The 56,001-nt window shown below is 66.0% G+C and carries 57 protein-coding genes and 1 riboswitch (2 of these 58 running past the window's edge); of the genes, 31 read left to right on the top strand and 26 right to left on the bottom strand.

Features of this window, described 5'->3' with window-relative positions:
- Positions 1-913 carry the 5' portion of a serine hydrolase domain-containing protein gene (locus AADZ90_RS04675; protein WP_367308913.1) on the bottom strand. Its footprint begins 242 nt before the window's first position, so 913 of the gene's 1,155 nt are visible here — the first part of the coding sequence; it begins with the start codon at positions 911-913; the stop codon falls past the left edge of the window.
- Between the two features lie 95 nt (positions 914-1,008).
- On the opposite strand from AADZ90_RS04675, the gene AADZ90_RS04670 reads away from it, so the two are divergent.
- The 3 genes from AADZ90_RS04670 to AADZ90_RS04660 all read left to right on the top strand — a co-directional run bounded on the left by AADZ90_RS04670 (position 1,009) and on the right by AADZ90_RS04660 (position 5,574).
- Positions 1,009-2,376: a phosphomannomutase gene (locus AADZ90_RS04670; protein ID WP_367308914.1), complete on the top strand. Its 1,368-nt coding sequence runs from the start codon at positions 1,009-1,011 to the stop codon at positions 2,374-2,376.
- 139 nt (positions 2,377-2,515) lie between these two features.
- Positions 2,516-3,949, top strand: a complete 1,434-nt coding sequence (locus AADZ90_RS04665; RefSeq protein WP_367308915.1) for a mannose-1-phosphate guanylyltransferase/mannose-6-phosphate isomerase — start codon at positions 2,516-2,518, stop codon at positions 3,947-3,949.
- 278 nt (positions 3,950-4,227) lie between these two features.
- Positions 4,228-5,574, top strand: coding sequence for an SNIPE associated domain-containing protein (locus tag AADZ90_RS04660; RefSeq protein WP_411996940.1), 1,347 nt, complete (start codon positions 4,228-4,230; stop codon positions 5,572-5,574).
- 521 nt (positions 5,575-6,095) lie between these two features.
- On the opposite strand, the gene AADZ90_RS04655 is transcribed toward AADZ90_RS04660, so the two are convergent.
- The 3 genes from AADZ90_RS04655 to AADZ90_RS04645 form a co-directional block, all read right to left on the bottom strand.
- Positions 6,096-6,626: a DUF3859 domain-containing protein gene (locus AADZ90_RS04655; protein ID WP_367308917.1), complete on the bottom strand. Its 531-nt coding sequence runs from the start codon at positions 6,624-6,626 to the stop codon at positions 6,096-6,098.
- A gap of 32 nt (positions 6,627-6,658) precedes the next feature.
- Positions 6,659-7,249 (bottom strand): DUF3859 domain-containing protein, encoded by a 591-nt coding sequence (locus AADZ90_RS04650; RefSeq protein WP_411996939.1) that lies wholly within the window; start codon positions 7,247-7,249, stop codon positions 6,659-6,661.
- A 79-nt stretch (positions 7,250-7,328) separates the two neighbouring features.
- Positions 7,329-8,927 (bottom strand): phosphoenolpyruvate carboxykinase, encoded by a 1,599-nt coding sequence (locus AADZ90_RS04645; protein WP_367308919.1) that lies wholly within the window; start codon positions 8,925-8,927, stop codon positions 7,329-7,331.
- Between the two features lie 301 nt (positions 8,928-9,228).
- Here AADZ90_RS04645 and AADZ90_RS04640 point away from each other — a divergent pair, with 301 nt between their 5' ends.
- The 7 genes from AADZ90_RS04640 (at position 9,229) to AADZ90_RS04610 (ending at position 14,696) form a co-directional block, all read left to right on the top strand.
- Entirely contained in the window at positions 9,229-9,930 is a 702-nt protein-coding gene (locus AADZ90_RS04640) for a response regulator transcription factor (RefSeq protein ID WP_367308920.1), read from the top strand.
- A 4-nt stretch (positions 9,931-9,934) separates the two neighbouring features.
- Positions 9,935-11,671: a sensor N-terminal transmembrane domain-containing protein gene (locus AADZ90_RS04635; protein ID WP_367308921.1), complete on the top strand. Its 1,737-nt coding sequence runs from the start codon at positions 9,935-9,937 to the stop codon at positions 11,669-11,671.
- Entirely contained in the window at positions 11,655-12,116 is a 462-nt protein-coding gene (locus AADZ90_RS04630; protein WP_367308922.1) for an HPr kinase/phosphorylase, read from the top strand. Before AADZ90_RS04635 ends, AADZ90_RS04630 begins: the two co-directional genes overlap by 17 nt.
- The gene (gene rapZ, locus AADZ90_RS04625) at positions 12,113-13,057 is read left to right on the top strand and encodes an RNase adapter RapZ (RefSeq protein ID WP_367308923.1); all 945 of its coding nucleotides are present in this window, start codon (positions 12,113-12,115) and stop codon (positions 13,055-13,057) included. The genes AADZ90_RS04630 and rapZ overlap by 4 nt, the downstream gene beginning before the upstream one ends.
- On the top strand, positions 13,054-13,497 hold the full coding sequence (locus AADZ90_RS04620; RefSeq protein ID WP_367308924.1) for a PTS sugar transporter subunit IIA: 444 nt from the start codon (positions 13,054-13,056) through the stop codon (positions 13,495-13,497). Before rapZ ends, AADZ90_RS04620 begins: the two co-directional genes overlap by 4 nt.
- 7 nt (positions 13,498-13,504) lie before the next feature.
- On the top strand, positions 13,505-13,774 hold the full coding sequence (locus AADZ90_RS04615; RefSeq protein ID WP_367308925.1) for an HPr family phosphocarrier protein: 270 nt from the start codon (positions 13,505-13,507) through the stop codon (positions 13,772-13,774).
- A gap of 73 nt (positions 13,775-13,847) precedes the next feature.
- Complete coding sequence (locus tag AADZ90_RS04610; protein ID WP_367309558.1) at positions 13,848-14,696, top strand: lysophospholipid acyltransferase family protein; 849 nt, start codon at positions 13,848-13,850, stop codon at positions 14,694-14,696.
- 72 nt (positions 14,697-14,768) lie between these two features.
- Here AADZ90_RS04610 and AADZ90_RS04605 read toward each other — a convergent pair whose 3' ends face one another.
- Complete coding sequence (locus AADZ90_RS04605) at positions 14,769-15,644, bottom strand: 3-hydroxybutyryl-CoA dehydrogenase (RefSeq protein ID WP_367308926.1); 876 nt, start codon at positions 15,642-15,644, stop codon at positions 14,769-14,771.
- Between the two features lie 154 nt (positions 15,645-15,798).
- On the opposite strand from AADZ90_RS04605, the gene AADZ90_RS04600 reads away from it, so the two are divergent.
- Complete coding sequence (locus AADZ90_RS04600) at positions 15,799-16,689, top strand: DUF6473 family protein (protein WP_367308927.1); 891 nt, start codon at positions 15,799-15,801, stop codon at positions 16,687-16,689.
- A 99-nt stretch (positions 16,690-16,788) separates the two neighbouring features.
- Positions 16,789-17,811, top strand: a complete 1,023-nt coding sequence (locus AADZ90_RS04595) for a hypothetical protein (RefSeq protein ID WP_367308928.1) — start codon at positions 16,789-16,791, stop codon at positions 17,809-17,811.
- Between the two features lie 16 nt (positions 17,812-17,827).
- Here the strand turns inward: AADZ90_RS04595 and AADZ90_RS04590 are convergent, their stop codons facing one another.
- The 4 genes from AADZ90_RS04590 to AADZ90_RS04575 form a co-directional block, all read right to left on the bottom strand.
- Positions 17,828-18,757, bottom strand: coding sequence for an electron transfer flavoprotein subunit alpha/FixB family protein (locus AADZ90_RS04590; RefSeq protein ID WP_367308929.1), 930 nt, complete (start codon positions 18,755-18,757; stop codon positions 17,828-17,830).
- Positions 18,757-19,515: an electron transfer flavoprotein subunit beta/FixA family protein gene (locus AADZ90_RS04585; protein WP_367308930.1), complete on the bottom strand. Its 759-nt coding sequence runs from the start codon at positions 19,513-19,515 to the stop codon at positions 18,757-18,759. Before AADZ90_RS04585 ends, AADZ90_RS04590 begins: the two co-directional genes overlap by 1 nt.
- A gap of 167 nt (positions 19,516-19,682) precedes the next feature.
- Positions 19,683-20,804 (bottom strand): serine hydrolase domain-containing protein, encoded by a 1,122-nt coding sequence (locus tag AADZ90_RS04580; protein ID WP_367308931.1) that lies wholly within the window; start codon positions 20,802-20,804, stop codon positions 19,683-19,685.
- A gap of 99 nt (positions 20,805-20,903) precedes the next feature.
- Entirely contained in the window at positions 20,904-21,572 is a 669-nt protein-coding gene (locus AADZ90_RS04575) for a leucine-rich repeat domain-containing protein (protein WP_367308932.1), read from the bottom strand.
- 418 nt (positions 21,573-21,990) lie between these two features.
- Here AADZ90_RS04575 and ispH point away from each other — a divergent pair, with 418 nt between their 5' ends.
- The 5 genes from ispH (at position 21,991) to rnhA (ending at position 25,161) form a co-directional block, all read left to right on the top strand.
- Positions 21,991-22,941: a 4-hydroxy-3-methylbut-2-enyl diphosphate reductase gene (gene ispH / locus AADZ90_RS04570; RefSeq protein ID WP_367308933.1), complete on the top strand. Its 951-nt coding sequence runs from the start codon at positions 21,991-21,993 to the stop codon at positions 22,939-22,941.
- 4 nt (positions 22,942-22,945) lie between these two features.
- Positions 22,946-23,560 carry a LysE family translocator gene (locus AADZ90_RS04565; protein ID WP_367308934.1) on the top strand — a complete coding sequence of 205 codons (615 nt, stop codon included), beginning with the start codon at positions 22,946-22,948 and terminating at the stop codon, positions 23,558-23,560.
- 83 nt (positions 23,561-23,643) lie between these two features.
- Positions 23,644-24,093 (top strand): DUF3429 domain-containing protein, encoded by a 450-nt coding sequence (locus AADZ90_RS04560; protein ID WP_367308936.1) that lies wholly within the window; start codon positions 23,644-23,646, stop codon positions 24,091-24,093.
- On the top strand, positions 24,090-24,680 hold the full coding sequence (locus AADZ90_RS04555; protein ID WP_367308937.1) for a class I SAM-dependent DNA methyltransferase: 591 nt from the start codon (positions 24,090-24,092) through the stop codon (positions 24,678-24,680). Before AADZ90_RS04560 ends, AADZ90_RS04555 begins: the two co-directional genes overlap by 4 nt.
- A complete protein-coding gene (gene rnhA, locus AADZ90_RS04550) occupies positions 24,673-25,161 on the top strand; it encodes a ribonuclease HI (RefSeq protein ID WP_367308938.1) in 489 nt (162 codons plus the stop codon). The genes AADZ90_RS04555 and rnhA overlap by 8 nt, the downstream gene beginning before the upstream one ends.
- A gap of 423 nt (positions 25,162-25,584) precedes the next feature.
- On the opposite strand, the gene fmt is transcribed toward rnhA, so the two are convergent.
- From fmt to def (AADZ90_RS04530), 4 genes are all read right to left on the bottom strand, one after another.
- Positions 25,585-26,484: a methionyl-tRNA formyltransferase gene (gene fmt, locus AADZ90_RS04545; protein ID WP_367308939.1), complete on the bottom strand. Its 900-nt coding sequence runs from the start codon at positions 26,482-26,484 to the stop codon at positions 25,585-25,587.
- A gap of 77 nt (positions 26,485-26,561) precedes the next feature.
- Positions 26,562-27,059 carry a peptide deformylase gene (gene def, locus AADZ90_RS04540; protein WP_367308940.1) on the bottom strand — a complete coding sequence of 166 codons (498 nt, stop codon included), beginning with the start codon at positions 27,057-27,059 and terminating at the stop codon, positions 26,562-26,564.
- The gene (gene def / locus AADZ90_RS04535) at positions 27,056-27,514 is read right to left on the bottom strand and encodes a peptide deformylase (protein WP_367308941.1); all 459 of its coding nucleotides are present in this window, start codon (positions 27,512-27,514) and stop codon (positions 27,056-27,058) included. The genes def (AADZ90_RS04540) and def (AADZ90_RS04535) overlap by 4 nt, the downstream gene beginning before the upstream one ends.
- Complete coding sequence (def, locus tag AADZ90_RS04530) at positions 27,511-28,032, bottom strand: peptide deformylase (protein ID WP_367308942.1); 522 nt, start codon at positions 28,030-28,032, stop codon at positions 27,511-27,513. The genes def (AADZ90_RS04535) and def (AADZ90_RS04530) overlap by 4 nt, the downstream gene beginning before the upstream one ends.
- A gap of 92 nt (positions 28,033-28,124) precedes the next feature.
- Here def (AADZ90_RS04530) and AADZ90_RS04525 point away from each other — a divergent pair, with 92 nt between their 5' ends.
- The gene (locus AADZ90_RS04525; RefSeq protein ID WP_367308943.1) at positions 28,125-29,294 is read left to right on the top strand and encodes a MalY/PatB family protein; all 1,170 of its coding nucleotides are present in this window, start codon (positions 28,125-28,127) and stop codon (positions 29,292-29,294) included.
- A 4-nt stretch (positions 29,295-29,298) separates the two neighbouring features.
- Here AADZ90_RS04525 and AADZ90_RS04520 read toward each other — a convergent pair whose 3' ends face one another.
- The 10 genes from AADZ90_RS04520 to AADZ90_RS04475 form a co-directional block, all read right to left on the bottom strand.
- Entirely contained in the window at positions 29,299-30,312 is a 1,014-nt protein-coding gene (locus tag AADZ90_RS04520) for an NAD-dependent epimerase/dehydratase family protein (protein ID WP_367308944.1), read from the bottom strand.
- Positions 30,313-30,390: 78 nt separating this feature from the next.
- On the bottom strand, positions 30,391-30,753 hold the full coding sequence (locus tag AADZ90_RS04515) for a GFA family protein (RefSeq protein ID WP_490372062.1): 363 nt from the start codon (positions 30,751-30,753) through the stop codon (positions 30,391-30,393).
- Positions 30,754-30,821: 68 nt separating this feature from the next.
- Positions 30,822-31,190, bottom strand: a complete 369-nt coding sequence (locus AADZ90_RS04510) for a hypothetical protein (protein ID WP_367308946.1) — start codon at positions 31,188-31,190, stop codon at positions 30,822-30,824.
- 58 nt (positions 31,191-31,248) lie between these two features.
- A complete protein-coding gene (gene cobM / locus AADZ90_RS04505) occupies positions 31,249-32,016 on the bottom strand; it encodes a precorrin-4 C(11)-methyltransferase (protein ID WP_367308947.1) in 768 nt (255 codons plus the stop codon).
- A gap of 133 nt (positions 32,017-32,149) precedes the next feature.
- Entirely contained in the window at positions 32,150-33,955 is a 1,806-nt protein-coding gene (gene cobJ / locus AADZ90_RS04500; RefSeq protein WP_367308948.1) for a precorrin-3B C(17)-methyltransferase, read from the bottom strand.
- Positions 33,946-34,647: a precorrin-2 C(20)-methyltransferase gene (cobI, locus tag AADZ90_RS04495; RefSeq protein ID WP_367308949.1), complete on the bottom strand. Its 702-nt coding sequence runs from the start codon at positions 34,645-34,647 to the stop codon at positions 33,946-33,948. The genes cobJ and cobI overlap by 10 nt, the downstream gene beginning before the upstream one ends.
- A 73-nt stretch (positions 34,648-34,720) precedes the next feature.
- Entirely contained in the window at positions 34,721-35,923 is a 1,203-nt protein-coding gene (cbiE, locus tag AADZ90_RS04490) for a precorrin-6y C5,15-methyltransferase (decarboxylating) subunit CbiE (protein ID WP_367308950.1), read from the bottom strand.
- 79 nt (positions 35,924-36,002) lie between these two features.
- A complete protein-coding gene (locus AADZ90_RS04485; protein ID WP_367308951.1) occupies positions 36,003-36,626 on the bottom strand; it encodes a precorrin-8X methylmutase in 624 nt (207 codons plus the stop codon).
- A 68-nt stretch (positions 36,627-36,694) separates the two neighbouring features.
- A complete protein-coding gene (locus tag AADZ90_RS04480; protein ID WP_367308952.1) occupies positions 36,695-37,762 on the bottom strand; it encodes a sirohydrochlorin chelatase in 1,068 nt (355 codons plus the stop codon).
- Positions 37,759-37,938 carry a DUF6732 family protein gene (locus AADZ90_RS04475; RefSeq protein WP_367308953.1) on the bottom strand — a complete coding sequence of 60 codons (180 nt, stop codon included), beginning with the start codon at positions 37,936-37,938 and terminating at the stop codon, positions 37,759-37,761. Before AADZ90_RS04475 ends, AADZ90_RS04480 begins: the two co-directional genes overlap by 4 nt.
- A 306-nt stretch (positions 37,939-38,244) precedes the next feature.
- Between AADZ90_RS04475 and AADZ90_RS04470 the strand changes: the two genes are divergently transcribed.
- A complete protein-coding gene (locus AADZ90_RS04470; protein WP_367308954.1) occupies positions 38,245-39,237 on the top strand; it encodes a glutathione S-transferase family protein in 993 nt (330 codons plus the stop codon).
- Here the strand turns inward: AADZ90_RS04470 and AADZ90_RS04465 are convergent.
- A complete protein-coding gene (locus AADZ90_RS04465) occupies positions 39,222-39,587 on the bottom strand; it encodes a response regulator transcription factor (RefSeq protein WP_367308955.1) in 366 nt (121 codons plus the stop codon). The genes AADZ90_RS04470 and AADZ90_RS04465 overlap by 16 nt on opposite strands.
- 291 nt (positions 39,588-39,878) lie before the next feature.
- On the opposite strand from AADZ90_RS04465, the gene AADZ90_RS04460 reads away from it, so the two are divergent.
- The 7 genes from AADZ90_RS04460 (at position 39,879) to AADZ90_RS04430 (ending at position 46,031) form a co-directional block, all read left to right on the top strand.
- Positions 39,879-40,244 (top strand): DUF1636 family protein, encoded by a 366-nt coding sequence (locus AADZ90_RS04460; protein ID WP_367308956.1) that lies wholly within the window; start codon positions 39,879-39,881, stop codon positions 40,242-40,244.
- Complete coding sequence (locus AADZ90_RS04455; protein WP_367308957.1) at positions 40,244-41,242, top strand: threonine-phosphate decarboxylase; 999 nt, start codon at positions 40,244-40,246, stop codon at positions 41,240-41,242. The genes AADZ90_RS04460 and AADZ90_RS04455 overlap by 1 nt, the downstream gene beginning before the upstream one ends.
- A gap of 64 nt (positions 41,243-41,306) precedes the next feature.
- Positions 41,307-42,212, top strand: a complete 906-nt coding sequence (gene cbiB, locus AADZ90_RS04450; RefSeq protein WP_367308958.1) for an adenosylcobinamide-phosphate synthase CbiB — start codon at positions 41,307-41,309, stop codon at positions 42,210-42,212.
- Positions 42,213-42,326: 114 nt separating this feature from the next.
- The gene (locus AADZ90_RS04445) at positions 42,327-43,487 is read left to right on the top strand and encodes a lytic murein transglycosylase (protein ID WP_367308959.1); all 1,161 of its coding nucleotides are present in this window, start codon (positions 42,327-42,329) and stop codon (positions 43,485-43,487) included.
- A 20-nt stretch (positions 43,488-43,507) separates the two neighbouring features.
- Entirely contained in the window at positions 43,508-44,356 is an 849-nt protein-coding gene (locus tag AADZ90_RS04440) for a glycosyltransferase family 2 protein (protein ID WP_411996938.1), read from the top strand.
- Positions 44,353-45,198, top strand: coding sequence for a glycosyltransferase family 2 protein (locus tag AADZ90_RS04435; protein WP_367308961.1), 846 nt, complete (start codon positions 44,353-44,355; stop codon positions 45,196-45,198). The genes AADZ90_RS04440 and AADZ90_RS04435 overlap by 4 nt, the downstream gene beginning before the upstream one ends.
- Positions 45,195-46,031: a glycosyltransferase family 2 protein gene (locus AADZ90_RS04430; protein WP_367308962.1), complete on the top strand. Its 837-nt coding sequence runs from the start codon at positions 45,195-45,197 to the stop codon at positions 46,029-46,031. Before AADZ90_RS04435 ends, AADZ90_RS04430 begins: the two co-directional genes overlap by 4 nt.
- Positions 46,032-46,091: 60 nt before the next feature.
- Here the strand turns inward: AADZ90_RS04430 and smc are convergent, their stop codons facing one another.
- Complete coding sequence (smc, locus tag AADZ90_RS04425; protein WP_367308963.1) at positions 46,092-49,544, bottom strand: chromosome segregation protein SMC; 3,453 nt, start codon at positions 49,542-49,544, stop codon at positions 46,092-46,094.
- A gap of 229 nt (positions 49,545-49,773) precedes the next feature.
- Positions 49,774-50,002: riboswitch (cobalamin riboswitch) on the top strand.
- A gap of 115 nt (positions 50,003-50,117) precedes the next feature.
- Here smc and AADZ90_RS04420 point away from each other — a divergent pair.
- From AADZ90_RS04420 to AADZ90_RS04410, 3 genes are all read left to right on the top strand, one after another.
- The gene (locus AADZ90_RS04420; RefSeq protein ID WP_367308964.1) at positions 50,118-50,765 is read left to right on the top strand and encodes a HupE/UreJ family protein; all 648 of its coding nucleotides are present in this window, start codon (positions 50,118-50,120) and stop codon (positions 50,763-50,765) included.
- 72 nt (positions 50,766-50,837) lie between these two features.
- Positions 50,838-51,881, top strand: coding sequence for a cobalamin biosynthesis protein CobW (gene cobW / locus AADZ90_RS04415; RefSeq protein ID WP_367308965.1), 1,044 nt, complete (start codon positions 50,838-50,840; stop codon positions 51,879-51,881).
- Between the two features lie 68 nt (positions 51,882-51,949).
- Complete coding sequence (locus AADZ90_RS04410) at positions 51,950-52,396, top strand: GNAT family N-acetyltransferase (RefSeq protein WP_367308966.1); 447 nt, start codon at positions 51,950-51,952, stop codon at positions 52,394-52,396.
- 5 nt (positions 52,397-52,401) lie between these two features.
- Here AADZ90_RS04410 and AADZ90_RS04405 read toward each other — a convergent pair whose 3' ends face one another.
- Complete coding sequence (locus AADZ90_RS04405; RefSeq protein ID WP_367308967.1) at positions 52,402-52,566, bottom strand: hypothetical protein; 165 nt, start codon at positions 52,564-52,566, stop codon at positions 52,402-52,404.
- Between the two features lie 53 nt (positions 52,567-52,619).
- Here AADZ90_RS04405 and AADZ90_RS04400 point away from each other — a divergent pair, with 53 nt between their 5' ends.
- Both AADZ90_RS04400 and cobN read left to right on the top strand, forming a co-directional pair.
- On the top strand, positions 52,620-53,066 hold the full coding sequence (locus AADZ90_RS04400) for a GNAT family N-acetyltransferase (RefSeq protein WP_367308968.1): 447 nt from the start codon (positions 52,620-52,622) through the stop codon (positions 53,064-53,066).
- A 73-nt stretch (positions 53,067-53,139) separates the two neighbouring features.
- A protein-coding gene (cobN, locus tag AADZ90_RS04395) for a cobaltochelatase subunit CobN (protein WP_367308969.1) crosses the window boundary here: on the top strand, positions 53,140-56,001 show its 5' portion. The gene runs 825 nt beyond the window's last position; the window shows 2,862 of its 3,687 coding nt (coding positions 1-2,862); it begins with the start codon at positions 53,140-53,142; the stop codon falls past the right edge of the window.

Genomic DNA, 56,001 nt, shown 5'->3' with positions numbered 1-56,001 from the left:
CGTCTTCCCCGTTCTTGCCGTCATGGGCCCACTGCACCTCGCGCTGCATCCGCCCGGCAGCGTCATCCCGGCCGATCAGCCGGGCGAGCCGGGCGGCTTCGCTGACGCTCATCCTGAGGCCCGCATGGGGCGAAAACCACGAGGTCTGCACGCCGGGCCGCCAGTCCTCCAGCGATTGCCCGGCCCCGTCCCGCCAGATCAGATCGGCGTCCCACTCCGCCTCCGGCCCGTCCACCTGCAGGACCAGCCGCCCGCCGGTCCACTGGTAGAGCGGCAACCGCCGCTTCCGCTCGTCCACGCCTGCCCAATTGAACCCGCCCGCAATCCCCGCGGGTTCCAGCACCAGCCGCCGCAGGATGCTGTCGAACCGCTCGCCCCGGACCACCTCCAGCACCTGCCCGAGCAGCACGTAATTCAGGTTCGCATAGCGAAAGAACATCCCCGGCGCGTCGCCCGACAGCGCCGTCGGCGTCGCCTCAATGAATGCCGTCACCGATCCCGGCGGATCGACGATGTATCCCCCGTGATCCGTCAGCCCCGAGAGATGCGAAAGCAGATGCCGGATCCGCACCTTCCGCACCTGCGCGGGGGCGTCGTCCCACCCGATCACCTCCACCAGTGGTTCATCGAGCGACAGCCACCCCGCCAGCACGGTCTCCACCACCGCCCGCGCCGTCGCTGCCTTCGAGATCGAGGCCACGCGCACCCGCACGCCTGCATCCTCGACCGGCGGCCCGCCGGGTGTGGCCCGCCCGAAGATCGCTGCCCGCTCGTCTCCCTCGGGCGAGATCCGCGCAAGCGCCCCGGCCAGCACGCCCTCAGGGGCAGGCCGGGCCGTCAGAGCCTCGATATGTGCGCAGATCGTATCGAATGGGTCGTCCATGTAGCCACCCAACGGTGCTTCTTTCCGCATGGCAACCCCAACGGCGCATCGTCACGGCAGGGCGGCATTCCCGGTTGACCAGAGCAGTGCAAACCTTTCCCCATAGAGGAAACAGGAGACGGCCCATGCCCCCCAAATTCGGCACCAGCGGCCTGCGCGGCCTCGTCACCGAACTGACGCCGGATCTGGTCGCGGACCACGTCCGCGCCTTCGCCGCCGCCTGCGACACCGGCACGGGCCTCTATGTCGGGCGCGATCTGCGGCCGTCCTCTCCCGACCTGGCCGAGACCGTGCTGACAACGGCGCGCTCCGCGGGCCTCGACGTGACCGATTGCGGCGCCGTCCCCACCCCCGCCCTCGCGTTCGCCGCGATGCAGGCAGGGGCCGCCGCCATCATGATCACCGGCAGCCACATCCCCGCCGACCGCAATGGCATCAAGTTCTACACACCCTCCGGAGAGATCACCAAGGCACAAGAACAGGCCATCCTCGCTGCGCTCGGCCGGACCCCGGCAGGGCAGGGCACCCGCACCACCCGCACGGATGTCGCTGCGCTCTACGCGGACCGGTATCGCACGGGCTTCGACGGCACGCTCAAAGGCCTGCGCATCGGCATCTACCAGCACTCCACCGTCATCCGCGACCTGATGACCGATCTCATCGGCGGGCTCGGGGCCGAGGCCGTCCCCCTCGGCCGGTCCGACACCTTCATCCCCGTCGACACCGAAGCGGTCGACGCCGCGACCCGCGCCCAGATCGCCGACTGGACGCGCAGACACAGCCTCGATGCGCTCATCTCCGCCGACGGGGACGCCGACCGCCCGCTGCTCGCCGATGCGGACGGGGATGTCGTCCCCGGCGATATCCTCGGCCCCCTGACCGCCGCCGCGCTGGGGGCCGAGCGCATCGTCACGCCTGTCTCCTCCAACACCATGGCCCAGCTTTCGGGCCGCTTCGCCGAGGTCAGCCTGACCCGCATCGGCTCGCCCTACGTCATCGCCCGGATGGAGGAGCTTGGCGGCAACGTCGCGGGCTACGAGGCCAATGGCGGCTTCCTCCTCGGCTTCGCGGCCCAGGCCCCCACCGGCCCGCTGCCGCCGCTCATGACCCGCGACTGCCTGCTGCCGATCCTCGCTCCGCTCGCCGAGGCGCGCCGCCGGGGCGGGTCGCTCAAGGACCTGATCGCCGACTGGCCCGCCCGCCGCACCGCCAGCGACCGCCTCCAGAACGTCCCGACCGAGGCGAGCAAGGCACTCATCGCCCACCTCTCGGACGACCCCTCCGCCTTCCTCGCGCCGCTCGGTCAGGCGGCGGCAACCAACCGCACCGATGGCCTGAGGATCACGCTCACCGACGGCCGCATCCTGCACCTGCGCCCCTCCGGCAACGCCCCCGAACTCCGCTGTTACGCCGAAGCAGACACGACGGAAGCGGCCGCTGCCCTGCGGGACGCCGCCCTCAAACTCGCTCAAGAGGCCCTTGATGCGACCTGACATGCTCCGCCCGGTTCAGTCCCCGGGCAAGTGCTGCAACCTTTGGAAGAGACTCGCCACGTCACCGCGCTTCCGGGTAGATTTTTACATGCCGATCTTGAACAAAGAACCGTAGGCTCGGACGAAAAGGATCCGCCCAATGTCCCAGATCACCCCGGTTCTGCTCTGCGGCGGCTCGGGCACCCGCCTTTGGCCACTCTCCCGTAAGTCCTACCCGAAGCAATTCGTGCCGCTCCTCAGCGACGAAACGCTCTATCAGGCCACCGCCAAGCGCCTGACCGGCGCCAACGGCACCCATGCCTTCGCGCCGCCAATCGTCGTCACCAATTCCGACTTCCGCTTCATCGTCACCGAACAGCTGCAGGAGACCGGGATCGACCCCGGCGCGGTCCTGATCGAACCCGCGGCGCGCAACACCGCCCCCGCGATCCTCGCCGCGGTCCTGCACGCCCATGCCAATGACCCCGAGGCGATCCTCCTCGTCTCGCCCACCGACCAGGTCGTCCCCGACCCGGCCGCCTTCCGCAAGGCCGTCGCCGCCGGCCTGCCCGCGACGGACCAGGGCCAGCTCGTCACCTTCGGCATCACGCCGGACCGGGCCGAGACGGGCTACGGCTACCTCGAACTCCACGCGCGGCCCGACGGCGACACCCCCGTCCCGCTCAAGAGCTTCACCGAAAAGCCCGACGCGGCCACCGCGCAGGAGATGCTCGAGGGCGGCTGCCACCTCTGGAACGCGGGCATCTTCCTCTTCCGCGCCGCCGACATGATCGCCGCGTTCGAGGCGCACGCCCCCGGCCTTCTCGGCCCCGTCCGCCGCGCGGTCGACGGCGCCCAGCCCGATCTCGGCTTCCTGCGCCTCGACCCCACAGCCTTCGCCGAGGCCGAAGACATCTCCATCGACTACGCCGTGATGGAGAAATCCGCCAACCTCTCCGTCGTGCCCTATAGCGGCGGCTGGTCCGACCTCGGCTCGTGGGAGGCGGTGTGGCAAGAGATGCCTCGCGACGAGGCCGGCGTCGCCGCCGACGGGCCGGTGACCGCGATCGACTGCCGCGACACGCTGCTCAGGTCCGAGGCGGACAGCCTCGAACTCGTGGGCCTCGGCCTCGACAACGTCATGGCCGTCGCCATGCCCGACGCCGTGCTCATCGCCGACCGCTCCCGCGCGCAGGACGTCAAGGCGGTGGTCGACACGCTCAAGACCAAGAACCGCAGCCAGGCGACCCACCTGCCGCGCGATTACCGCCCCTGGGGCTGGTTCGAAAGCCTCGTGGTGGGCGACCGCTTCCAGGTCAAACGCATCGTCGTCCGCCCGGGCGGCATCCTCAGCCTGCAAAGCCACGTCCACCGGGCCGAACACTGGATCGTCGTCGAAGGCACCGCCCGCGTGACGATCGGCGAGGAGGTCCGCCTCGTCACCGAAAACCAGTCCGTCTTCATCCCCCTGGGAGAGGTCCACCGGATGGAGAACCCAGGCAAGGTCCCCATGGTCCTGATCGAGGTCCAGACCGGCAGCTACCTGGGCGAAGACGACATCACCCGCTACGAGGATCTCTACGCCCGGGGCTAGAGCGTCTATCTTTCCTCACCAAATTGCCGGATCAGACGGACTCCCAGATGATCCAGCCGCCTGTCTTCTGTTGGAAGACTGCGGCGCGCAGGGCGTACGTGATCCTTTCCGCCGGGGACTGAAAAGGTTGAGTTTCGGCACATACCGCGCTGTAGCGAAGGTCGGGAAGAGTCATCTTGGGCATTCGACATTACAAAGCGAAGGTCTGCAAACCTTCTCCTTGATCGCCACCGTTTCGCTAGTCAAACTGACAAAAAAAGATTGAAAGGCTGCAAATATTGGACGCTATTACGATTTTCGCAATCGCTTGGTTGCTCCTACCCATCCTTCTTTTGATCCTCTGGCTTCGCGCTCGTGGCGCAAAGAACCGTGCCGAAAAACGGATCGCGGAAGCAGAAGCGACCGCAGAATCGCTCAAGGAAAAATATGCGCCCATCATTTCTGTTGAGGATGAAGTCTCGACTCTCAAGGACACGGCAACAAAGATACTGAAGCAAATCGAAGAGACGCGTAGCTCTTATTCCGAGAAGCGCGCCACGCTAAAAAAGTTAGAACAACAAGTCGCAATTTATGACGAAAAGCTCTCCTTCGCGGAGTTGGGCGTCTATGAACCACATTTCGAGTTCACCGACTCTGACGAATACAAGCAAGAGATCAAACGCATCCGCGACCGCCAGAAAGCAATGGTCTCGGCCAAGACCTCGACCCTTTGTCCAACTGACTGGCAAGTGGATGGGAGCCGCGCCAAGGGGCAGACGATGATTAACCGCCAGACCCGTCTGACCATGCGCGCCTTTAACAACGAATGCGAAGCCGCAATTGCAAACACGCGCTGGAACAATGTCAACGCGATGGAGAAGCGTATCCTCAACGCGGCCAAGCAAATCGACAAAGCCAATGAGTCAATGAACCTGCGCATCAGCGAGCAATATGTCAGCCTTAAGTTGGACGAATTGCACGCAACCCATGAATACCGAGAACGCCTCAAGATGGAGAAAGAAGAGCGCGCCGAGCTGGCCCGCACGGAACGCGAAGAGAAAAAGCTACTAGCGGAGGCTGAAGCAGCAGAACGTGAAGAGGAAAGGTATCAAAAGCTCTTGGACAAAGCGCGCTCAGAGGCGGGCGTAGATGAAGGCCGCATTGCGGAGCTTGAAGCCGCTTTGGCCGAAGCCCACGCGACGAGCGAACGCGCCCGCGCGATGGCTGAGATGACCAAATCCGGCTATGTCTACATTATCTCGAACATCGGTTCCTTTGGCGAGGATGTAGTCAAGATCGGCCTGACGCGGCGACTTGAGCCAGACGACCGGGTAAAAGAGCTTGGTGACGCAAGCGTCCCGTTCGGCTTCGACACCCACGCCATGATCTACTCGGATGAAGCGCCTGCCCTCGAAAACGCTCTTCACAAAGAGTTTGCAGACCGCCGCGTGAACGCTTCCAACATGCGCAAAGAGTTCTTCCGGGTCGGCTTGGAGGAGGTCGAGGACGCTGTGAAACGCCTTGCCCCGTCCGCCAGCTTTTTCTCAGACCGTGAGGCGCAGGAGTGGCATGAAACCCTCTCCCGCCGCAAAGAGGCGTTGAAGGACATGGCCAGACCATCAGACGAATTGCCGGAAGCCATATAGTCTTGAAAGTTGCCATTGGCGCAACTGCAGCGAAAGCTCACGTCATCCCGCTATCTGGACATGAACCCATTGCCGCGCCCGTGCGTCAAAAACGCTCCATTGCAAGATTGCGCACGCAGCCATTGCTCACGCAGCCGTGCCTGTGAAGGCCGGCTACCTCCGTAGGGCGGGGCTCACCCCGCTGTCCGCATCATTCCCCGGCCCAACCATCCGCAGTAGGGTGGGGTTTCACCCCACCTTTCCCACCCCGAAACAATCCCGCCCTCCGTATCATTGTCCCCGGTGTTGCGCTGCACCGCAGCAGAACGGTCCGTTACCCCGCAAACTCGCTCAAAGATGTCCGACAGAATGCCGACGCGATGCCGACCGGATGCCGACACGCCGAAATCCCCTAAAAAACCTGCGTTAACACATGATTCGCGGCACCCCCGCCGGTGCCGCCCAAACCGTTCCATATCGCCGATTAACGATATGTCAGGATCCGTGGTGCCGCATCCTGCCGTTTCTCGACAAGGCTACCGCTAGGACGTCAACGTCCGGTCCAGACAGGCCGAGATCATGTCGGGCATCATCGACGCCGGAACCACCTCGAACGGGATCTTGTACAGCGTCTCGCCCTGCCAGATCGCCTCGAACTCCCACGTCCCCGGCACCATTTCCTCCGGAAAATCAAAGCTGTAGGCGTTGATCGAATTCCCCGCCCCACCCAGCACCGTCAGATAGCGCTGCTCGGTCACCCCGCTCTCCCGGAAGGGCGGATGCCGCAGGATGATCTCCACATCGTTATAGACGGCCCCGTCCGGCGATTTCGACACGATCCCGAAGGTCATCACCCCATGCGCCGGCACGATCTGCCCGTGCCAGCGGATGCGCGGCACGTCGTCATAGAGGTCGATCTTGCCCGCCGCCGTCTCAGGCGCCGGAGATTCCCCGAACGTCTCAACCGCACAAAACGCCCCATGCGCCACCGAAATCCGCGGATCGATAAACGCCGCCCCCGCCGCACTCAGAGGCGCAGCCAGAACCAGCAGAGGAAGGAGATATCTCAACATAATCAAACCTCTCTAGATCGCCGCGGGTGCTGTCAACCGGCCTGCCGCCGAACCGGCACCGCACTCAGCAGATCCTTGCGACACAAACCCGCAAGCTCCGGCACGCTGTCGGGATGGACCACCTCGAACACGACCTCGTAGATCGTCATGCCCCCGGATTGCCCACTCAGCCGCCACAACCCCGGCAACATCTCGTAGGCGTGGTTCAGCCCGTAGGCATGCACGTTCGCCGCGCCCGAAACCAGCGGGATCTCCGCCACCTGCCGCGTCCGCCCGTCGGATCCCATCGCCGGATGCTCCAACACCATCGTCGCGTCGAAATAGTCGAACCACGGCGCCAGCTCGACGATCACCCCCAGCGTCGCCCCGTATTCCATCGGGATCCGGAAGGTTTCGACGACCAGAGCCTCATGCAGGCCCGGTATCATGTGCCGCTCGCCCTTATAGGTATCCGGGGCTTGGTGGATCTCCTCCGGCGCGCCGGGGCAGAAGAGCCCGGCCTTGAGCGAAACCACCTGCGGCCGCTGCAACGCAACCTCAGCGCCCAGACCGGTGCCGCTCCCCACCAGCAAGGCCGGAAGGACGACGCGCCAGAGAAACGCGGTGCCACGGTCGCGAAGCATACGCATACCGCGAGTAGAATCACACTCAGCGAATCAGTCAACCGTGGTGATTCGGATCGGCAATTTTTCGATCGGCCAGCTAACCGATCGCCGCCGCCTTCACGTCCTCGTCGATGAAGGGCACGTATTGCGCGAAGTTGTCCGAGAACATCGTGACCAGCTTGTCCGCCGCTGCGTCATAGGCCGCCTTGTCCGCCCAGGTCGACCGTGGATCCAGCAGGCCCGCATCGACCCCCGGCACCGTCACCGGCACCTCGAAGCCGAAATTCGGATCCTTCCGGAACGTCGCCTCGCTCAATGACCCGTCCAGGGCCGCCGTCAGCAGCGCCCGCGTCGCCTTGATCGGCATCCGGTTGCCGGTGCCATAGGCGCCGCCCGTCCAGCCGGTATTCACCAGCCAGCAGGTCGCGCCATGCTTGGCGATCTTGTCGCGCAGCAGGTTCCCGTAGGCTTCGGGCCGCCGCGGCATGAAGGGCGCGCCGAAGCAGGTGGAAAACGTCGGCTCCGGCTCGGTCACCCCCCGCTCGGTGCCCGCAACCTTCGACGTGAAACCGGACAGGAAGTGATACATCGCCTGCGCCGGCGTCAGCCGCGCGATCGGCGGCAGCACCCCGAATGCGTCGCAGGTCAGCATGATGACGTTCTTCGGATGCCCGCCCAGACCCGTCTCCGACGCATTCGCGATGTAATCCAGCGGATACGCGCAGCGCATATTCGCCGTCAGACTGTCATCGTCGAAATCCAGCTCGCGGGTCTCCTCGTCGAAGACCATGTTCTCGATCACCGTCCCGAACTTGGAACAGGTGCCGTAGATCTCCGGCTCCGCCTCGGCGCTCAGGTTGATCGTCTTGGCATAGCAGCCGCCTTCGAAGTTGAAGGTCCCCCGATCCGACCAGCCATGCTCATCATCCCCGATCAGCACCCGGCCCGGATCGGCCGACAGGGTCGTCTTCCCCGTCCCCGACAGGCCAAAGAAGACAGCGGTATCCACCGGGTTGCCCTGTGCGTGATTGGCCGAGCAATGCATCGGCATCACGCCCTTCTCGGGCAGCAGGTAGTTCAGCAGGGTGAAGACCGACTTCTTGTTCTCGCCCGCATATTCCGTGCCCGCGATCAGGATGACCTTCGCGTCGAAGTTCAGCGCGATGACCGTCTCGCTCCGGCAATTGTGCCGCGCGGGATCGGCCTTGAAGGACGGGCAGTTGATGATCGTGAAATCGGCGGTGAACCGGTCCAGCTCCGCCCGCTCGGGCCGCCGCAGCATGTGACGGATGAACAGGCCATGCCAGGCCAGCTCCGTCACCACGCGTACATCCAGCCGCAGCGCGGGGTCGGCCCCGGCATACAGGTCCTGCACGTAGTAGGTGCCGCCTTTCATATGCTCCAGCATGTCGGCATGCAGCGCCTCGAACCCGTCGGGGCTCATCGCGGCGTTGTTCTCCCACCAGATGTCGCCTTCGACCGAGGCCGTCTTGACCACGTGTTTGTCCTTCGGCGACCGGCCCGTGAACTTGCCCGTCGTCACCAGAAACGTCCCGCCGCGGCCCAGCTTTCCCTCGTCCGCGGCCAGCGCATATTCGATCAGATCCGGTTCGAGAGCGTTGTAATAGACCTGCCCAAGCCCTTCGATCCCTTGATCTTCCAGCTTGAACTGGGGATTCACCCGTCCATGGTCCATTGCGTGCTCTCCCGGTATGAAGGCGGGTCCGTGCCGCCCGGTGGGATGCGCTTAACATGCTGGAAAGCCGGCTGAATAGCCGCAGATCAGGCCGTTAGCGCAACCAAGTTCATGTTATCGCAACCAGCAGCGGGCACTTGCCCATCGCATGTCGTATTTTGGTCATCTGATGGACGAACAAGGCACCCACATTGCCGTGCCCCGGGGGGCTAGTGGTGTTTTGCAATTGATTCGGCGGTCGAAACCGGCGAGACAGTGGGGTAAACTCAAGAAAATAACGTGTTTCCGTTGAGGAGGAGCCATGGCACGGATCGCATTGGTCGATGACGACAGGAACATCCTGACCTCCGTCTCCATCACGTTGGAGGCAGAAGGCTTCGAGGTCGAAACCTACAATGACGGCCAGTCCGCCTACGAGGCGTTCAGCAAGCGGATGCCCGACATGGCCGTCCTCGACATCAAGATGCCGCGGATGGACGGGATGGATCTGCTCCAGCGGCTGCGCCAGAAAACCTCGATCCCGATCATCTTCCTGACCTCCAAGGAAGACGAGATCGACGAGGTCTTGGGCCTGCGTATGGGCGCTGACGACTACGTCAAGAAACCGTTCTCCCAGCGCCTGCTGGTCGAACGCATCCGCGCGCTTCTGCGCCGTCAGGATGCCATCGCGGGCAACGGCCCGGAAGAAACCGAAGAGACCAAGGTGATGATCCGCGGCAACCTCACAATGGATCCGCTCCGTCACGCCGTCACCTGGAAAGGCCGCGACGTCTCGCTGACCGTCACCGAATTCCTGCTGCTTCAGGCGCTCGCCCAGCGCCCCGGCTTCGTGAAGTCGCGCGACCAGCTGATGGATGTGGCCTATGATGATCAGGTCTATGTCGACGACCGCACGATCGACAGTCATATCAAACGCCTCCGCAAGAAGATGCGCACGGCCGACGACGAATTCGCTGCGATCGAAACGCTCTACGGCATCGGCTACCGTTACAACGAAGAGTGAGTGAATGGCGGTCGCCGAGGACATTGATGTCAGGGATCTGAAGTCGGTCCGCGACGCCGCCGAAAAGATCGAGCGGCAGCGGGCCCGCGATCCCGAGATCGTCATCGGTGACGAATACCTCACCCCCATCTCGCGTGAGGGAAAGGCCCGCGGACGGCGCAAGTTCATCCGCCTCAAGCGCTCTCCGCTCGCCCGCAAGATCATCACCTTCAACCTGATGGCGCTCGTGCTGCTTCTCGCCGGCGTCCTCTACCTGAACCCCGCCCGCGACAGCCTCGCGGCCCAGCGGGCCAACGCGCTTGTCACCGAGGCCAAGCTGGTCGCCGACGTCTACGAAGCAACGCTTGGCCAGCTCGACCTCGCCACCGACGACGCCTCGCGCATCCTGCGCCAGCTCGAGCTGCGGACCGGGACCGACATCATGGTCCTCAACGCCGCAGGCGCCGTCATCGCAACGACCAAGGACAGCCCGTCGGGCCAGGTCGGCCCCGTCGTCGGCCTGGAAGAGACGGGATCGGGCACCGTCGTGACCGATCTTCTGTCGCTGATCTGGGATGGGCTCGCGCGGCTCAGCAATCTCAACGCGCCCGAGCCGACGCAAGTCAACGTCATCGCTATCGCCCGCGAGCTTCATCCCCTCGCGATGACCGGCGTCACCCAGGTCAAGACCGCCCGCGACCGCGAAGGCGGCACTATCTTCACCGTTGTCTCGCCGGTTTTCGATAACGGCACTCCGGTTGCGACGGTCGCTGTCGTCTCGGCCGCCGGTGAGATCGACGGCCTCGTCCGGCAGGAGCGTGAGGATGTGCTGCAGATGTTCGTCTTGGGCATCGTCGTCTCGATCTTCCTCAGCCTCGCGCTGGCCTCCACCATCGCCAATCCGATCTCCGACCTCGCCGCCGCGGCCGAAATCGGCCACGAAAAGAACGCCCGCAAGATGAGCCCCCACCGCGTGCGCATCCCTGACCTCACCGCCCGCCCGGATGAGATCGGGCGGCTTTCGGGCGCCCTGCGTGGCATGGTCTCGGCTCTTTACGAACGGATCGAGGGCAACGAACAATTCGCCGCCGACGTCGCACACGAAATCAAGAACCCGCTCGCCTCGCTGCGCTCCGCCGTCGGCACCCTGCGGCTCGCCAATCGGGACGATCAGCGGGAAAGGCTCCTCGATGTCATCGAACATGACGTGCGCCGCCTCGATCGCCTGGTCAGCGACATCTCCAATGCCTCCCGCCTCGACAGCGAACTCGTCAAGGAAGAGGAAGAGGCGTTCGATATCCTCAACATGCTCACCAACCTCACCAGCTTCCTGTCGGAAGAGGCGCATAAGAAGGAAATCGACTTCATCACCGATATGCCGAACCGGCCGATCCATGTGAGCGGGCTCGAGGCACGGCTGGCCCAGGTCTTCGTCAACCTCATCACCAATGCCATCTCGTTCTGCGAAGCGGGCGACGCGATCCGCATCTGGGTCCGCAAACGTGACAACCGCGTGCTGGTCGTGGTCGAGGATACGGGCCCCGGCATCCCCGAATCGGCGCTCACCAAGATCTTCCAGCGCTTCTATTCCGAGCGTCCGGAAAAGCAGTTCGGCAACAATTCCGGCCTCGGCCTCGCCATCTCCAAACAAATCGTGGAGGCCCATGGCGGCGTGATCTGGGCCGAAAACATCCGCCCCACCGACGCCGACCCGGATTCCGCACCGCTCGGCGCACGCTTCGTCGTTGGCCTCCCTGTCTGAGACCTCCGCGCCGCGCGCGGATGCCACCGAAACCGTCATCCACGCCAGCGCCGTCGCCGTCGCAAACCGCGCCCTTGTGATCCTCGGGCCGGCCGGCAGCGGAAAGTCCGCCCTCGCGCTCGACCTCATGGCCTACGGTGCCACCCTGCTCGCAGACGATCGCACGCGGCTGGTCCGCACGGACGGCCAGATCCTCGCCAGCGCGCCGCCGACCCTGCCCCCCCTGATCGAGGCGCGCGGGATCGGCCTCCTCAATGCCACGCTCGCGCCTCCCACCCCGGTCGCCGCCGCGATCGACCTTGGCCAAACCGAAACCGGCCGTCTGCCGCCGATGCGGCAAATCACCTTCTTGGATCGGCCCGTTCCTCTCCTTCACAAGCCAGAGAGAGGATCTTTCGCCCCCGCGCTTCTGCAATATCTGAAGGCAGGCCAGAGCCATCCATGACAGAGACGACCCGCATCACGCTTCCAGATCCCGACAGCCGCGACCCCGCGGATCTGTCGGTTGTCCTCGTTACCGGCCCGTCCGGCGCCGGGCGCTCCACCGCGATCGCAGCGCTGGAAGACACCGGGTTCGAGGTGATCGACAACCTGCCCCTCTCGCTCCTCAACCGCCTGCTCGAAGGGCCGCCGCTGGGTCGTCCGCTGGCCCTCGGCCTCGACGTGCGCAACCGCGACTTCTCGACGCAGCGCCTGACCGGCCTGATCGACGGCCTCCGCGCCGATCCCGGCATCTCGGCCGAGGTTCTCTATATCGACTGCTCGGATGAGGTGCTGCTGCGCCGCTATTCCGAAACCCGCCGCCGCCACCCGATGGCGCCTGATGCCAGCCCGCTTGACGGGATCCGGCGCGAAGGCGAACTGCTCGGCCCCATCCGCGACCGCGCCGATATCCTGATCGACACCTCCACGCTTTCGCCGCACGACCTCCGGGCAGAGATGAACCGCTGGTTCGCCCCCGAAAGCGGCCAGCGCATGGCGATCTCCGTGCAATCCTTCTCCTACAAGCGCGGCCTGCCCCGCAGCGTCGACCTGGTCTTCGACTGCCGCTTTCTGCGCAATCCCCATTGGGAGGCCGATCTGCGCCCCCTTGACGGCCGCGCACCCGAAGTCGCCGCCTTCGTCACCGCCGATCCCCGCTTCGCGGCATTCGATCAGCACCTGAAGGCGCTGCTCGAAACCCTCCTCCCCGCCTACCGGGACGAGGGCAAGGCGCACCTCACCATCGCCTTCGGATGTACCGGAGGGCAACACCGCTCCGTTGCCGTGACGGAACGGATTACGGCAACCCTTGCAGAGCAGGGCTGGCAGGTGTCTAGTCGCCACCGGGAACTGGAGCGGCGTCGGGAGTCGCCGACCTCCGGGGGAAACGGAGCAGGCCAGTGAACGTCCAGGCAAACGCCAAGACGGAGACGGGTGTAATCGGTATCGTGATCGTCGCGCATGGCGGCCTCGCGAAGGAATACCTTTCGGCCGTCGAACATGTCGTTGGGCGTCAATCCGGCATCCGGGCCATCTCGATCCAGCCCGAAGATGATCGCGGCCAGAAGCAAACCGAAATCTGTAATGCCGCCGATGATGTTGACACCGGCGCCGGTGTCGTCATCGTAACGGATATGTTCGGTGGCTCCCCGTCCAATCTCAGCCTGCGCGCCTGCTGCCCGGAAAACCGGCGCATCGTCTATGGCGCCAACCTTCCCATGCTGATCAAGCTGGCGAAATCCCGCCGCAAAACCGTCCCCGACGCCGTCGCGGGCGCACTTGCCGCCGGGCGCAAGTATATAGACAGCCAGATTGTCAGCGCCGACGCGCTAGGGGCCGGCTAAGCGCCCCATGGCGGCACGGCACCTGAAGATCGTCAACGAAAAGGGTCTGCATGCCCGCGCCTCCGCGAAATTTGTCGAGGTTGTGGAAGGGTTTGACGCCTCCGCCACCGTGCGACGCGACGGCATGGAGGCCTCGGGCGACAGCATCATGGGGCTTTTGATGTTGGCAGCGTCGAAAGGAACTTTTATAGACGTTGAAACCAACGGCGCCCAGGCAGAGGCGCTGGCAGATGCGCTCGAAGCGCTTGTCGCCGATAAGTTCGGCGAAGGTTACTGAAGAGTGCCCCGGCCGCGGGAGGCAGGATAGCGTGGTGGACGGATCTCATCACAGATCGCTCGTCGGCCCTCCGTTGGCCCAGCACCGGCAACAGCCGCAGCAGACCTATGACCGCAGGTCGCTGACCTATTCGAACACGTTCGACAACCCGCTGACCGCCGCGACCATCCGCGCGATGGAGTGGATGACGGGCAAGATCACGATCCTCCGCCTGATCCGCGAATTCGAACGCAAGGGCGCCCCGCAGGGCCAGGCGTTCTGGAAAGCCGCGCTCGACACGATGGGCATCGCGCTGACCACTCCGCGCGAACAGCTTGACCGCATCCCCAAGGACGGCCCGGTCGTCATCGTCGCGAACCACCCCCACGGGCTGGTCGACGGCATGGTGCTTGCCGAACTGATCGGCCGCGTCCGCACCGACTACAAGGTGCTCACCCGCGCGCTGCTGACCGGCATCGACGAGGTCGCGGCCTCCTACCTCATCCCCGTTCCCTTCCCGCACGAGGAAGACGCCCAGCGCAAGATGATGGAGATGCGGGCCACCGCCATGGCCGAACTGAAAGAAGGCGGCGTGATCGCCCTCTTCCCCTCCGGCGTCGTAGCGTCGTCTGAGACGATGATGGGGCCGGCGATCGAGGCCGAATGGAACGTCTTCACCGCCAAGATGATCCGCCGCTCGGGCGCCGCCGTGGTACCGATCTACTTCCCGGGCTCCAATTCCCGCTGGTACCAGATCGCCAACCGCCTCTCGGCCACGCTCCGCCAGGGCCTACTGCTGCACGAGATCGTGCACGCGCTCAACAAGAACCAGGCCCCCGTCGTCGGAGACCCGATCCCCCGCGAGGAAATCGCCCGCCGCGAAGGCGACCCGCGCGCCTTCATGTCCTGGCTGCGCGACCACACCCTGTCGCTCAAAGGCTGAAGCGGACCGCTATCAGATTGAGCGGCTTCGCCGCACAATATCCTGATTGGCGCCCAGCCCGACCGTGCCGCGCTACCGTGTCGGTACCGGCGGGTCCTGGCGGTAATCGTAGAACCCGCGCTGGCTCTTCCGCCCCAGCCACCCGGCCTCGACATATTTCGTCAGAAGCGGGCAAGGCCGGTACTTCGTGTCCGCCAGCCCGTCATGCAGCACGTTCATGATCGCAAGGCACGTATCCAGCCCGATGAAATCCGCCAGCTCCAGCGGGCCCATCGGGTGGTTCGCACCCAGCTTCATCGCCATGTCGATCGACTTCACCGACCCCACGCCCTCATAGAGCGTATAGATCGCCTCGTTGATCATCGGCATCAGGATCCGGTTCACGATGAAGGCCGGGAAATCCTCGGCCGTCGCCGCCGTCTTGCCCAGCCGGTCCACCACGCCCAGGCACGCCTCGAAGGTCGGCTGATCGGTCGCGATCCCCCGGATCAGCTCCACCAGCTGCATCACCGGCACCGGGTTCATGAAGTGGAAGCCCATGAACTTCTCCGGCCGGTCCGTCCGCGACGCCAGCCGCGTGATCGAAATCGACGAGGTGTTCGAGGTCAGGATCGTCTCGGGCTTCAGATGCGGCAGCAGATCCTCGAAGATCGCCTGCTTGACCGTCTCCCGCTCGGTCGCGGCCTCGATCACCAGATCGGTCTGTCCCAGATCGGTCAGCGTCAGCGTCGTCCCGATCCGCTCCAGCGCCGCCGCCTTGTCGCCCTCCGAGATCTTCTCGCGCGACACCTGCCGGTCGAGGTTCTTTTCGATCACCTTCGTCGCCGCCTTCAGCGCATCGTCGCTGATATCGTTCAGCAGCACCTCATAGCCCGCCAAGGCAAGGACATGGGCAATTCCGTTGCCCATCTGCCCGGCGCCGACGACGCCCACCCGGTCAATGCCCATGCCCAAACCCCGCTGGTGAAATCGGGCGGAGCATAGGCGCGCGCCCCGCCCCCCTCAAGGGCGGCAGGTGGATAAAAAACGCGGCAAATTCGGCGTTTAGACAAATGGCAAGACTTGGGCGCGATCAAGACGCACCAGAATTCGGACCCACGCCATGCTGCATGACCCCATCACTGCCCAGGGCCTCGACTACGCACCCTGCCACTATGGCACCTCACGCCTGCGGTTTCGCGGGCCACAGGCCGCACCGTCGCCTGATGCGCTGGCTTTCGTCGGCGGGATTGAGACGTTTGGCCGGTTCACGCCAGACCCCTTCACGACCCAGATAGCCCGGATGCTCGGCCGGCCCTGCCTCAACCTCGGTGTCCCCAATGCCGGGCCGGACCTGCTGCTGGGCGACCCGTCGCTGATCGACATCTGCAACAACGTTGCGGCGACGATCCTGCAGATCCCAGGCGCGCTCAACCTCTCCAACCGCTTCTACAGCGTCCATCCCCGCCGCAACGACCGCTTTACCGGCGCGTCCGAAGCCGCCCGCGCGGCCTTCCCGAAAATCGACTTCACCGAATTCACCTTCACCCGCCACCTCATCGGCACCCTCTGGCGCCGTGATCCCAGGGCCTTCACCGACCTGCGACAAGAGCTGCAGCAGGCATGGGTCGACCGGATGACCCAGCTCATCGCGCAGATCGAAACGCCGCTCATCCTGCTCTGGCTCTCCGATACCCCGCCCCGCCCCTCTGCCAGCGACAAGGGGGCAGACCCGCTTACCCGCGATCCAGCCCTCGTCAGTCAAGAGATGATGGCCCGCATCGCCCCTCCCGCGGCGGCCCTTGTCACCGTCTTGCCCACGGAGGCCGAGATCGCAAAGGGCCAGACCGGCCTTGTCGTTCCCACCGCGGAACGGACCGCCGCCAACAGGATGCTCGGGACGGAAGCGCATCGGATGACGGCCGATGCCCTGACAGGCGTGCTCGAGCAGATCGGGCTTGGCGCGCTAGGGGCCACTTCCAACCCGGGAGAGACGACAATGGAAAGCGATTGACACGATCCACCGATCGCGCAGGCTGAGCCTCAACGCAGCGAACACCTTTCCCATTTTCCGCCAAGCCCCTTTCGTGTCCCGTCCGAATTCGGAGTGCCAATGATTTTGAGATCCATCTGCGCCGCGATCCTTACCGTCTTCGCCATACCCGCCACGGCCGCCGAGATCGGCGGGGTCTGTTTCGCCAACGCGTGGGAGAGCTGCTACATCACCATCGACGGGCCGATCACCCCCGACACCGCTGCCGAGTTTGAAGCCGCCGCCAAGACGGCTGATGGCGGTACCGTCCTTCTGACCAGCTCCGGCGGCGATCCGGCAGGAGCGATTGCGCTTGGACGGACGATCCGTCAGCTGGGCCTCAGCACCCAGATCGGCAGGACCGAAGGCGGCGAGCCCGGACCGGGAGAATGCCGCGATGCCTGCCTTTATGCCTTCCTTGGCGGAGGGGAGGCGCGCCTCGCGGCGGAAGGCAGCGAGATCACCTTCCAATGGCAACCGCTCGTCCCCGACGATCCCGGCCCGTCCAGCGCCGTCATGGCAACCGCCTACGTGATCGAAATGGGCGCCGACCCCGCCTTTCTGCTTCGGGACGATCCGTCCCGCCCGATGAGCTCTGAAGAGCTGGGGCGCCACGGCATCACGCATGTCGTCGAACGCGCTTTTGGCCCCTTCACGATCGAGCCCTATCGTGACGGGATCGTCGCCGCCAGCAAACGACTGGACGACCCTCATCCCTACGACCGTGCCATCCAGCTCACCGCCTATTGCCGGGACGAGAAGGCCCATTTCCTCCTCACCGGCGTCGGCGCATTCGTGGCGGACTCGGGGGATGCCAGCGTGAGCTATTGGACAGACAAAGCAGACGGACAGTCACCGGCCGAGACGAAGATCGAAATCGCCGACTACCGCACGTGGATCGGGGATAAGAACAGCTTCATCGAACTCAGCTTTGACCCCGACCATATGCGCGACGTCGAAGACATCGCGACGCTGGACGTCACTTTCAGGATGGCCCGCGTCTCGGGCGGCACGCAATGGGTCAGGCGAGACCTGACAGCGATGGACCGCCGGATGCTCCGCGCGGCCTTCACCCACTGCATCCGAAGCCCCGCCACCCCGTAGCGGCGGGGCCCACGGCTCAGGCCAGCTTCTCGGTCAGCTCCGGCACCGCCTCGAACAGGTCGGCGACCAGTCCGTAATCGGCAACCTGGAAGATCGGCGCTTCCTCGTCCTTGTTGATCGCGACGATGATCTTCGAATCCTTCATCCCCGCCAGGTGCTGGATCGCGCCCGAGATGCCCACGGCGATATACAGATCCGGCGCCACGACCTTGCCGGTCTGCCCGACCTGCCAGTCATTCGGCGCATAGCCGGAATCGACCGCCGCCCGCGACGCGCCAACAGCGGCGCCCAGTGTATCGGCCAGCTTCTCGATCATCTCGAAGCTCTCTTCGGACCCCACGCCGCGGCCACCCGAGACGACCACGCCGGCCGAGGTCAGCTCAGGCCGATCGCTCTCGGCCACCTTGTCCTCGACCCATTCCGACAGGCCGGGATTGGCGCCAACCGACACCGTCTCGACCGAGGCCGAGCCACCTTCACCGGCTGCATCAAACGTCGACGTCCGGATCGTGACAACCTTCTTCGCATCGCCCGACTTCACCGTCTGCACCGCGTTGCCCGCATAGATCGGCCGCTCGAACGTCTCACCGTCGACGACGCCCGACACGTCCGAAATAATCATCGCGTCGAGCAACGCTGCAACCCGCGGCATCACGTTCTTCGCATCCGTCGTGGCCGGGGCCACGATATGCTCGTAATCGCCCGCCAGCGACACGATCAGCGCCGCCGTCGCCTCGGCCAGCCGGTGCCCCAAAGACGGATCCTCCGCGCACAGCACCTTGGCCACGCCGTCCAGCTTCGCCGCCGCCTCGGCCGCCGCGCTGGCCGACGCGCCCGCGCACAGCACCGTCACCTCGCCCAGCATCTTCGCCGCGGTCAAAGCCTTCGCCGTCGCATCCGCGTTCAGCTCGCCATTCGTGACTTCCGCAACCAGAAGAACCGCCATCACACAGCCCCCGCTTCCTTGAGTTTCGTGACCAGCTCGTCGACCGAGCCCACCATCTCGCCCGCCTTGCGCTCCGGCGGCTCCTCCGTCTTGACGATTGTCAGCCGCGGCGCGACGTCCACGCCGTAATCGGCCGGCGTCTTCTCATCCAGCGGCTTCTTCTTCGCCTTCATGATGTTCGGCAGCGATGCATAGCGTGGCTCGTTCAGCCGCAGGTCGACAGTCACGACCGCCGGCATATCCACCTTGATCGTCTGCAGGCCGCCATCGACCTCGCGCGTCACCGTCGCATGCTCGCCGTCGACATCCACCTCGGACGCGAACGTCGCCTGCGACCAGCCCAGCAGCGCCGCCAGCATCTGCCCCGTCGCGTTCATGTCGTTGTCGATCGCCTGCTTGCCGCACAGAACCAACCCCGGCTGCTCCTCGTCGACCACGCCCTTCAGGATCTTCGCGACCGCCAAAGGCTCGATATCCTGATGCACGTCATCGGTGGCCACGACCAGGATCGCCCGGTCCGCCCCCATTGCCAACGCCGTCCGCAGCGTTTCCTGCGCCTGCTTCACGCCGATCGACACGGCCACGATCTCCTCGGCCTTGCCCTTTTCCTTCAACCGGATCGCCTCTTCCACGGCGATCTCGTCGAACGGGTTCATCGACATCTTGACGTTGGCGAGATCCACACCGGAGCCATCCGCCTTCACACGGACCTTCACGTTGTAATCGATCACGCGCTTGACGGGCACGAGCACTTTCATCGGCCAAAGCCTCCCTTAACTGTCGCGTCGCCGCATGACCTACCGCGCCGGAACGCGCCACAACAGGGGTAAATCGACGCAAAACCGTCCATCGACGCCACGTCTTGACGTGCGCGTCAGCCGTGAAGGTCTACCGGACGGGCCTCAATGCCAGAAATCCAGCGCGGTCAATTCGGGGGCGCCAATTCGTACAGAGTTGAATGCAAAAGCTGCAGGCCATCGCCAAAGCGGACCACCACCATGTCACTGTCAGGCAGCAGGTACAGCATCTGACCGCCATGCCCCATGAAATAGGCAAACGGCCCGGCCAATGCTTCGCCGTCCCGATCCAAAACATCATGCCTCAAATGCCACCCATAGGCACTTTCGCGTCGCAACGACACGTCAAGCTCCGGTCGAACGAAATCGCGCCACAGATCTTCAGGCAGGAACGGATCATCGGGCGTTCCATTGTCCAGCAGGTAGCGCCCGACATGTAGCCAGTCTCTGGGCCGGGCGTAAAGACAGCAATAGGCAGAAACCCCCTCAGCCCTTGAATAGGCTCGCCAGTCAGCGCTTGCGGCACCTGCAGGCTTCCAGATCAGATCCGAAAGGATTTGCGGCAAAGGCTGGTCGTAGGCCGCCTCCAACACGGCACCCAAAAGCGCCGTATTTACGCTCTGGTAGGCAAACTCGCCTTTCGCAGCGGGATCGACGGTGAGGTCTGGAAGAAGGGCATCCATGCCGAAGACGTGCAGTCGGGCCAATGGTCCGAAGGGCGAAAAGCCTGCATCATCAACCGACTTTGGCGGCTCGCCATCATACAGCAGCCCCGACCTCATGATCAGAGCGTCACTTACCGTCACATCCGGGGCGTCTGATCCCAAATAAAGCGACAGCGGATCATCAAGCGATGCAATGCGCTTATCCGCGTAGGCGCGTATGACAAGGGCACCTATAAGACTTTTGACCATTGAAAACGAGTTCAGGCGATCCTCCCGCGCGACCCCCTGGCCATAGCTTTCGAAAATCAGCGTCCCGTTCTGCTCGACAAGCATCGCACGGCCACCAGCGGCGTCAAAACGCTTTCGGGCGTCGGCCGGGATTTCGGGAACACCTATCGCCTCTTCACCCATCACGCCTTCAACGCGAAGATAACGTCCGGACTCTGTCCAAACATCCGGTGGGAAACCCTCTCGCAGCAGGATCGGGAATTGAGGGGCAAAGACAAAAATACCGCCGATCGCGACTCCGGCGGCAAGGACGCAGAAACCCAAGATACGCCTCAGTTTTCTCATATCGGCAAACATGTTCCCGGACGGTCCTGCAAACTCATCAATTCTGCAATCGTCCTCAAAATCGGGTCCTGCTTCAAACCCGATCCCTATGAAGCCAATGCAGGAATTTGTCTACCGATTCAGTCCTTCCAGCGCGGCTCTGATCTCTGCCTTGCCGTGCAGGGTCGGGCCGGATGGCGGGCCAAGAACCTCCAGATGCTCAAGCGCGGCCAGTGCCGAAAGATCCTCGATCGGGGTTCCATTCAGATAGAGATGCGTCAGGCCACTGATCCGCGAGAGATCCTCGGCAGACGTGATCGCGGTCGTTTGAAGCTGAAGAACGGTCAGGCTCGGAAGCCCGGCAAGAGGCGAGACATCTTCGATGTCCGTTCCGAACGCGACGAAAGTCTCCAGGCTCCGCATTTCGGAAAGCGCCGATATATCCTCAAGCGGCGTCAGCACGACAGACAACTCTTTCAGCTTCACCAAGGTCGAAAGCGGCGTCAGATCGAGCGGATCGTCGACCCTCATCTCATCCAGATTGAGGTATTCCAGCTTCGTCAGCGACGACAGTGGAGACAGATCCGCAACCGGATTGAAGCCGACTCTCAGATATCGCAACTCGGTCAGTTCGCTCAGAGCCGAAAGATCGGTCAGCTTCGAATAGCTCGCATCAAGGTGTTGGACGTCTTTTTCGATGCACTGCCCTGCAAGGACGATGCCGTCACACACGTCCATATCGTCGGCAGAAAGAGGATGCGTGAAGATCGACACCAAGAGCAGCCCGACAGCAGACCTCATCCTTGCGGGTCGGTTCTGGAAGATCTTAGCTGACATGTTTCCAGACTAACCCAAATCCGTCGCTGAAGCCTACCACGCGGCATCGCGGTCAGCCGTCCGGATGCTAGACTGGCATCATGATCCGACCCATCAGCCACCACTTATGGATCACCCAAACTGTTGCGCCGTTCCCGGCCGTTCGGTGCGTTAACCCCGCCCGTCGTCGCTCAAATGCCTGACAAAATGCCGACGTAAAGCCGACAGGATGCCGACAGCCGGTTTTGCCTTCCCAGCCAGCGTTAACAGCTGATTCGCCGCCTCCGCCGGTTGCGCCGCCGAAATCCCACCGCACGCACCCCTCACGATCCATCAGCACCTGCGGCAGCCTGACCCGCGCCGACTGCTTTACGCCAGCGCCCCAACCGCCTACCTCTGGGGCATGACCAAGCCGCCCCTCACGCTCTACCTCGCCGCCCCCCGCGGCTTCTGCGCCGGCGTCGACCGCGCCATCAAGATCGTCGAGATGGCGCTGCAGAAATGGGGCGCCCCGGTCTACGTCCGGCACGAGATCGTGCACAACAAATACGTGGTCGATGACCTGCGCGCCCAAGGCGCTGTTTTCGTTGAAGAACTGGACGAGGCGCCCACCGACCGCCCCGTCATCTTCTCCGCCCACGGCGTCCCGAAATCCGTCCCGGCCGAGGCCGAAGAGCGGCAGATGATCTATGTCGACGCGACCTGCCCGCTTGTCTCCAAGGTCCATATCGAGGCAGAGCGTCATGCCGCAAACGGCCTCCAGATGGTGATGATCGGGCACGAGGGGCACCCCGAAACCATCGGCACGATGGGTCAGCTCCCACCCGGCGAAGTCCTGCTCATCGAAACCGTCGAAGACGTGGCCACGGTTCAGGTCCGCGATCCGGAAAAGCTCGCCTTCGTCACCCAGACGACCCTCTCCGTCGACGACACGGCCGAGATCGTGGAGGCGCTAAAGGCCCGGTTTCCCAGCATAATCGGGCCCCACAAGGAAGATATCTGCTACGCGACCACCAACCGTCAGGAGGCGGTCAAGGCGATGGCCCCCCGCTGCGACGCCCTCCTCGTCGTCGGCGCCCCCAACAGCTCCAATTCCCGCCGCCTGGTCGAGGTCGCCAGCAAGGCCGGCTGCCCCTACGCCCAACTGATCGGCCGCGCCGACCAGATCGACTGGCGCGCCCTCGACGGCATCCGCTCGGTCGGCATCACCGCAGGCGCCTCCGCGCCCGAGATCCTCACCCAGGAAGTCATAACCGCCTTCCAAGACCGCTATGCCGTAACGATCGAAACTGTTACAACAGCCGAAGAGAACGTGGAATTCAAAGTCCCCCGCATCCTTCGGGAACCCGCCTAAGTTCATGATATCGCTCGCCTTCATCCTGACCTGTCTCGCCGTCTGCATCGTCCCGGGCGTCGGTGTGGTCTACACGGCGGCGACGGCACTCGGCCGCGGGCGCCAGGCCGGGCTCGCCGCCGCGGCAGGCTGCACCCTCGGGCCGCTGCCCCATCTGGCCGCGGCGATCCTCGGCCTCGCCGCGATCCTGCACACGTCCGCCGTGCTCTACTCGGTGCTGAAATGGGCCGGCGTCGCCTACCTCCTCTGGCTCGCCTATGGCGCGCTCAAAGGCGGCGGCACGCTGCACATCACCCCTGACCGCAGCGCCGGATCGATGCGCAAAATCGCGGTCCGCGGCACTCTCCTCAACGTCCTGAACCCGAAATTGTCGATCTTTTTCCTGGCCTTGCTCCCACCCTTCCTCTCCGGCAACCCGGCGACGGCTACGCAAGAGATGATCGCGCTCGGGGCCGTCTTCATGGCCGTCACCTTCCTCACCTTCGCGGCCTATGCGCTCTTCGCCGCCGCCGCCCGCGACGCGGTCCTCACCTCCGAAAAGGCGATGGCGTGGCTCAACCGCACGATCGCGGGCGCCATGGGCCTTCTGGCCGCCAAACTGGCGACGGAACGCGTCTGACATGCGCCCCCATCCGGCACTGACCGCCCGGGCCACCGGATGAGCCGCGACGTCACCTTCAACACCCCCGGCGACGCATTGTCATGAAGATCGTCCCCCGTTCCGCAATGCTGCTCGGCGCCGCCGGTCTTCTGCCGTTTCTCTGGGGCGTGCTGACCACCCTGTCACCCGAGATGGCAGAGTTCACGCGCACCACCGTCGGCCCGCGCTTCCTCGGCACCTATCTCATCATCTCCTACGGCACCGTCATCCTCGCCTTCATGTCGGGTGTCCTCTGGGGGTTCGCGACCAAGACCGAAGGGAAAGCGGCCGCTGCGGCCTACGCGCTGTCCACCCTCCCCGCCCTATGGGCCTTTTTCGTCTTCGGACCCGGCGCGCAGGTGGCGGCGCAAAACCTCATCATCGGCTATATCGGCCTTCTGATCCTCGACTGGGGCTTCCAGCGTCAGGGCCTCGCGCCGGACTGGTGGCTGTCGCTCCGCATTCCGCTAACGGCCGGCGTCATTGCCTGCCTGCTGGTGGCCGCGCTATGAGCCGCGACCGCGAAACCCTTGCCGTCTACGACGCGAAGGCCACCGAATACGCGGCGACCTTCGATGCCAAACCCTCAACAGCGCTTGCGAATTTCATCGCGGCGATGCCCAGGGACGCCCACGTCCTCGACCTCGGCTGCGGCCCCGGAACCTCCGCCCGCACAATGGCCGAGGCAGGTCTGACGGTCACCGCCACTGACGCCTCGCCCGAGATGGTCGCGCTGGCCTCCCGGGTCCCCGGCATCACGGTACGGGAGGAGGATTTCGATGCCCTGACCGGCACCGACCTCTACGACAGCGTCTGGGCCAGCTTCAGCCTTCTCCACGCCCCTCGCGCCGCCTTCCCGCGCCATCTCGCCGCCATCGCAACAGCGCTGAAACCGGGGGGCCGCCTGCATCTCGGCCTGAAGACCGGCACCGGCGAAGGCCGCGACGCGCTTGGCCGCTTCTACACCTACTATACCCCATCGGAGCTGCGGGATCTGCTGCAAGCCGCGGGCTTCACTCTTCTGGAAACCACCGAAGGCCGGGAACGCGGCCTCGCCGGATCAGTCGATCCCTACATCCTGATCGCCGCCCATGCCTGAGCTGTTCGCCTATACCGACGGGGCCTGCTCCGGCAATCCCGGCCCCGGCGGCTGGGGCGCGCTGCTCGTCGCGCGCAACGGTAACGATGTCTTAAGGGAACGTGAGCTAAACGGCGGCGAGCCTCAGACGACGAACAACCGGATGGAGCTTCTCGCCGCAATCCACGCGCTCGAGGCGCTCGGGAAACCCTCGACGATCACGGTCGTCACCGACAGCGCCTATGTGAAGGGCGGCATCACCGAGTGGATCGAGGGCTGGAAGCGCCGCGGCTGGAAGACATCGACGAAAAAGCCGGTCAAGAACGAAGATCTCTGGCGCCGCCTCGACGACGCGCAGGCGCGTCACGACGTAACTTGGGAATGGGTCAAGGGCCATGCCGGCCACCCGGAAAACGAACGCGCCGACGCGCTGGCCCGCGCCGGCATGGCGCCGTTCAAGCCGAAGCCCAAGAAGGTCAAAGGCGCTCCGTCCAAAACGTGAGATCCCCCACCCAGACCGGCTCCACTCTCTCTATCGGGGTTCGAAGACACACTGCACCAACTCTCTGCCTTCCATTAAGGTTAACGCCCGTTAACCTTAATGCCTCCGACCGCCAGCAAAGCCTCGGACAGCTATGATATCTGCCTCAGGGAACAATCCTTCTCGCCCCCCCGGCATGGCCTCAACCCCATAGAAGCAAATTCCGAAACGCACCCCGCAAGACCTGCCCAGCCTCTCCTCGGGCACCGGCATTGGAGCCAAACACTCTGCCTCTTAGAGAGCGCCTTCTCCTCTTTGCCTTCCAAATATCCCCGCCGGAGGCACCCCCGATCTCAGCCAAAGCCTCCGCAGAAACAGAGGACCGTCCGTAAAAACCAAGGCCTACAGCACCCACACACCCGCAACATGCGATCCAACCCGCGGTCACCCCAGCGTCGCGGGCATCTCGACCCCCCGCAGGATCTCCCCCGCGCTCATCGCCGCTTTCCCGGCCCGCTGCGCTCGTGTGATTTCCACCGCGCCGTCCCCGCAAGCCACCGTAAACCCGTGCAAAACCTCTCCCTGTGCCCCAGCGCCGTCGACAACACGTGCCCCCAACAGCTTCACCCGCTCCTCCCCCGCCAGGCACCAGGCCCCAGGAAACGGCGCAAGCCCCCGGATCAGCCGCGACACCTCCTCCGCAGGCCGTGTCCAATCCACCCGCGCCTCCGTCTTGTCGATCTTCGCGGCATAGGTCACGCCCTCCTCGGGCTGCGCCACCGGCTCCAGTTCCCCCAACGCCGCCAAGGCCTCCACGATCGCCTCCGCCCCCAGCACCGACAGCCGGTCATGAAGCTCCCCGGCCGTCTCCTCGGCCCCGATCGCGATGCGCTTCTCCAGAAGCACCGGCCCGGTATCCAGCCCCGCCTCCATCTGCATGATCCCCACGCCCGTCTCGGCATCGCCCGCCATGATCGCCCGCTGGATCGGCGCCGCCCCCCGCCACCGCGGCAAGAGCGACGCATGGATGTTCAGACACCCGAACCGCGGCGCCTCCAGCACCGCCACCGGCAGGATCAGCCCATAGGCCACGACCACGCCCACATCCGCCCCCAAAGCTGCAAACGCCGCCTGCGCCTCCGCGTTCTTCAAGGATACCGGATGCCGCACCTCCAGCCCCAGCGCCTCCGCTCGCGCCTTTACCGGTGACGGTCGCGCCTTCTTCCCCCGCCCCGCCGGGCGCGGCGGCTGGGTATAGACGCAGACCACATCATGCCCGGCGCCCACGATCGCCTCGAGCGCCGCCACCGAAAACTCCGGCGTCCCCATGAACACGACCTTCATCCGCTCTCCTTTCCGATGTCTTCGGCAGAAGACATCGCCCCGCCCGCAGGGCGCCCCCGCCTTCGTCAGATTTTTAGCTAAAAATCTGCCCCCTTCGCCGCCTTCTTCAACAGCCGCTCCCGCTTCAGCCGGCTCAGGCGGTGAAAGTACATCCGCCCCTCCAGATGGTCGATCTGATGCTGCACCGAACGCGCCCACATCCCGTCGAACGACCGTTCGACCGGGACCCCCGTCTCATCCAGATACCGCACCACGCAAGAGGCCGGCCGCGTCACTTCCGCCCCGACACCCGGCAGATTGGGCGACCCCTCGTAGATCGCCACGCTCTCCTCGCTCACCGACACCAACTCCGGATTGGCCATCCGGACCGCCTGCGCCCGCGCCTCCGACGCGTCCACCACCGCCAGCCGCAACATCACACCCAACTGAGGTGCCGCCAAGCCGATCCCCGGCATCGCCTCCATCGCCGCGATCATCTCGTCCCAGACCGCCCGCACCTCGTCATCGACCAAAGCCACCGGCGCGGCCGCCATCCGCAACCGCTTGTCAGGCCAACGCAAAAAGGGCCGCGTCACACTTCCGCGCCGTGATCCGAGATCAGCCGCCCGTTCAGATGGTCCAATTCATGGCAGGCGATCACCGCCTCCTGCCCGACCAGACGCTCTGTGGTCACGACGCCCTTGCGGGAGGTCCAGCGCATATCGACCCAGACCGGCCGGTGCACCCGGTAAACCTTACCGGGGATCGACAGGCACGCCTCCTCGCCGATATTCCGCATCGGTGCGGCCTCTACGATCTCGGGGTTGACCAGCACCATCGGCGCGGCCTCTCCATCCTTCCAGCGCGCATCCATCACGAAAACCCGCCGGTCGTCGCCCACCTGCGGCGCAGCCAGCCCGCGTCCTTGGGCCTCATACATCGTCTCGAAGAGATCCTCGACGAAGGCCTGGAACTCCTCACCGAACTGATCCACCGCCTTGCAGGTCACACGCAGCGCGTCGTCCGGTTCAACAACGATCTTCCGGATCATGCCCGCGCCTGTTCCCGCTTCAGCTTCTGCATCTTCCGGGTGATCATCTGGCGCCGCAAAGGCTTGAGGTAATCGATGAAAAGCTTCCCGTCCAAATGGTCGATCTCGTGCTGCACGCAGGTCGCCCAAAGTCCGTCGAACCGCTCGGACGCCTCGGTCCCGTCCAGCGTCATCCAGGTCACCTCGACCTCCGCCGGACGCTCCACTTCGGCATATTGCTCGGGGATCGAGAGGCAGCCTTCCTCGTAGACATTCGTCTCGTCCGACGTCCAGCGCACCACCGGATTGATCAGCACCATCGGCCGGGGCGGCTGATCCTCTTCCTTGATGCAATCCATCACCAGAAGCCGCGACAGCACGCCAACCTGCGGCGCCGCCAGCCCGATCCCCGGCGCGTCATACATCGTCTCGAGCATGTCTTCGGCCAGCCGCTTCACCTCGTCCGAGATGACGCCAACGGGTTTGGCCTCGGTCTTCAGCCGCGGGTCGGGGTGGATCAGGATCGGTCGCTTCGCCATGGCCCTCATTTAGGACAGCCCGCGCACCATCGCAATCGGCCCTTGCCCCCGCGCGCCGCCCAATTAGGGTCGCCCAGAAAGGAGAGCCCCACATGTCCTTCGACAAGATCATCGACCGCCGCGGCACCCATTGCGTGAAATGGGACATGATGGAGCAGATCTACGGCGTCCCCAAGGACGAGGGTATTGCCATGTGGGTCGCCGACATGGATTTCCGCCCCCCGGCCTGCGTGCAGGAGGCTGTGCAGGCCATGGTCGATCACGGCATCTACGGCTATTTCGGCGACGACTCCAAGTATCGCGAGGCGATCCGCTGGTGGATGGAAACCCGCCATAGCTGGCAGATCGACCCGGCGCACATCTTCACCACCCACGGCCTCGTCAACGGCACCGCCATGTGCCTCGACGCGTTCACCGAAGAAGGCGACGGCATCGTCCTCTTCACCCCCGTCTACCACGCCTTCGCCAAAGTCATCCGCGCCGCGAACCGTCAGGTCGTCGAATGCGAACTTGCCCGCGACGGCGACCGCTACGTCATGGATTTCGACGCCTACGATGCCCAGATGACCGGGCGCGAGACGATGCTCATCCTCTGCTCCCCCCACAATCCCGGCGGCCGCGTCTGGACCCGGGACGAGCTTGAGGGCGTCGCCGCCTTCGCCAAGCGCCACGACCTGATCATCGTCTCGGACGAGATCCACCACGACCTCGTCTTCGCGGGCCACAGCCACATTCCGATGGCGCATGTCGACGGCATCGCCGACCGGCTGGTGATGATGACCGCCGTCACCAAGACCTTCAACATCGCAGGCAGCCACGTCGGCAACGTCATCATCGCCGATCCCGCCATGCGCGAGCGCTTCGCCACCCGCATGGCCGCGCTCGGCATGTCGCCCAACAGCTTCGGCCTCTTCATGGCGACCGCCGCCTACTCGGCAAGCGGTGCAGCCTGGGTCGACGACCTCATCCCCTATCTCGAGGCCAACCGCCGCCTCTTCGACGACGCCGTCAACGCCATCCCTGGCCTGCACTCCATGCCGCTCGAATCCACCTACCTCGCCTGGGTGGATTTCTCCGGCACGGGCATGGAGATGGCCGAGTTCACCCGCCGCGTCGAACAGGACGCCAAGATCGCCGTCAACCACGGCCCCACCTTCGGCAAGGGCGGCGAAAGCTTCCTTCGCTTCAACATCGCCACCCCCCGCGCGGTGGTAGAGGATGCCGTCGGGCGGCTGAATACGGCGTTCTCGGACCTGCAATAGGGCGCTAAGCGCCAATCGGCTCCGCTCCGGGTAAGGCCAAAGCCTCGTCATCCAGCGCATAGTCGAAATGATCCCGCGGATATTTCGCCAATTGCGGCAAGGCCTCCTCCCAGTCCTGAGGGTTCACCTCGCCCGCGAGCCACGCGATCGCAGCGGGAACACTCTCGGCATAGCTCTTCAAATCCGGCACCGATGACGCGCACACCAAAGGCCGCTCCGTCGACCAGGGTGTCGCGCCATATCTCGGCGGAAACGGCGCATCCGGCAGCCCGACCAGTTCTGCTTCCTGCCCCATCACACGCATGATCGTCCGTCCGATCTCGGCAGCATCAGGCGCATCCGCATCCGTCACGTTCCAGATACGGTGCTCCTCGACGCCCAGAGCGTGGACCAGCGCCTCCGCAATCGCCCGGGTCGAGGTCGTCTGAAACCGGCTCCGCCCCCCATAAGCCAAGGGGATCCGCGCCCGCCCGTCCAGCAGCCGCTTCACGAACCACCATTCCCGCGCATGCTTGCTATAAGGCCCGTGGATCGCACAAGGCCGCAGGATCGTCACCGGCACCTCCGCCCGCTCCAACAACCGCCGCTCCAACGCCACCTTCCGCGTCGAGTACGTCTCCGGCCCGGGCGCCACGGTCGGGTGATCCTCTGGGATCGGTACCGGAAACTCCGGAAATCCAAACTCCGGCGCCTCGTCCAGTGTCCGGCCTTCTGCATCCGCATAGACGCTCGCGCTTGAAACAACGGCAATCCGGCCGACCGAGCCACCCAGCTGCAAAAGCTGATCCGCATGACCCTCGTCAAAGGCCACGCAGTCCAAGATCAGCTCCACCCCGTCCGAAACCAAGTCATTCAGCGCATCGGGATCTTCCCGATCAACCAAAACATGAGTCCAGACGTCCGCTCCTGCAGGCGGTGTCCTACTTGCCAGCACGACATCCCACCCCTCACCAGAGAAACGATCCGCCGCCGCCAGCCCGATCTGACCCGTCCCGCCAAGGATGATGATGCGTGGCATATCTCACCCCCCTGGGACAGACTGGATCACATCCATCCGCCCGCAAAAAGCGGCAAATCCCGGGCCAGGGTCAGAACCCTAATCAAGAAACCGCCAGCTGTCCGCGCCGTCAAAGTGGCGAACCGGAAGGCCCGAAACCGCCTCCGGCTCTGCCAGCCGCGTATTGATGGCCACCCGCCGCGACGGCTCCGTCCCCAGGCTCAGCCAATGGGTCGTGCAACCACAGGTCCTGCAAGTATGCAGCTCCAACGTGGCATCGCCCTGAACATACCGCAACGTGGCATCCTGCGCTGCGTCAATCGTGAGATGCTGCGCTTCCGAATGCACCCATTGCGCGCCGATCCGGCGGCAGAGCGAGCAATTACACTCCGTCATCCATTCCGGATCGTCGTGGAGCGTAAACCGCACAGCGCCGCAGTGGCATGTCCCTTCGATCGTCAAAGCAGACCAACCTCTCAAGCCAGGCTGGTAGCGCCTCTACCGAAGCCGGGGCAGAAAGCCCCAGGCGCTCAGGTCAGCAGTGCCACCGGCGCGTGATCCGGCATCTCGAAATCCCGCGGCGCTGTCGCATCGGCACGGACATGCAGCTTGAACTCGAATTGCCGCTCCCCCGCCTCATCCTGGGAGGCGACGATCAGGCATTGCGCGATATGTCGTGACCCGTCGAACAGATCCACGAAGCCGCGCAAGATAGGGGCATCGTCCGCGTCCAGGGCAAAGCCCGTCTCCCAAATCCGCAACACCGGATAGGTCTTGCCACCCGCCGTCAGCCGCAGCCGCGATTTACGCCGGGCAGCCGCCGCCCGCGCCGCTTCCAAACCTTCCCGAACTTCTCTCGACAGATAGGTAGACATCGCCTTTACCCCCACGTCACTCATGCACGCTCAACCTAACCCACGTCAACCGGTCAGGATCCGTGATCAAGGTCACAGAAAGTCAAACTTTTCGTTTAGGCCGCAGCACATGGGGCCGGTCGGGATCATAAAGCGCGGAGTCGCGAAAATCCCCCGCCTCCCCCATCGCTGGCCCCACGAGGATCAGCGCCGTCCGGGTGATTTTCGCCGCGCGCACCTTCTCGCGAATGTCCGACAGCGTTCCCCGCAGATAGATCGCATCCGGCCAGCTCGCCCGGTAGGCCACCACCACCGGACATTCCGCACCATAATGCGGAATCAGCACCCGCTCGATTTCACGCAAGGCCCGGATCCCCAGGTGAATCGCCAAAGTCGCCCCCGTCCGGGCGAAGTTTTCCAGGCTTTCCCCCTCCGGCATCGCGGTCGATTTCATCGCCATCCGCGTCAGCACGATGGATTGCGCGACCTCGGGGATCGTCAATTCCTGCCCCAGCGCCGCCGCCGCCGCCGCATAGGCCGGCACCCCCGGCACGATCTCGTAAGGGATCCCGTCCCGCCGCAAAAGCCGGATCTGCTCGGCAATCGCGCCGTAAAGCGACGGATCCCCCGAATGCACCCGCGCGACGTCCTCCCCCCGGTCCCGCGCGGCAAGGATCTCGACATGGGTCTCCTCCAGCGTCATCGGCGCCGTGTCCCGCACAAGCGCGCCCTCCGGCGCCCCGGCCACAACTTCGGACGGCACCAAAGACCCGGCATAAAGGCAGACCGGACAGGCCGCGATGATCCGCGCCGCCTTCAGCGTCAGCAATTCCGGATCCCCCGGTCCCGCCCCGATGAAATAGACCTTCACCTCACCTCCTCATCTTGCCCCAAATACTCAAATCCAAATTCTCTCAACCCGCACGACGCCGCCCGTCTCGCCGTCAAGGCACCACCGGGCGCCAATCCAGAAAGAGGCGCGGGCGCAAGCCCGCTCAATTTGGTCACACCTCGCCAAACGCCTTCCTTGCATAGCCCCGCGGCGTCACCATCCGCGGCCCTTCCCCAAGCTCAACCAACCGCGACTGCGACGAGCCGACGATCACCACCGTCAGCATATCCACCTCATCCACCTCAAGCTCATCAAGCCGCCGGAACCGCACCTCCTCCTCCGGCCTCCCCAGAGAGCTTGCGAGCAAAACGGGTGTCTCCGCCGGCCGATGTCTCAACAACACCTCCCGCGCCTCCGCCAGAAGCGTCCGCCGCCGCTTGGAGACCGGGTTATAGAAGGCGATCACGAAGTCCCCCTCCGCCGCGGCCTTGATCCGCCGTTCGATATCCTCCCGCGGCGTCAGCAGATCGCTCAGCGAGATCGCGCAGAAGTCATGCCCCAACGGCGCCCCCGCCCGTGCTGCCGCGGCCTGCAGCGCCGAAACCCCCGGGGCGCACATGACCTCGACCCGACGCGCCGCGTCGCTCACGCCCTTCTCGTCACGATCGAGCAACTCGAAAACCAACGCCCCCATCGCGTAAATCCCCGCATCGCCCGAACAGATCAGCGCCACATCGCGCCCCTCGCCCGCCCGTTCCAATGCATAACGGCACCGCTCCTCCTCCCCGCCCAGGGGAAAATCCGCCCGCGCCTTCCCCGCCGCCAAAGGGCCGAGAAGATCGATATAGAGCCCATAGCCCACCAACTCCTCCGCCTCCGCGATCAGCCGCGACGCCTCCGGCGTCCGCCACTCCGCCTGCCCGGGTCCGATCCCCACGACCGACAGCCGCCCCCGGGGCCGCCCCCGCAACTCCGTCAACGGCTCAGGCGCCAGAGCCACCGCGCAAGTCGCATTCGTCGTCTTCCGCTTCACCACATGCAATCCGGCCTCCGGTCCGCCCTGCGCCAGCGCCGCCCCTTCCGCGACGCCGTGACAGCCCACCTCGGCAAAAACCACATCGGATGGCATCGCCAGCCGGTCCGCCTCCGCCTCAAGCTCGTCCGCTGTGAACAGCTGCAGCTGCACGCCCAGCTCTGCCGCCAAGTCAATCACCGCCGGCTCATCCGCCTTTAGATCGATGGTCGAAACCGACGCTACCGCCGCAGGCGCCAAACCGGCCGAGGCCAGCGTTTCGGCCACCAGCCCCGACAGCTCCTCCGGCGGACAGTTCCGCGCGCATCCAACTCCGAGCGCCAGCCGCTGCGGCACGAACACCAGATGATCCCGCCCGGTCTCCTCGGGCACCATCGTGCAGCTGATTCGAACCGCCTCGCCCTCCGGCAAACCCGAGAGCCACTCGGCTGCCTCGGCCGCCTCTCCGTCTATCCGCGCTCCCCCGCCTGCCAAAAGCGTGGCCATCACGCTTTTCGCCGCCTCCGGATTGACCAATCGCCACCCGACCGGCGGCTCATCCAGTGACACTCCCAGCGCCACATCCCCCGCCGTCGTCACCGCCGCCGTGCCGCCCAGAGCCTCGGCAATCCGCCGCGCCAGCCGGTTCGCCCCCCGATGCCCGCCGAGCAAAGGCACGACCACCGACCCGTCATCCGAGACCGATATGACCGGCGGCTCTCGCCGCTTGTCCGCCAGCATAGGTGCGACCGCCCGGATCAGGATCCCGCTCGCGCAAACGCCAATCACAGGCACGCCAGCAGCAAAAAGGCTTCGCACATGAACCAACGCATCCGGAAAAAACGCATCCGCTTGCGCCACGCGGCTCTTTCGCCCATGCACCGCAGCGCCAAGAGCCGCCGCCACACGATGCGCGACCTGCTCTCCCGACGCCGACAGCGCCACGACAACCGGCGTCACAGCCATGGATCCCGCGCTCCCGGAACGATGATCATCGAGAAATAGGGGGCCTCTTCCGGTGCCTCGGCAAGCGGCAAAACTCTCTCTTCTGCAAGGGTCGCCCGCTCCACGTAAACGGCTCCAGCCTCCCGGCCCGCCTCGGACACCGCTGCGCGGATCTTCTCCAAATGCCGGCCCACCTTCATCAGAACGACCGTCTCGCCACCCGCCAACCGGGCCGCCAAACTCTCGCGCGCCAATGTCCCCGGCACGATGCTCACACCACCCGTCCGGGCAGCCAAAGGCAGCCCAGCCACAGCCGCACAAGCCGTCATCGACGTCACTCCCGGAACAACCTCCACCGCGAACCGCTCGGACAGCCGCGCAAAGAGATACATGAACGAACCGTAGAAGAACGGATCCCCCTCACACAAACAGACGACATCGACGCCGCCTTCAAGCACCGTCGAGATCTCCTCCGCCCCGCGATCATAAGCCGTCTGCGCAGGCTCCCGCGCCGTCGTCATTGGGATATCCATAACGATCTCCCGCGCGCCTCCCGGGATCAGCGCCGCCGCGATCGACCGGGCAAAGCTCTCGGCCCCCGCAAGCGAGGGATAGGCCACCACCCGCGCCGCAGAGATCAACCGCGACGCCCGCACCGTCATCAGCTCCGGATCCCCAGGCCCCAGACCGACCCCGTAAAGCGTCCCGCTCACCGCTTCGCCTCCTGAAGCCAACCCGATCCGTCATCTGGCCCCAAATACTCAAATACCCCACGTGCCACTGACCTCATCGCTTCACCAGGCTCCACTGCACGACAGGCATCGCGGGCCGCCAGCCGCGATAGCGCCCGACCGGCTCGACCCGGTCCACACCGATCCGCACCAGATCGCCACCATGCTCCGCCTGCAGCGCGATCAGCGCCGCCTCGCTTTCCAGCGTCACCGCATTCGCCACGAGCCGCCCGAGCGGCCGCAAGGCCTTCCAGGCAGCTGCGAAGACCTCCGCGCTCAGCCCGCCGCCAATGAAGATCGCATCCGGCGGCTCCAGCCCCTCCAGCGCCGCAGGCGCCTCCCCTTCAACGATCGCCAATTTCGGCGCACCCAAGGCCAGAGCATTCGCCGCCGCCATCGCCCGCCGGTCCGCCCGCGGCTCGATCGCCGTGGCGCGGGCAAAGCGGGCCGCCCGCATCCACTCGATCGCGACCGACCCCGATCCCGTCCCGATGTCCCACAGATGCGCCCCCCGCATCGGCATCAGCTTGGCGAGCGTGGCCGCACGCACCTCGCGCTTGGTCATCGTCCCGTCATGGTGAAAGAGGTCATCCGCCAGCCCCGGCACCCGCGGCACCAGTGCCGCATCCGGCGCCGCCACGCAGTCCACAGCGAGCGTGTTGAACTCCGGCACCGCATGGTCCCAGGCCCTCGCAATCCCATCGAACCGTGCCTCATCCTTACCGCCCATAGCGGCGAGGACAGACATCCGGCTTTCGCCAAACCCACGTTGAGTGAGAAAGGCGGCGATCTTGCCGGGCGTCTCGGCCCCCGTCGTGAGGACTAGAAGCCGCGCATCGGGCTGGATGAAAGCGATCATCTGCTCGACGGGCCGCCCGTGAACCGTCAGCGTCTCCACATCGGCGAGGCTCCAGCCCATCCGCGCGGCAGCGAGCTGAAACGCCGACAGCTGTGGATGGTAGACGATTTCTGAAGGCGAGATGGCCCGCCCGATCCGCGCGCCGACGGAGTACCAGAGCGGATCCCCTGTCGCCAGAACCACGACCCGCCGCCCCTTGAACGATAGAAGCGTGTCGATCATCGCGTCGAAGGGCGACGGCCAGGCCACCCGCTCGGCGGATACCGCCTCGCTGAGCACGTGATGCCGGTCACCGCCGACAATGACCTCCGCCCCCTCGACGACTGCGCGCGTCGCCGGGGCGAGCCCGGCCATCCCGTCCTCCCCGATCCCAACGATATGCAACCAAGGCCCCGTCACCAGCCCCTCGGCGCTCCCTCACGGGCGCGTCTCACGCAACCAAGCGATGACCGCCCGCAAGGGAGGGAAGAGCGCACCGTCATAACCCCGCCGCCAATGCATTGACAGCAGCGGACGCCATCGCCGACCCGCCGCGACGGCCCCGAAGCGCCACGAAGTCACACCCCCGCGGATTGCCCGCAAGTTCCGCCTTGCTCTCGGCAGCCCCGACAAATCCGACCGGAAAGCCCAGGATCACAGCAGGCTTCGCCCAGCCCGCATCCAATCCTTCCAGCAACCGGAAAAGTGCCGTCGGCGCGTTTCCGATCGCGACGACGGCGCCGCCGATCCGCTCTTCCCACAGCTCGACCGCCGCCGCCGACCGGGTCGTCCCGATCGCGTTCGCCCGCGGTATGACACCCTCCTCGTTCAGCGTGACAATCACTTCGTTCTCCGCTGGCAGAAACCGGCGGATCACCCCCGCCGCCACCATCTCGCAATCACAAAGCACCGGCGCTCCTGAAGCCAAAGCCGCCCGCCCCGCCTCCGCAGCGCCGGGCGAGAAGGCCAGCCGGTCCGCAACCTCGACCATCCCGCAGGCATGGATCACACGCACCGCCACCTCCTGCATCGCCTCCGGAAACCGGTCGAGCCGGGCTTCCCGCCGGACGGTGGCAAAGCTTTCCGCATAGATCGCGGCGGGATCCTTGAGATACGGACGCATCGCTCAGGCCACATCGGAGGACATGATACCTTCGGTCCGCGCCAAGAATACTTTTGGCCAGATGAAGATCACCCCTTCCGCCTCCGCACGCTTTCCGGCCCATGAGGATGGTCGGCCTGCGGATAGGGGGCGTGATGATGGTGGTGATGATCGTGCCCGTCACCATGATGGTGGTGATGATCCCCGGCCTCAAGCCGGCAGAGCCCGGTGCAGAACGTGTCGCAAAGATCGCAATCGGCCACGTTCGACCCCGGCGCACTCGCGCCCTGCCCTTCCACGTGGTGGTGGTGGCTTTCCTGCACCGCCCCAACCTCGGCCTCGAACCCCAGAACCTGGGTGCGGTACTTGCACATCGCGCAATTGGGCGGCGGGATCTCACCCACCTGTTCGGTCGCGCGCTCCGCGAAGGTCTCCAGCACCTTCGGATGATCGCCCAGATAGCCCGCCTTGACGAACCGGATCTCCGGATGACGCGCCGCGACCTCGTCGGTGAAGCCATAGATCCGGTCGATCAGGATCCCTGAAAACAGGAAGTAGGGGAAAACGACGATCCGCCGGTAGCCCAGCTTTGCCGCATGCTCGAGACACGGCTCGACCAGCGGGAAGGTGACACCCGAATAGCCCGTCTCGACCCAGCCGAAGCCCATCCCCTCGGCCAGCATCCGGGCGATTTTCGCGACGTTGCCATTGGCGTCCGGATCGCTCGCCCCGCGCCCGATCACCACGAGGCAGGTCTCGTGCAGCGGCACCGCCTCTTCGGCATCCGCCGCCACCACGGCCTCCCGGATCCGGTCGCCCGCCGCGGCGATCATCTTCGGATCGACGCCCAGCTCCCGTCCGTAATGCACATCGATCCCATGTGTCGCCGCATAGGTCGACAGAACCGTCGGGATGTCGTTCTTCGCATGCATCGCCGCGAACAGCATCCCCGGCACCGCCAGGATCCGCGCGCATCCCGCCTCCCGCAACCGGTCGAGCCCGTCGCGCAGCACCGGGTTGGCAAATTCCAGATAGCCGTACTCGGTCAGCCAATCCTCCGGCAGCATCGGCGGCAGCTTCTCGGCCAATGTGGCGAATTCATCCACCGCGGACTGGCTGCGCGAGCCATGGCCGCACAGAAGAACGCCGGTCTTCATGCGGGCGCCTCCTCGGCCTCTTCGGTTTCCGCCTCCTCGGGCTCAGGCTCCTTCCGCCCCTTCAGCGCGCCCCAGATCACGGCCGCGATCGCGGCCCCGATGGCCGCTCCGGCGACCCAATGATCGTGTCCGGCAACCTCTCCGATATGGCCAAGATGGGCGGGTAGAACGGTCATGGGCAGCACTCCGGTTGTCAGGCGCAGCGGAACCGGAGCGCGGGCTCACCCCGCGCTTCAACGATGCGCGCGCCTCGCCCCCTGTTTGGGTCGGCCCGGCCCGCGCCCCCTTTCCGGCCCTTCTGCAGGGCGTCGTCGGTCCCTTCCTTAGACCGCGGCGCACGGCGCTTCAATGCAAAGCGCGAGCCCATCGGCCCCATAACCGGCACCCGCCATCCCGCGCAGACCCCGTGCGCTCCTGCGGAATAGGAACATCCGCATGCCCCGTTAGATTTAGCTCACAACCCGCAAAGCATGGAGGAACCGATGGGACAGCTCGTCGACGGCGAATGGCACGACACCTGGTACGACACCAAATCGACCGGCGGCGCGTTCAAACGCTCGACCGCAAAGTTCCGCAACTGGATCACGCCTGACGGCGCCCCCGGCCCGTCGGGTGAGGGCGGGTTCGAAGCCGAATCGGGCCGCTACCATCTCTATGTCAGCTACGCCTGCCCCTGGGCCCACCGCACGCTGGCCTTCCGCGCCCTGAAGGATCTCACCGACCATATCGGCGTCTCGGCCGTCCACCCCGATATGCTCAGCGACGGCTGGACCTTCGCGACCGACTTCCCCGGTGCGACGGGTGACAAGCTCTACGATCTGCCTTTCGCCCGGGACATCTACCTCAAGGCCGATCCGAAGATCTCTGGCCGCGTCACCGTCCCCATCCTGTGGGACAAGGTGTGCCGTACCATCGTCTCGAACGAAAGCTCCGAGATCATCCGCATGTTCAACTCGGCCTTCGACGGGATCACCGGCAACACCGACGATTACTGGCCCGAAGAGCTCCGCGAGGCCATCGAACCGGTGAACGACCGCATCTACGACACCGTCAACAACGGCGTCTACAAGTCCGGCTTCGCCACCACTCAGGAGGCATATGAAAAGGCCGTCCACCCCCTCTTCGACAGCCTCGATTGGCTCGAAGACCGCCTGTCCACCAACCGCTACCTGATGGGCAACCGCATTACCGAGGCCGACTGGCGTCTCTGGACGACGCTCGTCCGCTTCGACCTCGTCTATCACCAGCATTTCAAGTGCAATCGCCGCCGGATCGTCGATTATCCGAATCTCTGGGCCTTCACGCGCGAGCTCTACCAATGGCCCGGCATCTCAGGCACGGTAAACCTTGACCACATCGTGCGGCACTACCACTACAGCCACGAAAGCATCAATCCGAACCGGATCATCCCGATCAACCCGGTGCTCGACTGGGACGCGCCGCACCAGCGCGACCGGGTTCAGTTGGCGGCGTAATGCTCCACGATCGCCGCCAGATCATCCGGCGGCGTTTCTGACTGCACGAAGGCGCAGGCGTTCGGGATGTGCTGAAAGATCGACCCGTCCGAAAAGAAGGTGGTATTCGTCACGAACACCACCCGCGCCTCAGGCAGCCGGTAGCTCGCGTAATCGGCAACCGCAAAGGCGCCCCCGCCTTCCAGCACGAGATCGAGCACGATGACATCGAACGCGCCCTCGCGGACTTGCCGCACGGCGTCATCCTGATTATTGGCACAGGTCACGTCGAGGCCCAACCGCTCCAGATGGCGGCACCAGATGCTGCAAAGCTCCGGAGAGCTCTCGACGACCAGAACTTTTGTCTTCACCGCGCGACCCTCCTTCACGGGCAGAGCAGGACAGGATGTTCTCTCGTCGATCATGATTCAGAAAGGTTAATACTTCGCTAACCCTGGTAAAGATCTTCCTTAGCGGAACGGGAATATCTCGTGGGTCAAAGACCTTTCACCACAGCATCTTCCCGGCAAAGGTAAACGCTCCGGTAACGGTTCGGAAAGCCTCAAGGGCACGCGGCCGGTCACAGCCAGACCACCCCGCCTTGCCCTGGCACCGCTTTTCGGGTTTCACCCGTTCCGACAAAGCAAGGGGCCGGCCATCCGATGACAACCTGGATCACGATCTGCGACACCTGCAAGCTCGAAGGCTGGGAGGCGACAGGCGCCACCGAAACCGACGGCGAGCGCCTCGCCACCTTGGTCGAAGCCGCGGCACAGGTGCCTCTCCGCACCCGCCGCGTCTCCTGCCTGATGGGCTGCTCCCATGGCTGCAACGTCGCAATCCAGGCGGACGGCAAGCTCGCCTACACGCTCGGCCGCTTCACCCCCGACGCCGACGCGGCAGAGGCTATCACCGCCTATGCCGCCCTCCATTCGGCAAGCGAAACCGGCGTTGTCCCCTACCGCCAATGGCCCGAAGGCGTGAAAGGCCACTTCGTCACCCGCCATCCGCCGCTCCCCGACGAGTGATGACGGCCCCCCTCCCAGAGGAAACTCCAGACGCCCGGGAAAGCCCCGACCACGGCGGAAACCTCGACGCGGCCATCGCGCGATACGGCGGCACGCGCGCCGACTGGCTCGACCTCTCGACCGGCATCAACCCCGTGCCCTACCCTGTCGGCGACATCAGCCAAGACAGCTGGACCCGGCTCCCGGACCAAGCCGCGACCGACCGCCTCCTCGTGGCCGCCAGGCAGTTCTGGAAAATCCCCGACGCCGCCCGGATCGTCGCCGCCCCCGGCGCTTCCGCGCTCATCGCCCGGATGCCCGACCTCACTGCCACGACAGCCGCCCACATCCCCGGCCCCACCTATAACGAACACGCCCGAGCTTTCTCCAAGGCGGGATTTCCCGTCAACGACCCGGACCGGGCCGATAGCAATACCCATGTCTACGTCCATCCCAACAATCCGGACGGCCGCCTATGGGGGGCCGAAATCATGGGAGGCCGCTCCCTAACCATTGTCGACGAAAGCTTCTGCGACACGATCCCCGACCAAAGCCACGTCCCGTTCACTGGGAATACCGGGATCGTCGTCCTCAAAAGCTTCGGAAAGTTCTGGGGCCTCGCCGGCCTCCGCCTCGGTTTCGCGATCGGAACGCCGAAGACGCTTGCACCTCCGGGTCTCGTCTCCCTCACCGACCTCCTCGGCCCCTGGCCCGTCTCCGGCCCCGCGCTCGACATCGGCGCCCGCGCCCTCGAAGATCACGCCTGGGCCAAGGCCACCCGCGCCCGTCTCGCCCAGGACGCCACTTGCCTCGACACCCTCCTCACCGCCGGCGGAGCCCACCTCGTCGGCGGCACTCCCCTCTTCCGCCTCTACCAGGTCGACGACGCCGCCCGATGGCAAAACCGCCTTGCCGAACACCGCGTCTGGTCCCGCATCTTCCCCTATTCGAAAACCTGGCTCCGCCTCGGCCTCCCCGCGCCCGACCGCTGGGACCAGCTGCGGGACGCGCTCCCATGACGCGGGACGGCGGGCGGGGCGACGCTGCGGCAGAGCCGCCAGCGAGCGCCGGACGGCCGTCCCGATGACCACGGCCCTCCTCCTCGCCGCGCTTCTCGACGCCGCCTTCGGCGAACCCCGCTGGCTCTGGGGCCGGCTGCCGCACCCGGCGGTCCTCATGGGCCGCGCCATCGGCTATCTCGACGAACGCCTCAACCACGGCCCCGCCCGCCGCGCCAAGGGTGTCGCGGCGGCCGCCACCCTGACGACCGGCGCGCTCCTGACAGGCTTCGCTCTCATGGCCCTCCCCGGCCAGATCGCCGAGATCCTTCTGGCCGCCATCCTCCTCGCCCAGCGCAGCCTCGCCGATCATGTACGCGACGTCGCAAACGCCCTCCGCCTCTCCACGGCCGAAGGCCGCCGCGCCGTCGCCCGCATCGTCGGTCGCGACACCGCCGCGATGGACGACCCCGCCATCGCCCGCGCCGCCATCGAAAGCGCGGCCGAAAACCTCTCTGACGGCGTCATCGCCCCCGCCTTCTGGTTCCTCATCGCAGGCGCCCCCGGCCTGCTCGCCTACAAGGCGATCAACACCGCCGACAGCATGATCGGCTACCGCACCCCGCGCCACGAGGCCTTCGGCTGGGCCTCAGCCCGCCTCGACGACGTCCTCAACTGGATCCCCGCCCGCCTGACCGCAGCCCTGATCCTCGCCGCCGCAGGCCATCGCCCCGACTGGTCCGCCTTCACAGCGGACGCCAAACGCCACCGCTCCCCCAATGCCGGCTGGCCCGAGGCCGCCATGGCCCGCGCCCTCGACATCGCCCTCGCCGGCCCCCGCAGCTACAACGGCGAGCTCCGCGATTTCCCCTTCGTCCACCCCCAAGGCCGCAAAGATCCCGGCCCAGCCGACATAGACGCCGCCATCACCCTCCTCTGGCGCAGCTGGGCCCTGGGCTTAGCCATCGTAGCCATCCTCACCGTCCTATAAGGGATGGCGGGTGGGGCAACGTCCGAAGGACGAGCGTCACCCACCATCCCCAAACCTTGCGACCCGCCCAAACCCCGCTAAGGTCCGCCGCGACCCAATCCAAGGAGCGCCCACATGCGCCTCGCCGCCCTCCTTCTCGCCCTCGCAGGCCCCGCCGCGGCCCAGACCTGCGGCGGCCCCTTCCCCGCCTTCCTCGACGGACTGGTGCAGGAGGCGACGACAAAGGGTCACGACTCAGCAACGACCCGCGCCTTCCTCGCCACGGCCAATCAGGACCAATCCGTCCTCGCCGCAGACCGCCGCCAAGGCATCTTCCAGCGCCCGTTCCTCGACTTCTCCCGCGCAGTGATCTCGGCGGGCCGCCTCCAGAACGGCGCCCGCCAATACGAACGCCACCGGGCCACCTTCGACCGCATCGAACAGGACTTCGGCGTCTCCCCCGGCGTCCTCCTCGCCTTTTGGGCGCTCGAAACCGATTACGGCGCCGTCCAGGGCGACTTCAACACGCTCGACGCGCTCGTCACCCTCGCCCACGATTGCCGCCGGCCCGAACTCTTCCGCCCCCAGATCTTCGCCGCCCTCGAGCTTTACGAACGCGGCGATTTCGACCCGGCCACCACGACCGGCGCCTGGGCGGGTGAGATCGGGATGGTCCAGATGCTCCCCGAGGACATCCTCGAAAACGGCCGCGACGGTGATGGCGATGGCAAGGTCTCCCTCAAGACCTCCCCGCAAGACGCGCTGCTGTCCGGCGCCGCCATGCTCCGCTCCCTCGGCTGGCGCGCGGGCGAACCCTGGCTGCAAGAGGTCACCGTCCCCGACACGCTCGACTGGTCGCTCACCGGCACCGATACACGCCTGCCCATCGCGGACTGGCAGGCCATGGGCGTGGCCGCCCGCACCGGCCCGCTGACCGACGGCCTCGACGCGTCGCTCCTCTTGCCCCAGGGGCGCAACGGCCCCGCTTTCCTCGCCTATCCGAACTTTGACGTCTTCTTCGAATGGAACCAGTCCTTCACCTACGTCACCACCGCCGCCTACATGGCGACCCGCCTGATGGGCGCCCCGGTCTACGACGCAGGCAACCCCGACCCCGGCCTGTCGCCCGACCAGATGGAAGAGCTTCAGCGCCGCCTCCAGGCCCGCGGGCGTGACGTGGGCGATGTTGACGGCATCCTCGGCGCCAAGACCCGCAACGCGGTGCAGGAGGTCCAGCAGGAACTCGGCCTGCCCGCCGATGCCTGGCCCACGCCCGACCTGCTAAACCGCCTCTAGTGAACACAACGCCGAAAGACGTGGCCAAACGCCTCCGCCGCGGCGAAACATGGGTGCAGCGCCGCGTCACGGGCCTCCTCTGGCGCACCCGCAACACGCTGCCCCCCCCTTCCGGCCACGGCACTGTCATCTTCGCCCTCCCGCTCGTCGCCAAGGCCCGCTCCGACGACTGGGGCCAGGTCGAGGCCAATCTCGCCGGTACCCTCAAAAGCTTCCAAAACCAGACCCGGCCCGACTGGCACGCCTATATCTGCGGCCAGGACCGCCCCGTGCTGCCCGAGGACGACCGCATCACCTTCCTGCCCTTCGACCGCAAGGACGCCTTCTTCGACAAGGGCGCGAAGATGTCCAAACTCGCCCGTCACATCCTCGCCGAGGGCCCGGAAGAGGGCTATTATTTCCCCTTCGACGCCGACGACATCCTCCACCCGAAGGTGGTGGACCATATCCTCACCGACGACAACGGCGCGGGCTACTACATCGACAAAGGCTACATGCTCCACGCGGAAACCGGCGATCTCGCCGCCCTCCAGCCCCCCGATGCCCGCTTCCCGAACGCGACCGAGTTCCTCCGCTCCTGCGGATCGTCCACCGCCATCCGCCTCGACCGGCGCGCCGGTGCCGACATGGCCACGCTGATCAAGAAGCGCGGCGCCCACCGCAAGGTCCCCCGCAACATGACCCATTTCGGCCTGCACATGACGCCGATCCCTTTCTACGCCGCCCTCTACGTGGTCGGCCACGGCGAAAACATGCGCCAGCGCCGCGGCAAGATGGCTGGCAAGCTGCAACATCTGGACATCTCACCCCTGACCGCGGAGGAAGCCGCCAAAGTCCGCCAAGACTTCCGCCTGGACGATCTGCCATGAAACTCCTCACCGATCTCCGCCAGCGCCTCGATGACGCAAGCCATGCCCGCACCTGGCGCGCCGCCAACCCGCTCGACCCGCCGTCGGATGACCCAAAGGTGATCTACGCGATCCCTCTCGTCTCCCGCCGCCGCTCAGACGACTGGGACGTGGTCGAAACCAACCTCGCCCGCACGATGGAGGCGCTCCACCGCCAGACCGACCCGAACTGGACAGCGCTCATCTGCGGACAGGATCAGCCCGAACGGGTCACCTTCGGAGACAACGTCCGCTTCCTGCCCTCTGACGCGTCGGACAAGTTCAACGACCGGCCCGAGAAGGCGCGCCAACTCGCGGGCCATGTCCTCGACACGGAAACCGGCGACGGTTACCTCTTCCCGCTTGACGCCGACGACCTGCCACATCCCAGGCTGACCGCCCACATGCGGACGGACAATAACGGTCACGGCTACCTGATCGACAAGGGCTACATGTATGACGCCGCCACAGGCCGCCTCGCCGTCCTGCAGCCCTCGAACCGGCAATTCCCGAAAGCCAAGCGCTTCTACAACCATTGCGGTTCGTCCGCCGCCTATCGCTACGACCTGCGCAGCGGCGCCGATTTCACCGGCCTCCTGATCGAACGGGAGATCCACAAACAGGTGGCCCGCCACGCCCGCCGCTACGGCTTCCGGCTGGCCCTCGTCCCGTTCCACGCCATGGCCTATATCGTGAACCATGGCGAAAACCTCAGGGAGAAACGCGGCAGCCTGCACCGCAAGATGACCCATTTCGACAAAAACGCCCTGCCGCCCGAGATGGCCGAGGAGGTGCGCAAAGTCTTCCACCTGCCCTCCCCATGACCCGCAATCTCCGCCTCTCCGGGCTCTTCAAGCCGAACTCCCCGCTCCAACGAAAGATCAAGGGCGCGATCTTCCGTGCCACGACCCGTCTGCCGCCCCCGTCCGCCGATCCGAAGGTCATCTTCACGATCCCCCTGGTCGGACGCGCCAAGACCGATGACTGGCCGACGATCCAGCGCCTGCTTACGCAGACCCTCTCAAGCCTCCTCCGCCAGACCGATCCGAACTGGTCCGCCCTCATCTGTTGCCAGGACCAGCCCGACCTGCCCGACGACCCCCGCATCAGGCACCTGCCCTATACCGGCCCCTCCCGCGGCTCCGACAGGACCAAGAAGATCGCGATGCTCTTCGAAGAGGTCGGCCGCACAAAAGGCGTCGACGGCTACGTCTTCCACCTCGACGCAGACGACATTCTCCACCCAGGGCTCGTCGACCACATCCGCACCGACAATAACGGCCAGGGATACGTCATCGAAACCGGCTACATGTTCGAAGAGACAGAGCCCGCCATCGCCCATCTCGGCCCGGAGCCACCTTTCTGGGGAATCTGCGGCTCATCCAATGCGCTCCGCTTCGATCATCGCGGCCGACGGGACTTCACCGAGGTCATAAGCCGCCGCGGGTCGCACACCGAAACGCCCACCCGCATGGCCGATTACGGCTTCTCCCTTGCCCCGGTCCCGTTTCCCGCCGCGCTCTACCTCGTCAACCACGGCGCCAGCATCAGCGAGCAGCGCGGCCGCACCGAAATCAGGCAAGGCTATCTGGGGAAACACGCGCTTTCACCCGACGAACGCGACGCCATCCTGACGGAGTTCGGAGTGAAACCCTGACGCCAACCTCAACGGAGCGTCAAAACCCCACCCTCAGATCCCCGAAACCCGCCCGAAAAATCAAGCCACCATCGTCTCTGCCCGCTTCAGATCGACCGAGACAAGCTGCGACACGCCCTGCTCGCCCATCGTGACGCCGAACAGCCGGTCCATCCGCGCCATCGTCACCGCATGGTGCGTGATGATCAGGAACCGGGTATTGGTCCGCCGCGTCATCTCGTCCAGCAGATCGCAGAACCGCGTCACGTTCGCGTCGTCCAAAGGCGCGTCGACCTCGTCGAGCACGCAGATCGGTGCCGGGTTCGCCAGGAACACCGCAAAGATCAGCGCAAGCGCCGTCAGCGTCTGCTCGCCGCCCGACAGAAGCGAAAGGGTCGACAGCTTCTTGCCCGGCGGCTGGCACAGGATCTCCAGCCCCGCATCCAGCGGGTCCTCGCTTTCAACCAGCTCCAGCCGTGCCTCGCCGCCGCCAAACAGGTGCTTGAACAGCATCCCGAACGACCGGTTCACCTCCTCGAACGCCGTCAGAAGACGCTCCCGCCCTTCGCGGTTCAGGCTCGAGATCCCGGTGCGAAGCGCCGCGATTGCCGCCTCCAGATCCTGCTTCTCCTTGGCGAGGGTCTCATGCTCCTCGCGGACTTCCTTCGCATCCTCTTCGGCCCGCAGGTTCACAGCCCCCAGCGCATCGCGCTGCCGCTTCAGCGTCGCAACCCGCACCTCGATCTCCTCGGCACCGGGCATCTTGTCGGGATCCGCCCCCAGAGCCTCCAGCAGCCGCTCCGGCGTCACCTCGAGCGCCTCCTCGATCCGCAAGGCCGCGGCCTCGACAGCCTCCTCCGCGCTCGTGGCATGGGCCTCGGCCCGCGCCCGCTCTTCCCGCGCCTCGGACGCCGCCCGCTCCGCCGCCCGCAGGGCCACATCCGCCTCGCGCGCCGCCGTCTCGGCCTTCACCAGCGCCTCATCGGCCGTCCGCTTGCGCGTTCCGGCCTCTTCGCTGCCGGACGCCAAGGCCGCGATCCGCTCCGCCACCTGCGACGGCAGCGCGGACACTTCGACCAGCTCCTCTTCCGAGGTCGCCTTGCGCGACACCAGTTCGGCCATCCGTCCCGCAGCGTTCTCAAGCCGCTGACGCCAGCCGCCCAGATCCTTCTCGATCGCCCGCCGCCGCCCGGCCCGCGCCTCGGCCTCCCGGCGCAGTTCATCAAAGGCCGACCGGCGGGCCATCATCGTCATCCGCGCTGCCTCGACCGTGACCCGCACGTCTTCCAGCTCCGCCTTCGCCGCCGACGGGTCGCCGACCTCGGCCAGCCCGGCCTCGGCTTCCTTCAGCCGCGCCTCGGCCGCCAGCGCCTCGTCCTCGTGCCGCACCACCGCCAGCTTCGCCGATTCCAGCCGGCCCTGCGCCAGATCCCGGTCTGCGGCAGCCCGGGATTGCCGCCGCTGCGCCTCCGCGACCGCTGCATCCGCCGCTTTCCGAGCTGTCCGCGCCGCCCCATCGGCGGCCACCGCCTCGGACAGTTCCGCGCCCAAGGCCTCATGCGCGACCCGCGCCACCTCGGCGCGCTGCCGCGCCGCTGCCAGCTCTTCGCGCAAGGCAGCCAGCCGGTTCATCTGCTCCAACCGCAAGGCGGCCTCCGACGGGGCATCCTCCGCATTCGCCCGGAACCCGTCCCAGCGCCATAGATCCCCCTCGCGCGACACCAGCCGCTGCCCCGGCGCCAGAGCCGCCTGCAAAGCCGCCCCCTCGGCCCGACCGACAACCCCGATCAAGGCCAACCGACGATCCAGAACCCCCGGCGCCTCGACGAAATCAGCCAGCGGAGCCGCCCCACCCGGCAGATCCGACACGCTTTTATAAGCCGCCAACGCCGCCCAGCCCGAGCCTTCCTCGGCCACCAAAGGCGCCCGCAGATCGTCGGCCAAGGCCGCGCCCAGCGCCTTCTCGTAGCCATCCGAGACGCTCACCCGGTCGATCAGCTGATCCCCATCGCCCGCCTCGCGTGCCACGAGGCGTTCCAGCGCCGCCGTCTCGGCCTCCAGCGCCTTCGCCTCGCCGTCCGACGACGATCGCGCCGCCCGCGCCTCGGCCTCGCGCCCCTGCACGGCGGCCCGCGCGTCCTCGGCGGCGACCAACGCCGCCTCCGCCGCCTCCGCTGTCTGCACCGCCTCCGCCTCGGCCGCTTCCGCTGCCTCGGCCTCTCCCGCGGACTGGCCCAAAGCGGCCTCCGCCGCTTCAACCGTCTCGGCCGCCCGTGCCGCTTCCGACCGGGCCCGCGCCAGCACCTTGCCGGTCTCCTCGACCAGCCGCTCCGCCGATTGATGCCTCGCCGCAAGCCGCGCCGCATCCTCCGTCGCCTCGGCCAGGGCCGCCTCGCGCGAGGCCAGCACCTCCGCCGCCTCCCGCGCCGCCGCTTCCGCCTCGGCCTGCCGGGCCGCGTCGCCCGCGCTCTCGGCCTCTAGCGCCTTCGCTTCCTCTTCCAGCCGCGCGATCGTCTCTTCCGCGTCGCGGTTCAGCCCGCCTTCGCGCTCGATGTCGCGCCCCAGCTGCGCCACCCGGCCTTCCAACGCCACCCGCGCCGCCTCGGCCCGCTCGGCCTCGGCCTCCAGCGTCCCGCGTTCGACCTCCAGCCGCTGCACCAACGCCGCCGCGATCGCCGCCTCCTCGCGCACCGGCGGCAACCCCGCCTCCGCCGCCTCCCGTGCCGTGCCGGCCGAAATGGCCTCCCGCTCGGCCGCAGCCGCCGCAACCGACCGGTCTTTCAACACATCGCGTGCCCCGGCTAAAGCCAGATCCGCCTCGCGCCAGCGCCGGTACAGCAGCAGCCCCTCCGCCTCGCGCAGCGCCTCGGCGATCTCCCGATACCGCGCCGCCTGCTTGGCCTGCCGCGCGAGCGAGGCCAGCTGAGACGCCAGCTGCTCCAGCACGTCATCGACCCGCGACAGGTTCTGCTCGGCCCCTTTCAGCTTCAGTTCCGCCTCGTGGCGCCGCTGGTACAGGCCCGAGATTCCCGCCGCCTCTTCCAGAATCCGCCGCCGCGCCTTCGGCTTGGCATTGATCAACTCGCTGATCTGCCCTTGCCGCACCAGCGCCGGAGAATGCGCCCCGGTCGAGGCGTCGGCGAACAGCATCTGAACGTCCCGCGCCCGCACGTCCTTGGCGCCAACCTTGTAGGCCGATCCCGCATCCCGCGTGATCCGCCGCACGATCTCCAGCATGTCGTTGTCGTTGAACCCGGCGGGCGCCAGCCGCTCCGTGTTGTCGATGACCAGCGACACCTCGGCGAAGTTCCGGGCCGGCCGCGTCGCGGCCCCGGCAAAGATGACATCCTCCATCCCGCCGCCCCGCATCGCGGTCGGGCGGTTCTCGCCCATCACCCAGCGCAACGCTTCCAGAAGGTTCGACTTGCCGCAGCCGTTCGGTCCGACCACGCCGGTCAGACCGTCGGCGATGATCAGATCCGTCGGATCGACGAATGACTTGAATCCGTTCAGCCTCAGCCGGGAAAACCTCATGACGGGTCTCCTTCTCTGCTCAAGACCGGACCGTGACTCGCCCTCCGCCCATGAGTCAACGCCCCAAACACCAGACCTGCGGCTGAAACCCGCTTTATCCACAAGATATTGCGCCCTACTAACCGAGATCCCTCCTCATCTGGCCCAAAATACTCCCCGCGGAGCGTCCCACCCCCTCCAAAAGCACCACCCGATGAGAATCATCCTTGACGCCGCCACTGTCCGGGCCCCACAACATTCCATGCATGGTTCCCCGCGACAGGCGCACACCGCCTCCGGGGACGAAATGGGAATGCGGTAAGGGCCGATCCATGCAGGAGGCCCCGATCCGCAGCCGCCCCCGCGACTGTGAGCGGAGAGCGCCCGGCCGATGAACGCCACTGGGGCACCCCCCGGGAAGGCAGGCCAGGTTGCTACGACCCGCGAGCCAGGAGACCAGCCATGCGACCGGGTCCGCCCGGTGACTGCAACGACGGACGGGGTGTTCCGTGGGGGTCAGCCGAGAACGCCCGTAAGGGCGGCCGAGGCCCAACCCAGGAAAGCCCCCTTCAAAGGATCCGAAGGGGACCAGACATGAAGAAGTATCTCGCCGCCGCGCTCGCGCTCACCGCGACGCCCGCTTTCGCCCACCACCCGCTGAACGGCCTACCGATGGAGACGTTCTCCCACGGCCTCCTCTCCGGGGTCGGCCACCCAATCCTCGGCTTCGACCATCTCTTCTTCATCGTCGCCGTCGGCATCCTGGCCAGCTTCACCGCCAGCCGCCTGACAGCACCGCTGGCCTACATCCTGACCATGCTCGCCGGCTGCGTCTTTGTTTCGCTCGGCTTCCAGATGCCGCTCACCGAAGGCCTCATCGTCCTCTCGCTCCTCACCTTGGGCGGCATCCTCGCCTCCGGCCGGATGACCGGCCAGACCGCCACCCTCGCCCTCTTCGCCGCCTTCGGCTTCGTCCACGGCGCAGCCTTCGGCGGAACGATCGCCGGCCAGGAAGGAGGAGCGGCAGCGACCGTGTTCACCGGCTACCTGATCGGCCTCGCCGCGATCCAGTACGCCATCGCCATCGGCGCCGGCTGGCTCGCCCGGACGCTTTTCGGCGCAACCGACGCCACAGCGACCAATGCCCGCCTGATCGGCGCAGGCATCGCCGGTGTCGGCGCCTTCCTCGCGCTTGAGATCGTCGAAGGCCCGATCGTCGCCGCGCTCACCGGCGCCGTCTGACGATCACGCCCAAAGCCCCGGCCACCGCGCCGGGGCCTCACCCCCAGCAACCGCGCGACCGGATCCTCACACATGCCCGCCAAAATCCCCGCCACCATCGTCACCGGCTTCCTCGGCGCCGGAAAGACCACGCTCATCCGCAATCTCCTCGCCCAGGCAAATGGCCGCCGCATCGCCCTCATCATCAACGAATTTGGTGATCTCGGCGTCGACGGCGACATCCTCAAGGGCTGCGGCGACGCTACCTGCCGCGACGAGGATATCATGGAGCTCTCAAACGGCTGCATCTGCTGCACCGTGGCCGAGGATTTCATCCCGACGATGGAAAAGCTCCTCGCCCGCGACGACGCCCCGGATCACATCGTCATCGAAACCTCCGGCCTCGCGCTGCCCCAGCCGCTCGTCCGCGCCTTCAACTGGCCGGCGATCTCCACGAAAGTCACCGTCGACGGCGTCATCGCCCTGGTCGACGGCAAGGCGACCGCCGAAGGCCGCTTCGCCCACGACCCGGCAGCGGTCGACGCCCAGCGCAAATCCGACGACAGTCTCGACCACGAGACGCCCCTCTCCGAACTCTTCGACGACCAGATCGCCTGCGCTGACATGATCGTCGTCAACAAGACCGACCTCCTGACCGAGGCCGAGGCGGAAACGCTCACCACCGACCTCACCACCAAATCCCGCGACGCCGTCCGCGTCGTCAAGGCCGCCCACGGCCAGCTCCCGCTCGACCTCCTCCTCGGCCAGAACGCCGCGGCAGAAGCCGACACCAAGGCGCGCCACGAGATCCACCACCATCACCACGACGACGAAGACGGCCACGATCACCACGACCACGACGATTTCGAAAGCTTCACAATCACCCGCCCCGAGATCACCGATCCCACGGCCTTCGCCGAGCAGGTCGCGGGCATCATCCGCGCCCACGACATCCTGCGCCTCAAAGGCTTCGCCGCCGTCGAAGGCAAACCCATGCGCCTCGCTCTCCAGGCCGTCGGCCCGCGGATCGAGACCTATTACGACACGCCCCTCACCGGCCCCCGCGAGACCCGCCTGGTCGTCATTGGCCAGACCGGCCTTGACCGCGCGGCGATCACACGGGCGCTGTCAGCATGACCCACACCGCCCCGGCCTTGCGCCGGGGCCTCCTCCTCAACTCTCGGTACTGCCGACAGATGTCTCGAATGGAAGTCACCCGCATTGACCCGCTCCACCCCGACGCGCTCCGGCTGATCGCCGGCAGCGAAGCCGAGCAATCGGCGCTCTATCCCCCGCATCTCCGCCACGCTTTCTCGCCGCAGCAGCTGATCGATGACGACATCCGCTTTTACGCCGCCTGTCGGGACGGGGCGGCGCTCGCCTGCGGCGGCTACGGCTCCTATGACGGCTATGCCGAGCTCAAGCGCATCTATGTCGACCCCGCCCATCGCGGCGCCGGCCTCGCCGACGCGATCATCGATATCTGCGAGGCAGACGCGGCCGCAGAAGGCCTCCCCCTCATGCGCCTGGAAACCGGCGAAGCCTCCCCCGCCGCCCTGCGCATCTATACCCGCCTCGGCTACACCCGCTGCGGCCCCTTTGGTCCTTACGAGGAAAACGGCTCCTCCGTCTTCATGGAAAAGCCGCTATGACCCCCTCACTCCGGCGGGTCCGCCGGATCCGGCCGATCCTCGAACCCGCGGATCTTCTTGCCCTTGTGCTCATCGATCGCGAAATCCTCGGACGCCTTCGACGGCTTGTCGAACTGCCCTTTCTCCTTCTCGGGCTCGCGCTCGGCTTCACTACGTTCAGTATCGTCCATGCCGTATCTCCCTCTTTCTCCCCGAAAACACGCCATGCCGCCGCACCGTTCCCATGACCCTCGTTGAAACCGATCCCCGCAGCCCAAGGGCCCGGGCCCTGCTCGAGCAAAGCCACGCCCTGATGAACAGCCTCTTCCCCAAAGGGGCCTGCCACTACCTCGACCTCGACGCCCTCGCCCAACCCCACATCACCCTCTGGCTCACCGAAGACGCCCACGCCTGCGGCGCGCTGGCCCGCATGAATGGCTACGGTGAAATCAAGTCCCTCTTCACCGCCCCCGCCGCCCGCGGCAAAGGCCATGCCGACCGCCTCCTGACGAACATCATCGACACGGCCACGACAGAGGGCCTCCCTCTCCTCCGCCTGGAAACCGGCACCGGCCTAGACGCCGCCCATCGCCTCTACACCCGCCACGGCTTCACCCCCTGCGACCCCTTCGGCCCCTACACCGACAGCCCCTACTCCATCTTCATGGAAAAGCCGCTGATAACTCCATGACCCGCACCCCTCCTCATCTTGCCGAAAATACCTCCGCCGGAGGCATCGTCGCACAGCGGCGACCGGAGCCCAAATGCACCTGATCGCCGCCACCCCCGGCGCCATAGAAGACGGCACCGACCCCGTCGATCTCGGCCAGACGCCCGCCGACGTCGTCGTCATTTCGGCGGCCGATACCGAACTCGCCGCCCTCTCCGAAGCCCACCAGCACCTCGCAGAAGGCCCAACGCTCCGCCTCGCGAACCTCACCCACCTGCGCCACCCGATGAGCGTCGATCTCCACCTCGACGCCTGCGCCACGCACTCCCGCCTCGTCGTCATCCGCCTGCTCGGCGGCCGCGGCTACTGGCCCTACGGCACCGACCAATACGCCGCCCGCCTGGCCGAGGCGGGTGTCCCCCTCGCCCTCCTCCCCGGCGACGACAAACCCGATGCCGACCTCCGCGCCCTCTCGACACTTCCCGACGACGCCTACGACCACTTCTGGTCCTACCTCGTCGAAGGCGGCCCCGAAAACGCCGCCAACCTCCTGCGCTACGCGCGCCACCTCCTCGACCAGACCGACACACCGCCCGAGGCCAAACCCCTCCTCCGCGCCGGCGCCTACTGGCCGGGCACGGGTCCCACGGACCTCACCGAAATCCGCACACACTGGCGCCCGGCCGCCCCCATCGTCCCGATCGTCTTCTACCGCGCCCTCCTCCAGGGCGCCGGTCTCCACCCGATCAACCGCCTGACGAAGGCGCTGCTGCAAGAGGGCCAGAACCCGCTGCCCATCTTCGCCGCCTCCCTCAAGGACCCGCTCAGCCAGGCCACCCTCGCCCGGCTCTTCGCCGAGGCGCCGCCCGATGCGATCCTCAACACCACCGCCTTCGCCACCGGCACCCCCGACGCGCCGGCCGACACGAACCCGCTCAACGTGAACGACGCCCCCGTCTTCCAGACCATCCTCGCAGGCTCCACCGAAGAGGCTTGGTCGGGCGGCCTTTCCGGCCTCTCCGCCCGCGACATCGCCATGAACGTGGCCCTGCCAGAGGTCGACGGCCGCATCCTCTCCCGCGCCATCAGCTTCAAGACAGAGGCCTACCGCGACGAGGCCACCCAGGCCCCCATCGCCACCTACCGCGCCCGCGGCGACCGCGTCACCTTTACCGCGAAACTCGCCGCCCACTGGACCAGCCTCCGCCGCACCGCCCCAAAGGACCGCAAAGTCGCCCTCATCCTCGCCAACTATCCCAACAAGGACGGCCGCCTCGCCAACGGCGTGGGCCTCGACACCCCCGCCGCCACCGCACTCACCCTCCGCCACCTCGCCGCCCAAGGCTACACGATCGACAATCCCCCAACGGACGGCGAAGCCCTGATGGACCAGCTCCTCGCCGGCCCCACCAACTGGCTCACCGACCGCGCCAGCCGCGAGGGCGGCCAAACCCTCCCCCTCGCCACCTACCAACACCACTATTCCCAACTCCCCCTGACCCTCCGCGAACAAATCGAAACCCGCTGGGGCCAGCCGGAAGACGATCCCTTCATCTGGCCAGAAATACTCAATCCCGACGTCTCCAAAGGCCCCGCCTTCGCCCTCTCGATCCACCGCTTCGGCAACGCGACGGTCTGCCTCCAGCCCGCCCGCGGCTACAACGTCGACCCCGAAGACACCTACCATTCCCCCGACCTCGTCCCGCCGCATAACTACCTCGCCTTCTACATCTGGCTCCGCCACCACTGGGGCGCCCACGCGCTCGTCCATCTCGGCAAGCACGGCAACCTCGAATGGCTCCCCGGCAAGGCGCTGGCGCTGTCCGAAACCTGCTGGCCCGAAGCGATCCTCGGCCCCACGCCCCACATCTACCCTTTCATCGTCAACGACCCGGGCGAGGGCAGCCAGGCCAAGCGCCGCACCTCTGCCGTTATCGTCGACCACCTTACCCCACCGCTAACGCGCGCCGAAACCTACGGCCCCCTCCGCGACCTCGAGGCCCTCGTCGACGAATACTACGAGGCTGCCTCCCTCGACCCCCGCCGCGCCGACCACCTGCGCACCCAGATCCTCGACATCTCGCAGGCCACCGGCATCGCCGAGGATTCCGGCGCCGGAGACGACCTCACCAAGCTCGACGCCTGGCTCTGCGAACTGAAAGAGGCCCAGATCCGCGACGGTCTCCACATCTTCGGCCAAAGCCCCGAAGGGCCCCAGGCCCGCGACCTTGCCATCGCCCTCGCCCGCCTCCCGCGCGGTGATGGCACCCAAGGCAACGCCTCTCTCCTCCGCGCCCTCGCCACCGACCTGAACCTCGCCTTCGACCCCCTCGACTGCGACATGGCCGAGCCCTGGCGAGGCCCCCGCCCGGAACTCCTCAATGCCCCCGGCTGGCGCAGCACCGGCGACACCGTCGAACGCCTCGAACACCTCGCCATCCGGCTCGTGGATAGCGAAGAGCGCCCGCCAGGGCCGATGAGCGCCGCCGTCCTCGAGACGATCACCCAAAACATCCGCCCCACCATCGCCGCCTGCGGCCCGCAGGAACTCCATGGCCTCACGCAGGCTCTCAACGGCAACGCCATCCCCCCCGGCCCCTCCGGCGCTCCGACCCGAGGCCGCCTCGACACGCTCCCCACGGGCCGCAACTTCTACTCCGTCGACACCCGCGCCGTTCCCACCCCCACCGCCTGGGCGCTGGGCTGGAAATCAGCCACCCTCCTCCTCGAAAAGCACCTGCAGGACCATGGCGACTGGCCCAAGGCGCTCCTCCTCACCGCCTGGGGCACCGCCAATATGCGCACCGGCGGGGACGACATCGCCCAGGCCCTCGCGCTCATGGGCGTCAAGCCGACCTGGGACAGTGCCAACCGCCGCGTCACCGGGTTCGAGGTCCTGCCCCAGGGCGTCCTCGGCCGCCCCCGCGTCGACGTCACGCTCCGCATCTCGGGCTTC

This window comes from Aestuariibius violaceus, from assembly GCF_040779325.2.
Classification (GTDB): domain Bacteria; phylum Pseudomonadota; class Alphaproteobacteria; order Rhodobacterales; family Rhodobacteraceae; genus Aestuariibius; species Aestuariibius violaceus.
Note: the sequence above shows the minus strand (reverse complement) of the source record. Positions and strands in the feature narration are given on the sequence as shown.

Bases quoted from the DNA above. Each gene is read 5' to 3' on its own strand.
- AADZ90_RS04595 (WP_367308928.1), top strand. From the start codon at position 16,789: ATGATTTTGAGATCCATCTGCGCCGCGATCCTTACCGTCTTCGCCATA.
- cobJ (WP_367308948.1), bottom strand. From the start codon at position 33,955: ATGGCTGTGACGCCGGTTGTCGTGGCGCTGTCGGCGTCGGGAGAGCAG.
- AADZ90_RS04565 (WP_367308934.1), top strand. From the start codon at position 22,946: ATGATATCGCTCGCCTTCATCCTGACCTGTCTCGCCGTCTGCATCGTC.
- AADZ90_RS04460 (WP_367308956.1), top strand. From the start codon at position 39,879: ATGACAACCTGGATCACGATCTGCGACACCTGCAAGCTCGAAGGCTGG.
- fmt (WP_367308939.1), bottom strand. From the start codon at position 26,484: ATGAAGGTCGTGTTCATGGGGACGCCGGAGTTTTCGGTGGCGGCGCTC.
- AADZ90_RS04420 (WP_367308964.1), top strand. From the start codon at position 50,118: ATGAAGAAGTATCTCGCCGCCGCGCTCGCGCTCACCGCGACGCCCGCT.
- AADZ90_RS04590 (WP_367308929.1), bottom strand. From the start codon at position 18,757: ATGGCGGTTCTTCTGGTTGCGGAAGTCACGAATGGCGAGCTGAACGCG.
- rnhA (WP_367308938.1), top strand. From the start codon at position 24,673: ATGCCTGAGCTGTTCGCCTATACCGACGGGGCCTGCTCCGGCAATCCC.
- AADZ90_RS04655 (WP_367308917.1), bottom strand. From the start codon at position 6,626: ATGTTGAGATATCTCCTTCCTCTGCTGGTTCTGGCTGCGCCTCTGAGT.
- AADZ90_RS04650 (WP_411996939.1), bottom strand. From the start codon at position 7,249: ATGCTTCGCGACCGTGGCACCGCGTTTCTCTGGCGCGTCGTCCTTCCG.
- cbiB (WP_367308958.1), top strand. From the start codon at position 41,307: ATGACCACGGCCCTCCTCCTCGCCGCGCTTCTCGACGCCGCCTTCGGC.
- AADZ90_RS04510 (WP_367308946.1), bottom strand. From the start codon at position 31,190: ATGAGTGACGTGGGGGTAAAGGCGATGTCTACCTATCTGTCGAGAGAA.
- AADZ90_RS04445 (WP_367308959.1), top strand. From the start codon at position 42,327: ATGCGCCTCGCCGCCCTCCTTCTCGCCCTCGCAGGCCCCGCCGCGGCC.
- AADZ90_RS04480 (WP_367308952.1), bottom strand. From the start codon at position 37,762: ATGAAGACCGGCGTTCTTCTGTGCGGCCATGGCTCGCGCAGCCAGTCC.
- AADZ90_RS04615 (WP_367308925.1), top strand. From the start codon at position 13,505: ATGGCGGCACGGCACCTGAAGATCGTCAACGAAAAGGGTCTGCATGCC.
- AADZ90_RS04555 (WP_367308937.1), top strand. From the start codon at position 24,090: ATGAGCCGCGACCGCGAAACCCTTGCCGTCTACGACGCGAAGGCCACC.
- AADZ90_RS04670 (WP_367308914.1), top strand. From the start codon at position 1,009: ATGCCCCCCAAATTCGGCACCAGCGGCCTGCGCGGCCTCGTCACCGAA.
- AADZ90_RS04435 (WP_367308961.1), top strand. From the start codon at position 44,353: ATGAAACTCCTCACCGATCTCCGCCAGCGCCTCGATGACGCAAGCCAT.
- def (WP_367308941.1), bottom strand. From the start codon at position 27,514: ATGATCCGGAAGATCGTTGTTGAACCGGACGACGCGCTGCGTGTGACC.
- AADZ90_RS04640 (WP_367308920.1), top strand. From the start codon at position 9,229: ATGGCACGGATCGCATTGGTCGATGACGACAGGAACATCCTGACCTCC.
- ispH (WP_367308933.1), top strand. From the start codon at position 21,991: ATGACCAAGCCGCCCCTCACGCTCTACCTCGCCGCCCCCCGCGGCTTC.
- AADZ90_RS04455 (WP_367308957.1), top strand. From the start codon at position 40,244: ATGACGGCCCCCCTCCCAGAGGAAACTCCAGACGCCCGGGAAAGCCCC.
- AADZ90_RS04405 (WP_367308967.1), bottom strand. From the start codon at position 52,566: ATGGACGATACTGAACGTAGTGAAGCCGAGCGCGAGCCCGAGAAGGAG.
- cobW (WP_367308965.1), top strand. From the start codon at position 50,838: ATGCCCGCCAAAATCCCCGCCACCATCGTCACCGGCTTCCTCGGCGCC.
- def (WP_367308942.1), bottom strand. From the start codon at position 28,032: ATGGCGAAGCGACCGATCCTGATCCACCCCGACCCGCGGCTGAAGACC.
- AADZ90_RS04560 (WP_367308936.1), top strand. From the start codon at position 23,644: ATGAAGATCGTCCCCCGTTCCGCAATGCTGCTCGGCGCCGCCGGTCTT.
- AADZ90_RS04430 (WP_367308962.1), top strand. From the start codon at position 45,195: ATGACCCGCAATCTCCGCCTCTCCGGGCTCTTCAAGCCGAACTCCCCG.
- AADZ90_RS04635 (WP_367308921.1), top strand. From the start codon at position 9,935: ATGGCGGTCGCCGAGGACATTGATGTCAGGGATCTGAAGTCGGTCCGC.
- AADZ90_RS04410 (WP_367308966.1), top strand. From the start codon at position 51,950: ATGGAAGTCACCCGCATTGACCCGCTCCACCCCGACGCGCTCCGGCTG.
- AADZ90_RS04520 (WP_367308944.1), bottom strand. From the start codon at position 30,312: ATGCCACGCATCATCATCCTTGGCGGGACGGGTCAGATCGGGCTGGCG.
- AADZ90_RS04605 (WP_367308926.1), bottom strand. From the start codon at position 15,644: ATGGGCATTGACCGGGTGGGCGTCGTCGGCGCCGGGCAGATGGGCAAC.
- AADZ90_RS04400 (WP_367308968.1), top strand. From the start codon at position 52,620: ATGACCCTCGTTGAAACCGATCCCCGCAGCCCAAGGGCCCGGGCCCTG.
- AADZ90_RS04575 (WP_367308932.1), bottom strand. From the start codon at position 21,572: ATGAGGTCTGCTGTCGGGCTGCTCTTGGTGTCGATCTTCACGCATCCT.
- AADZ90_RS04470 (WP_367308954.1), top strand. From the start codon at position 38,245: ATGGGACAGCTCGTCGACGGCGAATGGCACGACACCTGGTACGACACC.
- AADZ90_RS04580 (WP_367308931.1), bottom strand. From the start codon at position 20,804: ATGTTTGCCGATATGAGAAAACTGAGGCGTATCTTGGGTTTCTGCGTC.
- AADZ90_RS04485 (WP_367308951.1), bottom strand. From the start codon at position 36,626: ATGCGTCCGTATCTCAAGGATCCCGCCGCGATCTATGCGGAAAGCTTT.
- AADZ90_RS04600 (WP_367308927.1), top strand. From the start codon at position 15,799: ATGCTGCATGACCCCATCACTGCCCAGGGCCTCGACTACGCACCCTGC.
- AADZ90_RS04585 (WP_367308930.1), bottom strand. From the start codon at position 19,515: ATGAAAGTGCTCGTGCCCGTCAAGCGCGTGATCGATTACAACGTGAAG.
- AADZ90_RS04475 (WP_367308953.1), bottom strand. From the start codon at position 37,938: ATGACCGTTCTACCCGCCCATCTTGGCCATATCGGAGAGGTTGCCGGA.
- smc (WP_367308963.1), bottom strand. From the start codon at position 49,544: ATGAGGTTTTCCCGGCTGAGGCTGAACGGATTCAAGTCATTCGTCGAT.
- rapZ (WP_367308923.1), top strand. From the start codon at position 12,113: ATGACAGAGACGACCCGCATCACGCTTCCAGATCCCGACAGCCGCGAC.
- AADZ90_RS04645 (WP_367308919.1), bottom strand. From the start codon at position 8,927: ATGGACCATGGACGGGTGAATCCCCAGTTCAAGCTGGAAGATCAAGGG.
- AADZ90_RS04665 (WP_367308915.1), top strand. From the start codon at position 2,516: ATGTCCCAGATCACCCCGGTTCTGCTCTGCGGCGGCTCGGGCACCCGC.
- AADZ90_RS04525 (WP_367308943.1), top strand. From the start codon at position 28,125: ATGTCCTTCGACAAGATCATCGACCGCCGCGGCACCCATTGCGTGAAA.